Below are 56,181 nucleotides of genomic sequence, written 5' to 3' on the forward strand. Positions count from 1 at the left end.
GCCTCCAGAAATGCCAGATATACCGGTGCGGCTGTTCCGGGAACGCCGTCGATCCGGGTATCGCCCTGATAACGCAATTCGCCACCCGGTGTCTGGATGCGCGCCTCGATGATCTTGCCGGTGTTGACGTTGTGAACCTTGACCCGGGTTTCGCCGTTCTGGGCCGGAACAAGGCCCTGTTCGATGGCAAAGGCGCCGACGGCGGACAGCATGTTGCCGCAGTTCGGCCCGGTGTCCACCAGCCTCTCAAGCACGTTCACCTGTGCAAACAGGTAATCGACATCCGCCCCTTCGCGCGTGGCCGGGCCGATGATCGCGACTTTGGAGCTAAGGGTATTGCCGCCGCCGATCCCGTCGATCTGCAACGGATGGCCCGAGCCCATGATCTCGATCAGCAGCTGATCGCGCTGTTGCGGATCGCTGGGCAGGTCGCTGCGCAGAAAGAACGGCCCCTTAGACGTGCCGCCGCGCATCATGACGCAAGGAATGCGGATCTGATCGTCCACGCTGATTCTCCTCCGAGGTGCCACCGTCCACCTCACGAAGAAGCAATTGCTACAATCAGACTGTGTTGTGAATTGCAAAGAATTTCATTATTATTGCGTAATGCAAAACAATTTCGAGTTTCTGGATCTTCGCGCCTTTCTGGCCGTGCTGGAATTTTCCTCGTTCAGCGAGGCGGCGCGTTATCTGAACATGTCCACTCCCGCGCTGTCACGGCGGATCAAATCCTTTGAAGAGGCGGTTGGCGCTCAGTTGATCGAGCGTACGACCAGGCGCGTGGCTCCGACCCAGATAGGACGCGAGCTGATGCCTCTGGTTCGCCGGCTGGTCGATGAATTCGAGGAATCGATCCTGTCGATCAGCGATCTGCGTGGCCGCCACCGCGCACAGGTGACGCTGGCTTCGGTGCCGACCGCGGCCTTCTACTTTCTGCCGCGGGTGATCGAAGCGTTTAACCAGCGCTTTCCCGGTATCCGCTTTCGCATCATGGACCTGTCGGCGAACGAGGGGCTGGATGCCGTCGCGAATGGCGAGGTCGAGTTCGGCATCAACATTATCGGCGCTTCACGCGAAGAACTGATCTTTACCCCGCTGATGGAGGATCCCTTTGTTCTGGCTTGTCGCCGCGACCACCCCCTGGCCGCGACCTCGACCCTGCCATGGGAGGCGCTGCAGGGCCATCCGCTGATCGGCGTTTCCAAGAAATCGGGCAACCGTGCGGTGCTGGACCACGCTCTTGCCGCCGCAAATCAGCAGCTTGAGCTGAACTGGTTTTACGAGGTGAACCACCTTTCCACCTCTTTGGGGCTGGTCGAGGCGGGTCTGGGCATATCGGTCCTGCCAAAGCTCGCCACCCCGCAACGCGAGCATCCGCTGATCGCGACGATCAAGCTGGTCGATCCGATTGTCACCCGCTCGATCGGGCTGGTCGAGCGGCGCGGGGCGCGCCTGTCACCATCGGCCATGCGGTTCAGAGAGATGCTTGTGACCGAGTGGCGCGGCTAAGTCTGGCGCTTGGGTAGGGTGACGGTTTTTGGGGCCCGGATCGCCGCTGTTTTCGGCCAGCAAAATCAGTAGTTTTATTGACATGGTGGAAATGCAGGATAGTCAAAGGTTTGCAACAAGTCTGGTCCCACATACGCGGGGATGAACCGGCCACCCGCCTTGGGCGCTGGCAGAAATCGGACTTATCCCCGCGTATGCAGGGACGAATTGGGGGCGCGGTTGACAACCTGCCCCTGCCTTCCTAGATCTACACTCAACGTCAGGTTAATGTGGTGCGAAATTGTCGTCTCGTATGCAAATCGGAGAACTGTCCGAGCGGGCTGGGGTCAGCCATCGCACGATCCACTATTACGAACGTCTGGGCCTGCTGAAACCTGCCGAGCGTGAGGGTGCGGGTTATCGCTATTACGACCAGACCGCGCTCAAGCGGTTGGAAAAGATCGCCGCGCTCAAGCGTCTTGGGCTGAGTCTGGACGAAATTGCCGCTGTCATCGACCTGTATTTTGAAGATGCAAGCGGCATCAAGGGCAAGGAAAAGGTGCTGGAGATCCTGCAGACGCAGATCGCCAAGGCCGATACCCAGATCAGTGAATTGACCGCGTTCCGGCGCGATCTGGAAGCCAGCATTGCCCGTATGCACAAGCTGATCGCAGAGGCGCGGCAGCAATAGGACGGGCAGGGGACAGGATTACATGCATCTTAAATCTACACTTAACGTCGGGTCTCAGTTTAAGGCCGAGGCCCTGGCAGTGCGCCATATCTCGTTGCTCGCGCTGCTTATGGCCTGCGGGTTCATGGTGGTTGGCCAGCTTTATGTAACGATCCCGATGGTCGCCGAAATCTCGGCACGGTTTGGCATCGATCCGGCACAGGCAGCCTTGGCCGGCACCGCTTTCGGCGTGGCATATGCGGCAGGTTTTCTGCTGTTTGGGCCGATGTCGGACCGTCTGGGCCGCAAGCGGATGATCCTGATCGGCCTGATTGCGACGGCTATCGCGACTGGCCTTGTTGCCCTCGCCGACAGCTTTCAGGCACTTTTGGCAGCGCGGGCGGTACAAGGCCTTGCTGCCTCGATCTTTCCCCCTGTTGCCCTGTCGCTGGTGACTGAGGAACTGCCGCCAAAGCATCGCCCGCTAGGCGTATCGCTGATGAGTTTCGCATTTCTTGGTGCAGCCCCGCTGGCGCAACTTTTTGCTGCATGGGCGCCTGGAGGCATGACCCAGACGATGCTTCAGCTTGCCCCATTTTATCTGCTTGGTGCGGCGGGTCTGTTTTTTGCGGTGTCGGCAGGGCGCGCGACGCTTGCTTCTGCGCCTGTCTCGGGCGGGTCGCGTCTTGGTTCGCTTTTGCGCGATCCGGTCATCCTTGCGGCCTGGGCTGCTGCGGTTACCGTCCTGTTCGGGTTTGTCTCATTCTACGGTGGCGCGCAGGCTCTGGGTGCACAGCTTGGCATTGATCTGCAGACCCTGCGCCTGATCGGTTTGCCGCCGTTGCTGCTGGCATTCGCAGCGGCGCCCCTGACCCGTCGATACGGTGCCACGGTGACTGCGCGGGCGGGCCTGGTGCTTGCGGCGCTGGCGCTTGCCATCGCTACGGCTGGTTCGTCGCTTGCAATTGGCGCGGCCGCCGCCGCCCTTGCTGCGGGCGTTGCTCTTGCCGTTCCCGGCCTGATCGCAACCGTCGCGGGCCGGGCAAGCAATACCAACCGTGGCCTTGCCCTTGCCATCTACAGCTTTGCGCTGTTCCTTGGTGCCAGTTTCGCGCCCCCGGTCGCGCAAACGCTGGGCCGTATCGGCACTGTGCCGCTGTGGCTCTGCCCCGCTGCGCTGTTGTTGCTGGCGACTCTTGCGTTGTCTGTCGGCGTGCGCCGCGGCCAGTCCGCAGCCTGACCCTTCAAACAGTTCCGGGCATGAGGTCGCCCCCAACTTTCTGTCCCCCGTATGCTGCATAGGCGCGCGCTGCGTAGAATGGACAGAGCTTCCCGGCTGAGGATCAACCAGGAACTGGCCGCATAATCACTGGACGGGCGAAAAGAGGCGTGTCCTTTTCACGCTCCATCCTGCCTGCCAGCTCACAAGACATGCCTTCTGCGGGCTGGCTTTCCCCTTGTCGCGCTGACTTTTGACCGGCGCCTTTCCCAGCGGTCCGACGGACCGCACTGATATCGGAGTTTCAAAAACATGACCCTCAAGGCACAAATGCAGGCGGTGAATCCCGCTGATATCAACATCCCGAATATTTCGCAGGCCATATTGGTCGAAAGTGGCAAGCTGCTGTTTTTGTCGGGCCATGTGCCGCTGCGCCAGGATGGAACCCTGGCGGGACCAGAGCTGGAAGATCAGCTGGAGCAGGTGTTCCAGAACCTCAAAGACACGTTGCAGGCGGCGAATGCGGATTTCTCGAATGTCGCCAGAATGACGATCTATATCCGCGACCTGTCCTCTGCTGACCTTGGCACAATCCGTTCTGTAAGAGATCGCCACATCGACCAGAGCCGCCCTCCGGCAAGTGCGCTGATCGGTGTCGCCGCGCTTTATGATCCGGCTGTCAGGGTCGAGATTGATGCAGTCGCTGCTATCCCCTGATCATATCGCGCGACAGATAAGGCGGCCGCTTGCCCAGGCGGCTGCCCGTCTGGCATCCGATGATGCCGACGACGTGCTATCGGCTCCGTCAACAATGTCTGCGCTGGTTTGTGGGTTATGAGTATGTTGATCGGAGTGCCTGGCCCGTCATCCTATTGTTTGCCTGATGCCAAACAGGGCCGCGGGGCTGAGTGTTTCATCGTTCTGTTCGGCTTTCTTGCAAGCTGCGCGATGGGGCGCATCACATGACCCCAGCAAAGCTGGGACAGTTTCCTGTGCGGCCTGCGTGAAGGCAGGTGCGGAAACACTGGGAACTAACCTGAGCTCTGCTGCACGGATGTGATGAGGGTGCTTTCACTGTCCTCGCCTCACCAAAGAGGCGGTGATCTGCACAGTCCGGTGCTGTCGCCAGAGGCCATATCGGTCGCCTGCGATAGGGGGGCGGCAACGCGGATGATGGTTGTGATGCAGGCGAGATCAGGCGGTGGGGTAAAGAGTCCGGTCTGAGCAACCTTTCAGGCGGCTATTTTGACCTTGATGCGTGGATTTTCCTGTCCAAGGATTGCGGCGACCCGCTGAAGCAACAGGGACAAAAGCGCCCTGAGATGGGTAAGGGTTTTGCGGGTGTTGTGGCCGCAGGCGCAGAGGACAGCAAAGATCGGCGTCGCCGATAGGCCCTTCCCGCCCTTCAGCGTCATGCCGTGATCCGCTTTCCTGACCTTGCCAGTGCGTATGCCTGTTATCATGCGCCGGAGTATCAGCAAGCCCGCGCCCGCCGTCTTGGTGCCTGTGATGGGCATGTCGTCATTGTTGAGGGCGTCGTCCAGACAGGCTGCCGTCACCCTGCCGTCGGTTTATGGGCTGACAGCACCCGATCAACACCCCCCGTGCAAAAGTCGATCAGATGAAGGGTCAGGCTTTCGGTATCGGGGGAGGGTTGCTTGCTGCTGTCATGTGCGCCCAGACGCGCAAAGCGGCTGCCCGAAGCCAGCGTCATGACCAGTGCGCCGACCATGAACAGATAGGCGTCGGCGATGCTTTGACGCGGTGCGCCGGGATAGAGCTGCGACAGCGCCGCGATAAAGCGCTGCGCGGTGGGGTCATAATGCTCGGCCAGGATGCCGCGCCTGGCCTCGCGCGGGTCGATCGCCTCAAAGGCTGTCAGCAATGCGAAAGCTGCCCCCTGCTGATTGCCGGAATAGCGCATCGCGACCGAGGGGCGCACAAAGGCTTCGGCCAAATCCCGGATGCCGAATTCGGGGCGCCTGATCGCCTGAGCCAGCGCATCGCTGCGCGCCTCGGCCAGCTGGTTGGCCCGGCGAGCAAAGACTGCGCGATAAAGGCCGGCCTTGCCGCCAAAGTGATAGCTCAGCAGTGACAGCTTCACATCGGCCGCCGCCGCAAGTTCGCGCATCGAAACACCATCCTCGCCACCATGTTCGGCAAAGAGGCGCTCGGCGGCGTCAAGGATGCGGTCAGAGGTTGGTTTCTCGGTCATGGCGGCGGATCTCAAATTTGAACGGACGACCAATCAAATTCTTTACGGGTCATTGATTCTTTGCTATCAGCAGTGGACCCGGTCCAAAAGCTGCGAATTGCGCGGCAGGTCAGGTCGAGGGAGAATTGGGCCCCCGGGCTCATGTTTGTGGGCATATCTGTCTGCCGTCCTGACGGCACCACCTTGCGTATCCATTCGCGGGGGTTGGTCGGTCATGCCCTGCGTTTGAGGGAGGAGGTGCGCATGTCAAGCCGCCGCATCGTTGATCTGTCGGTCCCGATCGAGAATACGGACTATGCCGACCCGCCGGGCATGGGGCCCAGCATCGAATATTTTGCCCATGATGCCACCGGACCGGACATCATTGCCTTCTTTCCTGGCATGACGGTAGAGCAACTGCCGGGGTCCGAGGGCTGGGCGCTCGAGAAAGTTCGGCTTTCCACCCATAACGGCACCCATGTCGATGCGCCTTATCACTATCATTCCACCATGGATGGCGGTGTTCCGGCGGCAAGGATTGATGAATTGCCGCTGGACTGGTTCTATGGTCGCGGCGTCAAACTGGATTTTCGCCATCTGCCGGACGGGCATCTGGTCTCGGCTACCGAAATCGAGGCCGAGTTGGCCCGTATCGGCCACGAACTGATGCCGGGCGATATCGTGCTGGTCAATACCTCGGCCGGGCTTGCCTATGGTCAGCCGGATTACGTGTCCCGTGGCTGCGGTATGGGGCGCGAGGCGACGCTGTGGCTGACGCAGCGCGGTATCCGTGTCGTCGGGACCGACGGCTGGTCCTGGGATGCGCCTTTCGTCCATACCCGCAAGCGGTGGGAAGAAACTCGCGACCCCGCCATCATCTGGGAAGGGCATCGCGCCGGGATGGTGCGCGGCTATTGCCAGATTGAAAAGCTGCACAATCTGGAAGGCCTGCCGTCCTTTGGTTTCATGGTGTCGTGCTTTCCGGTCAAGATCCGCGCGGCCTCTGCCGGCTGGACCCGCGCCGTCGCCATCTTTGACGAATGAACTGCGCCGCCGCGCTTGCGGCGGGCATGTCCTCACGTCTTTTCAGGGATAAACCGATGATCCAGAATCAAGAAAGCTCTGGCGAGTTTCGTCGGAACGGCGTTCTGCTGCTGGCAGCAACGCTTGGCAGTGCGGCGGGGCTTAGCTCTCTGCCCTTCTACAGCCTTGGCAGTTTTGTCGCTCCGCTGGAGGCTGAATTCGGCTGGAGCAGGGGGCAAGTAACCTCGTCATTCCTTTATACGACGTTGGTTCTTGCGGTGATCGCGCCGTTTCTGGGCAATCTGATCGACCGTGTCGGGACTCGGCTGGTAGCGCTGGTTTCGATCCCGCTTTTGTCCGGGGTACTTTACGCAATGAGCCGCTTTGAGGGCTCGATCGGTCAATTCCATATGCTTTACGCACTGGCCGCTTTGGCCGGGGCAGGGACGACCCCGATCAATTACACCCGCGCGGTGAATGGAGCCTTTGACAAGGTGCGTGGGTTGGCGCTTGGCATCTCGCAAGCAGGGATTGCCGTTGCCGCCATCACCCTTCCCTTGCTGCTTGCCAGCCTGAACCAAAGTTATAGCTGGCGGACGGGTTACCTTGTCCTGGCCCTGCTGGCGCTGGTTCCCTGGCCTTTTGTCCTTTTGGGGTTTCGCAGCGCCCCCATGCCGCGCGTCGCAAAAGCCAGCCTTGCCGAGGGTCGCGGCGAACTGTTCCGCAGCCGGCTGTTCTGGAGTGTGGGCATCTCATTTGCAGCTGTCGCCGTGGCGGTGTCTGCGCTGGTCGTCCACATGGTGCCGCTGCTGCGGGATGCGGGCATGACGCCGATTGCCGCGGCCAGTACCGCCTCGGTCATTGGCTTTGGCGTGCTGGGTGGGCGGCTGCTCACCGGCTGGCTGATCGACCGCTTTTTCGCTCCTTATGTGGCTGCGACCCTGTTTCTCGCGACCGCCGGGGGCTGTCTCTTGCTGCTTTACGGAGGTCCGGGCATGGTGCCGCTTGCTGCGGCCCTGATCGGCCTGTCGCTTGGGGCCGAGGCTGATCTGATCGCCTATCTGACCGCGCGATATTTTGGCATGGCCCGCTATGCCTTCGTCTATGGCTTTATCTACTCGATGTTCCTGATCGGTACGGCCACGGGGCCGGCGCTGGCGGGCAGGCTTTATGACGCCTCGGGCAATTACAATTCGACCATCTGGACGGTGATCTGCCTGCTGGTCGCGGGATCGGTGGTGATCCTGTGCCTGCCGCGATTTGAGAAATCCGCATCCGTCGTTCCGGCGCAGTGACGCGCCCCCGTCAAGGAGAACCTCATGTCCCGCAAGAAACAGCCGGTTGTGATCACCTGCGCCATTACTGGTGCGATCCATACGCCGACAATGTCTGACGCGCTGCCTTATACGCCCGAAGATATCGCCACGCAGGCCATCGCGGCGTCCGAGGCGGGGGCGGCGATCCTGCATTTGCATGCGCGCCGTCCCCATGACGGCGGCGTCACCATCGACCCCGATGCCTTTGCCGCCTTCCTGCCGCGCATCAAGCAATCTACCGATGCCGTCATCAACATCTCGACCGGCGGCAGCCTGACCAACACCGTAGACGAGCGGATCCGGCCCGCGCTGCGCTTCTCGCCCGAGATGTGTTCGCTGAACATGGGCAGCATGAACTTTAGCTTCCACCCGCTGGCCAAGCGCTATGACAGCTGGAAATTCGACTGGGAGCGCGACTACGTCGCCAAGTCCGACGGTAATATCTTCCGCAACACCTTCGCTGATATCGAGAACGCTGCGAACCAGCTTGCCCCCCACGATATCAAGTTCGAGCATGAATGCTACGATGTCGGCCATCTTTATAACCTGCGCTTCTGCATGGATATCGGGCTGTTCAAGGCGCCGGTCTTCATCCAGTTCATCTTCGGCATCCTGGGCGGCATCGGCCCCGATATCGACAACCTGATCTTCATGAAGCGCACCGCCGACCGGCTGTTCGGCGATGATTACCGCTGGTCGGTTCTTGGCGCGGGCGGCGCGCAGATGCCCTTTGCCACCACGGCCAGCCAGATGGGCGGCAATGTCCGTGTCGGGCTTGAGGATTCGCTGCTGATCTCGCGCGGGAAACTGGCGGAATCCAATGCCCAGCAGGTCGCCAAGATCCGCCGCATCATCGAGGATCTGGGCAGCGAGGTCGCCACCCCCGAGGAGGCGCGCGAAATCCTGGGCCTGAAAGGCGGCGATAGGGTGAATTTCTGAACTGATCGCGAACAACAGATGTTGTGCAGGCAGCTGCGCGCGCTTGTGTATCCCTTTTGCCGGTATTGGGCGGGCAGGGCGGAGCTGTCAATTCGCAACTTGCGCGGCCGCGTGGATTGCGGTCTGGTGAAGGTGACGGGTCAGGCGATAGGCAGCGCGTTTGCTTTGGTGGCAAGCTTCGGTATCGTGAACTGACCCAGCCCGAGCCAGGATACCGTTCATATCACCACCGGAATGGGCATAATACCGTTCACAGAAAAAAGGACAGAGATCGCATATGTCGAAACGAATGATCTCGATGGCGTTGGTGCTTGCAGCCTGGCCAGCTCTGGCAGATGATATCTCTAATCTTAATCCCGGCGTCACGACTTCCGAGCTGCTGGCGACCGCACCGGTGCGCTGGGTTTCAGTCCCGCAAATTGCGGCCAGTCTGGAAGGGCAACCACCCATGGCCGTTGGCTTTGATGTGGATGATACGGTGCTGTTTTCCAGCCCCTGCTTTTATTATGGTCAGAACAAATATTCGCCCGGCTCTGACGATTACCTTAAGATGGATGAGTTCTGGACCGATATCCACACCAACAATTGCGACCGGTATTCGATGCCGAAAGAAGTTGCGCGAGAGCTGTTGGATATGCATGTAGCGCGCGGTGACGAGATTTACTTTATCACCGGACGCACGAAAGGTAGCGGTGGGGAAACCTTGACTGCCACTTTGAAAAGCGCCTTTGGCCTTGGAAAAATGAATGACGTCGTTTTCACCGCTTCGTCCGAAAACAAGGTCCAGTTTCTAAAGGATCATGAGCTGAAAATATACTATGGCGATGCTGACAGCGACATGCGCGCTGCGCTTGAGGCAGGGATCCGGCCAGTTCGTGTGATGCGGGCCCAGAATTCCAGCTATAAGCCCGAGCCTCGCAACGGAAACTTCGGCGAAGAAGTGATCATAAACTCGACCCAGTAGCACGTGGCTTTGGTCGCGCACGCGCCGACGGGCTAACTGTAAGTTGGTCAAGGCAAAGCCGGTCGGTGCGGATCCGGGCCGCGATATCCCCAGCAATGTCTAAGAAAGCTGCAAAACAGATCAACGATCTTGCTGATAAGGGGGCAGGAACCCGCGCATAGGCTGTTTTGTGGCAGCAGGGTGCATTTGCCCCGGGGTCGGTTGCTTTGCCGCGGCTGGTAATGCAACAATCCGTCGGCAGAGGGGGAAATGTACGCGCCAGATCATCGCAAAAGCGCAAAATTCAGGCTGGCCGCCATGTTATGGGCGGTTATCTTGCTTACGGTTCCTGCTTTTGCGGATGAACTGCGGATCATCACCTCATATCAGGCGGATGTGGTTGACCCGTTGGTCGAGGCGTTTGGTCGCGAACATCCCGATATCCGCATCCGGGTGCTGAATAAGAATACACATGCCGCGGTCGATGAGGTTCTGGCCGGGAATGATCGGGGATTTGATCTGTTCTGGGCTTCGGCCCCCGAAGCTTTTGTCGTGCTGGACAAGGCCGGGCGTCTGGCTGATCTGGGCGACGGTTCATATGCGGATTTTGCGTGGTCCGCTGTCGGATGGACCTGGCGCAATGCGGATGACAGACCTGTGCCGCAGGATTGGAATGACCTTCTTGAACCTGGGTTCAACCAGGATATCGCCATGTCGCACCCTATGCGATCAGGCACGATGCATTCTCTTTTAGAGACGATTTTGCAAGATCGCGGATGGCAGGCGGGCTGGGCCTGGATCCTGGAGCTGGCAGGGCAGCTGAACACCATTTCGGCGCGCAGTTTCGGTGTACTTGAGGGGGTTGAGGATGGCGATTACTCGATCGGACTGACCATCGACTTTCTGGCTTTGACGCGTGAGGGGCTGAACTTTCGCTATGGCCGCCCGGTTATCCTTATCCCGGCGCGGATTGCCGCATTACAAGGGGGCGTCCAGCCCGAGGCAGCCAGGGCGTTCGTGAATTTTATCCTGTCACCCGAGGGCCAGCGCATCCTGTTGCGCCCCGATATCCGGCGTATCCCGGTCGATCCCCGGATCCGCGCCGAGCAACCCGATGTGCTTGACCCTGAGGTTCTGGCGGCCCTGAATTTCAGCTGGTCCCGCTATGACCCGGAGCTGGCCGCAGGGCGCTACTGGCAAGTCAAGCAGCTGTTTGAGGCCTTTGTTGCCCGGGACCTGTTGCTGCGCCGGGATCTGTGGCGGCGCTTGCGTGCGCTCGACCATGCGCCAGCGGCCGAAAAGGCACGCATCCGCCGGCTGCTGACATGGATGCCGCTGACCGAACATCAGGCGCGTTCGGCCCCGACTGATCGCGAAACGCTGCTGGAGTGGTCCGAACGCTCATACACGATCCTGCGCGACGCCGAGGCACTGATCCGCGCGTTGGAGCGGTCATGATCCGCCGGGGCTCGATCCGGGGGCGGTTGATGGCGGCCCTGGTGCTGGTCGTGCTGATCGCGGCTGGGGTATTGGCGGTCGGCATGGTGGTGATGCTGCGCGCCGAACGGGATTTTCGTGCGTTGGCGCAGGATCGCATCCCCGCTGTTGCGCTTGCGGGTGAACTGGCTGAGGCGACGGGCGAGCTTGCGGCGCTGGCGATGCAACTGGTGGCGGACCCGGCAATGCCTGCCGAACGGATGAAGCGCGCTATCGACGGCGCCTCGCAGGGGGTCGAGGGCGTTCTTTCCTCGCCGCTGTGGCAGGCCGCGCCTGAACGTGCGGGGACCCGTGCAGAGATCGAAAGAGCCGAGCGTACCTTGCGTCATTCCCTGATCAGTTTTGGCAGGATCAGCACAGATCTGACCCGGCGGGCCCAGCTTGACGCGCGGGTCGGGGCCGACCTGCGTTGGATCCATGCCGATGTGCAGGATCAGGTGCAGGGGATACTTAGCGATCTGTCCTTTAATATGGACACGCAGCTCGCGGCCTTGACGACGGACACTGACCTTGCCGCGCGTGCGGGGGCCGAGCAGGCGCTGTCCCGGGACTGGCTTTTGCGTGATCGGGTGCAGCAGATCGGCTCTGAGGCTGCGACGCTGACGGCGCTGCTGTTACAGGCGCGCTCTGCTGATAGCCTGGATGCGCTGGAACAGGTCGGCATCCTTGGCCGCGATACGCTGGACCGGTTGGCGCTTGCCCAGCTGAACTTGCCTGAACGCGTCGATGTGAGGCTGCTGCTTGAGGCGCTGGAGCGGTTGAAAGCGTCCGCCTTGGGGGCTGAAAGCATCTTTATGCAGCAGCGGCAGAGGTTGGAACTGCACCACGCCGCAGTCTCTGAGTTGCAAACTGCGCAGGCGGCCCTGGCCCGGATGCAAGCCTCGTTAACCGATCTGGGCCGGACCGAGCGGATTGGGGCACAGCGCCGTGCTGATGCTGCTGCGACTGCCATCTTGCGCGGTTCGGTCGGACTGGGGCTTGTCACATTGCTGGGCGCGGTCGCGACGGCGGTCATTCTGGCGATCTTTGTGCACAAGCGCATTCTTTTGCGGATCGAGGCGCTTTCTGCCGATCTGACCCGGATCGCGCGGGGCGAGGATGGTCACCCTTTGCGCCCTGCCGTCTCTCAAGAGGATGAGATTGCCGAGATGGCCCGCGCCGTTGAGGTCTTTCGCGCCTCGGTCCACGCTCGCCAGCGGGCGTTGGAACGGCTTGAGATGACGCAGCGCGAACTGGTGCAGGCGGGTAAGATGGCCGCCCTTGGCCAAATGTCTGCAGCGATCAGTCATGAGATCAACCAGCCGCTGGCGGCTGTCGGACATCGTCTGCACAACCTGCGCGCCGCTTACCCCGAGGCGTATGCCGCGATTGCCCGGATCGAGGCGCTGCTGGAGCGGATCACCCGAACCATCGGCCACCTGCGTCGCATCGCCCGCCGCTCGGCCCATCGCAATATGCGGGTGATGCTGGCCGAGCCGGTGCGGGCCGCGCTTGAGCTGCTGGATCATCGCCTTCGGGCCGAGGGGGTTCGTGTTGATTGCGTGGATCTGGAGGGGGTTGCGGTTGCTGGGGATGAAATCCTGTTGGAGCAGGTTTTGCTGAACATCCTTGGCAATGCGCTGGACGCGATTGATACGCGCGAAGACGCTGCACAACCGGGCCTGATCCGCATCGAATTGCACGGCGACGATCCAGTCTGGCTGATTGTGCGCGACAACGGCATCGGGCTTGGGGGTCAGAGTGGTCAGTCCCTGACAGATCCCTTTGTGACCACCAAAGAGCCGGGCAAGGGGCTGGGCCTTGGCCTTTCGATAGCGTTCAACGTCATGCAGGACATGGGTGGGCATCTGGAAATCGAACAGCATACCGAAGGCGGAGCCGAGGTCCGGTTGCGCCTGAACCGCTGGAGTGAGGGGGGGATGGCGTGCCCGAGGTGATGCTGGTCGAGGATGATGCCGACCTGAGGCTGGCTGCTGCCGAAACGCTGGAGCTGGCCGGTTTCCGTGTGCATGCCTTTGATGCGGCAGCGCCAGCACTGGATGTGCTGGTGGCAGATTTCCCCGGTGTGATCCTTTCTGATCTGCGGATGCCGGGACTCTCGGGGCTGGATTTTCTGGACCGTGCGCGGGAAATCGCGCCTGACGTGCCTTTCATCCTGATCACCGCCCATGGCGATGTGCCGGCCGCCATCCGCGCCATGCGTGGCGGCGCTCATGACTTTCTGGAAAAACCCTGCCCGCCCGAGTTGATGCTGGATGTGTTAAAGCGGGCGCAGGCAATGCGCGACCTGCATCTGGAAAATACCCGCCTGCGCCAGATACGTATCGAGGACCGGCTGATTGGACGATCTGCCGCTATGCGCGATTTGCGTGACAAACTGCGGGCGCTGGCGAGGCTACAGCTTGATTTGCTGATCTCGGGCGAGACCGGGACCGGCAAAGAGCTTGTCGCGCGTATCCTGCACGATCTTTCCCCGCGCTGCGACGGACCTTTTGTCGCCGTTAATTGCGGCGCGCTGGCTGAGACCGACGTGGACCGAGAGCTTTTTGGCACCAGTGACTCGCCCGGTCTGATCGCACGGGCTGCGGGTGGGACGCTGTATCTGGATGAGCTTGAATCCATGCCCGACGGGCTGCAGGTGCGACTGTTGCGGGTCGTTGAGGCACGCGAGATCACCCCCTTGGGCGCCGGACCTCGTCCGGTTGACATACGCATCCTTGGCAGCGTCAAGCGCCCGCCCGAGAGCCTGACAGCTGAATCCCGGTTGCGGGCGGACCTGTTTCACCGTTTCCACGCAACATTGCCTTTGCCTCCCTTGCGCGAACGCGAAGAGGATGCGGCCATGCTGGTTACCCATTTTGCAGCCGAGGCGGCCGCCCGGCACAATCTGCCTAAACCTCATATCGACAGCAGTTTGCGCCGCCGCATCGCTTATCACGATTGGCCCGGTAACGTTCGGGAGGCCCGCAACCTGGCCGAACGTCTGGTGATCGGGCTGGACACCAGCTTTCCTCAGCCCGGATCGGCACCCGGCGCCACGGATCAGCTGGCAGGAATGAGCTATGACGCAGCCATGGAGGGGTTCGAGGCCCGCTTGTTGCGATTCGCCCTGATCCAGACCGGTGGGCGCAAGACCGAGGCAGCGGCCCTGCTTGGTATTCCGCGCAAAAGACTTTATCTGCGGCTGCGTCACCATGACATGCTGTAAGTCCTGTGGAATGGGTCAGAATTGACCCATGGGGCGTGTCAAAACTGACACAAAATAATTAATAAAAACAAATACTTGCAAGGTTAATTCCTGCAATGCACAGTTGGTGTGCCATTGCAGGACCGCCCAGTCCGGCCTGCCTGATGCCTGTGGGAGGAGAACCATGAACAGGATATCTGCATTCAGCGTCTTTGCGCTGATGATGACTTCGGCTGCCGCCTTTGCCGATACGGTGACAGTAGTGACCTCGTTTCCGCGTGACCTGACCGACCCGTTCAAGGCCGCCTTTGAGGCCGCGCATCCCGGTACGACGCTTGAAGTCGTCAGCCGCAACACCAACGCTGCCGTCTCGCATCTGCAAGAGACCCGCAGCGCGAATACCATTGACCTGATGTGGGCGTCTGCCCCCGACGCCTTCGAGGTACTGAAAGAGGAAGAGTTGCTCGCCAAGGTGGACGTAAAGTTCGAGGGTATTCCCGATGTGATCGGTGGCTATCCGGTCCATGATCCCGACGGCACCTATTTCGGCTTCGCTGCCTCGGGTTATGGGATCATGTATAACACCCGTTACGTTCAGGCGAACGACCTGCCCATCGCGCGTGAATGGGAGGATCTGAAGCGTGCTGAATATAACGGCCATGTTGCGATGTCCTCGCCTTCGCGTTCTGGCACTACCCACCTGACGGTCGAGACCGTGCTGCAAGGCGAAGGCTGGGATCAGGGCTGGGCCACCTGGAAGTGGATCTCGGGCAACATGAATACCGTTACCGAACGCAGTTTTGGCGTTCCGGATGCGGTCAATTCGGGCGCGACCGGCTTTGGCATCGTCATCGACTTTTTTGGACTCGCGTCCAAGGCATCGGGCTTTCCGGTCGAACTGGTCTATCCCAGCGTGACCGCCATCGTACCAGCCAATATCGGCATCATTGCAAATGCGCCGAACCCCGAGGGTGCAAAACAGTTCGTCGAGTTCCTGCTGTCGCCAGACGGGCAAAAAGTCCTTTTGGACCCTGCGATCATGCGTCTGCCGGTCGATCCCAAGATCTATGCCAGCGCCCCCGATGGCTTTCCGAACCCGTTTTCCGAAGAGTTTGCGCCGGGTGCGATCGAGTTTGATGTGGATAAATCCGGGGTCCGCTACAATCTGGTGAACTCGCTTTTCGACGTGCTGGTGACCTATCGGTTGGACGATTTGCGCGGGGCCGTTGCTGCCGTGCAAAAGGCCGAGGCAGCCCATGCCGACACCGGCAACAAGGAGGCCGCCGCGCTGATTGCCGAGGCCCGTGCGCTGATCGAGGCCATGCCGATCACCGAGGCCGAGGCGCAGGACCCGGCCTTTACCCAGGTTTTTACCATCTCGCGCGCTGAACCCGGGACTGAGGTTGTCGGCCGTCAGGCTGAAATCGAGCAGGCCTGGGACAGCTTTGCGGTCGAGAACTATCGCAAGGCCAAGGAACTGGCTGACCAGGCCACAGCGATGAAGTGACGGCAGGAAGTTCGATCCCGCGTTGCCTGTGGCGGCGCGGGTATCCGTGACGCCTTTTGACGCCCCGAGGACACCATGCCCAACACTTCCCAGACCGCTTCAAGCGGGTTCACCTTGTTTCCGCGCCTGTCAGGAGCTGCGGTCGCAGGTATCTTGATCGCGATCTTTTTGATGGCGTTTCTGATCCTGCCAGTGGCGCAGGTAATCTATGTAGCCTTTCTGGAGGCGCGGACCGGTAGCTTTACACTGCAGAACTTTCAGGACTTTTTCAGCACGACGCTGTTTCGTGAAAGCTTTGTTAACTCGTTTTACGTCTCGCTGATGTCGGTGGTCGTGGCGACGGTGATCGCGCTGCCTCTTGCCTATATCACCACACGCTTCAACTTTGGGGGTGCGGCGGTAATTCAGGCGCTGGGGGTGATCCCGCTGATCATGCCTCCCTTTGTCGGGGCGGTGGCGATGTCGCTGCTATTTGGGCGCAACGGCTCGATCAACTTGCTGCTGAACCAGTATTTGGGCTTTCGCATTCCGTTCATGGAGGGGCTGAACGGCGTCATTCTGGTCCAGTCGATCCATTACTTTCCGTTCATCCTGATCAACCTGTCGGCAAGCCTGCGCAATATCGACCGCTCAATGGAAGAGGCGGCGCAAAACCTTGGCTCGTATGGGATGCGGATGTTCCGGCGTATCGTCTTTCCCCTGGCGATGCCTGGCTATCTGGCCGGGGCGGCGCTGGTCTTTATCAAGGTGTTTGACGATCTGGGCACGCCACTGCTGCTGAACGTGAACAACATGCTGGCTCCGCAGGCCTATCTGCGCATCACCGGGGTCGGCATCAATGATCCGATGGGCTATGTGATCTCGTTCATTCTGGTGGCGTTCTCGGTCTTTTCGCTTTGGGTGTCCTTTCTGTTCATGCGGGGCAAGGACTATGCAACCGTGCAAAAGGGTGGTGGTGGCCTGTCCCGCAGGGATCTGAAACCGCGCGAGAAATGGCTGGCATGGGGCGTGATCCTGCTGATCCTGGCCATGGTCCTGTCGCCCCATATCGGGCTGCTTTTGCTGGCATTCGGGACGATCTGGTCATTCTCGCCGCTGCCAGACGGGTTCACCGTGCAGCATTTTGGCACGATCTTTACCCAGTCATCACAATATGTCTGGAACACGCTTGTCTATGCCGGATCGGCGGCCGTGGTCGACGTCGTTCTGGGAACTGCCATCGCCTATATCGTGATCCGCACCGGGCTGCCGGGACGCAAATGGCTGGATTACATGGCAACCGCTGCGCTGGCCGTGCCTGGGGTGGTGCTGGGGATCGGATATTTGCGCATGTTCCACGGCATCCAGCTGCCTTTCGGATTGGGCCAGATGTCCAGTTTCTGGGGGATCATCATTGTGGCGCTGGCCGTGCGGCGCCTGCCTTATGCGTTGAGGGCCTGTATGGCGGCACTGCAGCAGGTCGCGCTGTCGCTTGAAGAGGCTGCCGAAAGCCTTGGCGCCTCACGCTCCAGCACTATCCGCCGTATCGTGGTGCCGCTGATGACCGGGGGCATCCTTGCCGGGTTCGTCACCAGTTTTGCCACAGCCGCGGTAGAGCTTTCGGCGACGATCATGCTGGTCGGACGATCCTCGGACGCGCCGCTGGCCTATGGCATCTATCTTTACATGCAATCGCCCGCCGGACGCGGTCCGGGGGCCGCGCTTGGTATCCTTGCCGTCGTGATCGTGGCGGTCGGCACCTACCTTTCGCAGCGCATCATTGAGCGCGAGCGTGCGCGCCAGACCATGACTGGCGATCAGCACTAGTTTCGGAGAAGCACAGATGACACTGACCAAAGCTGGCATCCGTATCGAGGATCTGCACCTGTCCTTCGGTGACACCAAGGTGCTGGAAGGTATCGACATGGTCATCGAACCGGGTGAGTTCTTTGCCTTTCTTGGCCCTTCGGGGTCGGGGAAATCGACTCTTTTACGGGCGATTGCAGGTTTTGGGCCCACGCCACGCGGACGCATCCTGATCGGTGATCGTGATATCGCAAACCTGCCACCGTGGAGGCGTAACGTCGGCATGGTGTTTCAGTCCTATGCGCTGTGGCCCCACATGTCGGTGCGCCGCAACGTAGCCTTTGGCCTGGAAGAACGCCGCCTGCCTGCACGCGAGATCGGCCCCAAGGTTGAGCGCGCGCTTGAGATTGTCGGCCTTTTGCATCTGGCTGACCGGATGCCCGCCCAGCTTTCAGGCGGGCAGCAGCAGCGCGTCGCACTGGCACGCACCATCGCCATCGAACCACAGGTTCTGCTGCTGGATGAACCGCTCTCGAACCTTGACGCTGCGCTGCGGGTTCAGATGCGGCGCGAGTTGCTGGCCTTGCAGCGCAAACTGGGCCTGACGACGATTTTTGTCACTCACGATCAGGAAGAGGCGAACACCACTTCTGACCGGATGGCGGTCCTTGATAAGGGGGTGATCCAGCAGATCGGCACTCCGCAACATTTGTATGACCAGCCGGCCAATGCCTTTGTTGCAGGGTTCCTTGGTACCGCGAATATCCTGAAAGGCGCCCTGCAGGGGGCAGAATTCGTGACGGCGGGTGGCCAGCACCTGCCCGTAGCAGCCATGGTCAAGGGCGCGAACTGCATCGTCCTGCGTCCCCAGAATATCCACATCAGCATGTCGGATGGCACGATTGCGGGCAGGGTCGCGCATCGCGAGTTTCTGGGCAGCCAGATCCGCTATCTGGTAGATACGGCGGACGGCAAGATTATCGTCGATACGCTGCACTCTTCCGGTCGGCCACCTTATGACGAGGGCGCGCCCGTGTCGCTGGCGATCGACAGCCAGAACGCGCCCTTGCTGGTAGCCTGATCCATGGCCGAGCTTTGGTTCATCCGCCATTTCCGTACGCCATGGAATGCTCAGGGCCGTCTGCAAGGCCGACGGGATATCGCCTTGGAGGACCCGCTGAGCCCGCAGGGTATGGCGGTGCTGGCTGCAAACCGTCAGGCTTTGGCAGGACGGGATTTCGCTTTGGTCCTGACCTCTCCGCTGGAGCGGGCGCGCCGTACGGCCGAACTGCACGGCTTTGCCGCCGAGCCTGACCCCGACCTGGCCGAGATCGCATTTGGAGCGTGGGAAGGGCGCACCTGGGCCGAACTGGAGGCCGCCCATCCGGGTGCTTGGGAAAATGCGCCACACACCTTGCCGCTGGGCGAGCCGTTTTCCGATTTCATCGCCCGGATCACGCGGGTGCGCGAGCGGGCGTTGGCGGCCTCCGGGCCAGTCCTGGCTTTTGGCCATGGCGCATGGCTCGGTGGTTTGCAGCTGGCCGTTGACGGCGGAAAGGGAATGCCTCGTCAGGCGCTTGGCAACGGAGAGCTGGTCAGACTGGACCTGACAGCCGTGCGGCAGGTTCAGGAGGGGTAGCAGATTGATGGGCCTGGCCCAGGCAAAGGCGCCCAGTGGCTCAGGCCAAGCCCTTGACGCTGCGCCCTACAGCGGGTGATCCTGCATTTCCTGTGCGACCCCGGCATCGACCGGGGTTTCATAGGTCATCAGAATATAACCCAGAACCGAATAAAAGCCGACGGTGGCGATCAGGTCGATCACCGCCTTGCGCCCCAGAGTCTGGGCCAGCTCTGCCTCAAGCGGCGCTGGCAGGCGGCGCTGTTCGAACAGCGCATCTACCGCTGCGGCGATCAGCCCATCCTCACCATCGGGTCTGTTGTCGTTTTCGCCGCGCATGCCCAGAATGCGCTGATCCGGCATCCCAAGTGCGCGGGCGCGGCTGACGTGATGAGCCCATTCATAATCCGATCCCATGCGATGCGCGGCCCGCAGGATCACCAGCTCTGAGCGGATCGGCCCCAGAGCGGTATCCTTGACGATATGCTGGCGCAGCGGTGCCCAGGCCCGCAACAGTGCGGGGTGATGGGCCATGGTGCGATAGACGTTCAACGCTCCGGCAAAGCCTTCGCGCAGGTCAAGGATTTCGGCGGGCCAGTCGGCATCCGACAGCGGAGGGCAGGGCGAGGTCATGGAAAGCTCCGGGTCAGGGAAAGTATTTGGCATAGATATGGGGCGCACGGTCGGCCCATATGCCGGTAAAGCCCCGATAGCGGGCGATTTGGGCAAGGTCGACTTCGACCCTCAGCACATCCTCGCCATCGTGGTCCAATGCGCCCAGCACGGCACCATCGGGTGCGAGCGCGCAGGAGCGGCCGAAAAACCGCTGCTCGCCATGGCTGCCACAGCGGTTGCAACTTAGAAAAAAGACGCCGTTTTCGGTTGCCCGGGTATAGGCCCGGTGCAGAAATAGCGCCTCATCCGCGACTGGCGTATCTTCGGCACCAAAAGAGGCCCAAACCGAGGTGACTATCCCCGCGCCCTGCATGGCCATGATGCGGGTGATTTCAGGAAAGCGGATGTCGTAGCAGATCTGCATGCCAAGCCGGGTTTCACCAAAAGCGTGGGTATGGATCTGGTCGCCGCCAGTGAAATACAGCTTTTCGTTCTGCCACTGGTGGATCTTGGCATAGCAGCCCAGAACACCCGAAGGCCCGATCAGCAACGAGCAATTGCGCATGACGCCCGCGCGTATAGGGTCGCGCATCCCCATACCTACAACGATATGCGTGTCATGCTGCTGCGCTGCCTCGGCCAGTGCTGCGATCTCGGGCCCATCGGGTGCGGCGCAGGCGTGATAAAGCGCGCCGGCATAATCCGCGGCCGGGATGGTCATGGGTCCGCCCGGCACCATTGGCTCGACATAGCCGGTGTTGACAAGTTCGGGGAACAGGATCAGTTGCGCGCCGTGCCCCGCCTCGGCGGCGATATGGTCGTGGACCTTGCGCAGGTTCCGGGTGGGGTCCAGTGTTGTCACATCCATCTGGACAAGACTTGCGGTGATCATGTCAGCACCTCCAGCCGGCGTCCTGCGGCAAAATCCCAGTCCCGGCCAGGCGCTGCCGCGATCAGGCTGCGGGTGTAATCATGGCGCGGATGGGCCAGCACCTCGGCCGCGGGGCCATGTTCCACCACCGCACCGCGGCGCATTACCATCACCTCATCACAGATCTGTGCTGCGACACGCAGGTCATGGGTGATGAACAGGATGGCAAGATTACGTTTGGCCTGCAAATCTGCAAGCAGCTCCAGCACCTGCGCCTGTACCGAGACATCCAGCGCGGACACCGCTTCGTCAGCGACGATAACCTCGGGGTCCATCATCAGTGCCCGGGCAATGGCGATGCGCTGGCGCTGGCCGCCCGAAAACTGATGTGGAAAGCGTTGCAGGCTGGTACGAGGCAACCCTACGACCTCGATCAGCTCGCCCGCGCGGCCAAGAGCTGAGGCGCGGCTTTCGCCCAGGTTCAGCGGCCCCTCGATCATGCTTTCGGCGATGCGCAGCCGCGGGTTCAAAGAGCGGTTGGGATCTTGGAACACCATCTGCACCCGGCGCCGCGCCGAGGCCAACGCTTTGCCCGCGCGCAGGCGGGCGATATCCTGACCATCAATGCGGATTTCGCCGGCGCTGGGATCCTCTAGCCGCAGAACGCAGCGCGCAACGGTGGACTTGCCTGAACCGCTTTCGCCGACGATGCCCAGTGTTCGCCCCTGCGCCAGGCGAAAGCTGACACGGTTTACCGCATGGACGCGATGCGGGGCGCGACCCATAAGTTGACCGGCCAGCGAACCTATCTGGAACACCTTTTCCAGCGCGTTGACCTCGATCGCTGGGGTGCCGGTTACCTCGGGGCGCGGCTTGCGCGGTGTCAAAGAGGGCACAGCCCGCAAAAGCGCCTGCGTATAGGGCTGCGTCGGGCGGCTTAGCACCTCTTCGACCGTGCCGGATTCGACCATTTCGCCATGACGCATGACGCAGACGCGATCAGCAATATCGGCGACTACGCCCATGTCATGGGTGATGAACAGAACGGCAGTATTCTGCTGTTCCTGCAATTCGCGGATCAGCGTCAGGATCTGCTTTTGGGTCGTTACATCCAGCGCCGTGGTCGGTTCATCCGCGATCAGCAGCCTGGGTTTGAGAGCCAGTGCCATGGCGATCATCACCCGCTGGCGCTGACCGCCGGACAGCTGATGCGGATAGCTGTCATAGATGCGTGGGGGATCGGGCAGATGCACCGAGGCAAAAACCTCAAGCGCCGCTTGCCTGCGTTCGGCCGGGCTCATGCGGCGGTGCGCGCGATACACCTCGTCCATTTGCAGACCGATTTTCAGCACCGGGTTCAGTGCCGTCATCGGTTCCTGAAAGATCATCGCCATATCCGATCCGCGCAACGTCTTGGTTCGCGCGGGGGTGGCGGTCAGGATCTCTTCACCGTTCAGTTTGACCGACCCTGAGGTCGCGCACAGCTCGCCCTGTGGCAGCAGATCCATCGTCACCAGAGAGGTCACGGATTTGCCCGATCCGGATTCCCCCACAAGGCAGACCGTCTCGCCCGGTGCGATGTCAAAGCCGACGCCCTTGAGAATCTCGACGGGCTCGCGGCCGCAGGTCGATACGCGCAGGTCGCGGATCGACAAGACCGGCGGGGCAGCAGTGGTGTGATCAGCCATCACTCGGCCCTCCCTTTCATCTTTGGATCAAGGCGGTCGCGCAATGCATCGCCCAAGAGATTGATCGACAGGATGCACAGCGACAGCACGATGGCTGGCCAGAATACCAGCCAGGGTCGCATGGCAAAGTAAAGCCGCCCCTCGGCCATGATATTGCCCCAGGTCGGGGTTTCGGTGCCAATACCTACGCCAAGAAAAGACAGCGCCGCCTCGGTCAGGATAGCCGAGGCGTAGATATAGGTTGCCTGTACGATCAGTGGTGCAATGGTCGCAGGCAACAGGTGGCGAAGGATCAGGCGCGGAGCGGGTGTGCCAAGCAGCTGGGCAGCCTCGACATAAGGTTCGGCACGGGCGGCCAGCACGCGTGAGCGGACCAGCCGCACCACCTGCGGGATTTCGGGGATCATGATGGCGATGATGACTGTAACCAGCCCCGCCTTGGTCAGCGCGACAATGGCGATGGCCAGCAGGATACCGGGAATGGCCATCATCCCGTCCATCAGCCGCATCAGCACCGCGTCAATGCCGCGAAACCACCCGGCCAGCAGCCCCAGCGGCAGGCCGATCAGGATCGCACCTGCCGCGACGCCCGCACCGACCACCAGCGAGACGCGGGCGCCATATATGATCCGGGAATAAAGGTCGCGGCCAAAGCTGTCGGTGCCCAGCCAGTAGGTTTCGGACGCCGGTTGCAGACGCATGGCGGCATTGATCCGTGTCGGATCGAAATTGGCAAGCTGTGGGGCAAGCACCGCCATGGCAAGTGCTGCGGCAAGGACCACCAGCGACAGGATGACGGTCCAATGCGGCAGGTTGCGGGCAAATCGGCGGCGCGGCAAAGCGGGGTAGGCGGGCGTCGTCATTGGTAGCGGATCCTTGGGTCGGTCAGCGCATATGAGACGTCGATCAGCAGGTTGATGACGACATAGGTTCCGGCGGTCAGCAGAATGATTGCCTGAATCAGCGGATAGTCCCGCGCCAGCACAGCATCGACCACAAGCCGGCCAAGACCGGGGACGTTGAAGACCGTTTCGGTCACCACCACGCCCGAGATCATCATAGCAAACCCGGTTCCGACCACGGTCAGGATGGGGATTGCCGCGTTGCGCAGCGCGTGGCGAAACAGCACCACGCGTTCGGACAATCCCTTGGCGCGGGCGGTGCGGATATAATCTTCGCGCAGAACCTCAAGCATCGCCGCGCGGGTCATGCGTGACACAAGCGCGATATAGATCGAGGACAGCGCCAGCCCGGGCAGAAAGATGCGGTGCAGAAAGGGCCAGATCCCATCGGAAAGAGGCTTATAGCCCTGGACCGGAAACCACTTCAGATGCACTGCGAAAATCCCGATCAGCACATAGCCGATGACAAAGATCGGCACTGAAAATCCAAGGACTGACAGGGACATGACCAGCCGGTCCACCAGCCCGCCATGGCGGCGCGCGGCGGCGACGCCCAGAGGCAGCGAGATGATGACGGTCAGGATCATCGCCACCGTCGCAAGCGCCAGGGTCGGGCCGATACGCTGGCCGATCATTTCAAGCACCGGACGCTGTGAAATCAGCGAATTGCCAAAGTCGCCATGCAGCATATTGCCGATCCAGGTCGTGAACTGTGTGGTCAGCGGCGCATCAAGGCCAAGGCTGTCGCGGATAGCGGCTATCTGTTCGGGGCTGGCCTGATCGCCAGCGATGGCCTGGGCCGGGTCGCCCGGCGTCAGCCGCAGCAACAGAAACACGATCAGCGCGATCAGGAACATGACGGGCACCGCCATCAGCAGGCGGCGCAGCAGATAATAGAGCATGACGACCTCTCGTAAAGCGTCGGCGCGCGGGATGGACCCGCGCGGGGACTGGCTTATTCAGGCTTTTTCACGCCCCAGAAGAGGGTGATCGGCCCGGGTTGCAGCTCGGTGATGCTGTTCCGCCATGCCGCGACCGACTGGAACTCTCCGGCATTGTAGTAAAAGCCCTGATCATAGGCGATCTGCTGGATTTCCGAGGCGATGCGCTTTTGCTCATCCAGTTCGGTGGCGACCAGATACTGTTCGCGCAGGGTCTCGATTTCGGGGCTGACCGGCCAGCCCGCCCAGGCGTTGTCGCTGCCCGACCCGTCCAGCATGGCATGCACCAGAGGGTTCCAGATCCCGGTCACGCCCCAATAGGTAAACAGCATGTTCCAGCCGCCCTCGGCCGCGGGCTGCCAACCGTTCTTGCGTGATTGCAGCGTGGCCCAGTCCATCGAGGCGATCTCGACTGTGAAACCTGCCTCGCGCAGGCGTTCGGCGGCGACGATGGGCTGGGTGGACAGGATGGTCAGGTCCGTCGGCTGCATCATCAGCACCGGCGTTCCGTCATAGCCCGAGCTTTTGAGGATTTCCTGTGCCTTGGCCATCCGCTCTTCTGGGCTGCCGGTCAGGTATTGCGAGCCGGCATCCGAGGCCAGAGGCACCCCGCACCCGTAGTCCGAGGCGCAAAGCGTGTAATATTCCGGATTGCCGATGGCGGTCTGCATCAGCTGCTCCTGATCCAGTGCATACATGGCGGCGCGGCGGACCTCGGCATTGTCAAAGGGCGGCAGGCGGTGGTTGAAGCGGCCCGTCACCTGACTGCCCAGCGGGTTGATGACGCCGTATGCCACCTCGTCATTCATCTGCAGCAAAGGCAGCAGATCAATGGTCACCTGCTCGATCAGGTCGATATCGCCTGATTGCAGCGCGTTGATCGAGGTCTGCATGTCGGGCATCGCCTTCCACACCACCTTGTCGATATTCACGACCTTGCCGCCGGCAGTCCAGCTGGCCGGCTCAGAGCGCGGCTGATAGTCCTCGTTTCTGACATAGACGGCCTGATCGCCGGGCCGGTACTCGTCGGCGACGAATTTGAACGGGCCCGAACCGATCATTTCGGCCACTTGCTCGCCCGCCGGGGTCTCGGCCAGACGTTTTGGCATCATAAAGGGTGGCACGGGTGAGGGTTTGGCCAGCAGGTCCAGCACATGCCCAAAGGGCCGGTCCAGCTTCAGGACCAGCACCCTGTCCGAAGTCGCCTCTATCGAGGCGACATATTCCATCATCTTGCGTCCGGCCGGATCGTTTGCCGCCCAGCGTTTCAACGAGGCTGCGCAATCCTCGGCCGTGACCGGGGTGCCGTCATGCCAGCTAAGTCCGTCGCGCAGGGTAAAGGTATAGGTCAGCCCGTCCTCTGATATCTGGTAGTCAGCCATCTGGGGCTGCGGTTTGTAATCCGCATCCATCCCCAGCAACGTGTCAAAGACCATGAACCCGTGCGTGCGCACGATCTGGGCCGTACTCAGATGCGGGTCCAGCGTGCGCAATGGTGCCTGCATCACCACATTCAGGACCGTCTCGGCCAAAGCCGGACCAGCCTGAAGAAACCCTGTCGCCATAGCGGCCCAGCCGAGGGCGCGAAGTCCCGAAATCGTCATCATACCTCTCCTGTTTCTGGTTTTTTTGTGATTTCCGGCAGTTCGCACCACGGCCATGCCCGGGTGATGTCCAGCCGGCGATAGGGGATCAGCCGCACATCCGCAGGGCCAAGGTCGGGGGTGTCGACCACCAGGATGCGTTCGGCCAAAGGTTCGTAAAAGTCGCGAAAATGCGTCTTGGAACGCAGCAGGATCACATCGTAATCCTGTGGCTGCTCGCCAAAGATGGCGAAAGGATCTCCGTCTACGGCAAAGGCGAAATGCGATGTGACCGAAATCCGCACCTGCCCGATCTGCAGCAGTGCGGTCAGGCCCAGATCGACGAAGCTGCCCTGCTGATAGCGGCCTGACACAGTAAAGCTTTTCTGGCCGGACCATAGCACGTCTGCTTCGGCATTGATCGGTCCGCCGGTCTCGGGCGCGCTTTTGCCGCCAAGACTGACCGGAATGCGTGCGCCGGCGCCCGCTGCATGAGCCTGTGCCGCCGTCTGTGGATCCAGCAGGAACGGCACCATGACCTTGCCGACATTCCGGTTCATTAAGGCGCGCAAAAGATGCGTGGAATCGTTCATCCGGTCTGCGTGCTCCAGCAGCACCACCGGTCTGCCTGTTGCAGGATGCGCGGCAAGATCTGCCATGGCCTCATCGACCGAGATCACCGGGACGGCCCCGGACAATTCACGCCGCAGCCCGTGCAGGCGGCGGGCGAAATGCAGGGCCCGGGCCTCGGCCGAGGCTTGCCCCTGCCAGTCAAGGCAGATGACCGACATGCCGGTGTTGGCGGCGTCCGCGTAAGAGAATCCGGCCATGACCGAGATGTCGCAATCATGCCTGGCCTCAGTTTCGCGTGCCTCAGCCATGACGGTCGCAAGCGGTTGCAGCGAGGTGGCCGACATGATCGACGGGATGACGATACCCGGACGCGCCACCGCAAGCCCGGGTCTTTGTCCGGTGCGGATCATGCGCAGCAGGGCGCGGGTGGCGCGCTTGCCGGTTTCGCCCATGTCGATATGCGGGGAATGGCGGTAAGCTACGGCGATATCGGCGCCTTGCAGCATCCGCGCGTCGATATTGCCGTGATAGTCCAGGGCGACAGCAACGGGCAGATCAGGCTGGGCGGCACGCAGGCTGTCGATGATATGACGTTCGACATCTGTATAGCTGTTGGCCCAGCAAGCGCCGTGGAGAAACAGGACGATCCCGTCAAGCGGTTCTGCCTTGGCGACCCCTTCTAGCAACTCATCGGTATAATGCGCCACAGCTTCGTCGCTTGCCGGACCCAGCGCGCCCAAAAGCGTATGGAACAGCGGCACAAGCTCGGCGCTTTCGGCGTCACAGACCCCGATGCAGCCGCCCGGAACGGTATTGGTGCCGCGAAACCTTACCAGGATCTCGGCACCGCGGGTACAGACGCGCTGGAACTCGGCCAGCTCGACCTGTTGCGGAACGCTGCTGACCGATTCAAGGTTGAAACCGGCAAAGGCGATGCGCGCTTGCATGACAACGCTACCCCGCGGTGGCGGCGGCGATGGCGCCGGCAAGACGGTCGATGATCTGGTCGATTTCCTCGGGCTGAATGATATAGGGCGGTGCCAGCAGCACATGATCGCCATGCACCCCGTCGATGGTGCCGCCCATCGGATAGCACATCAGCCCTCGCGCCATCGCCTCTTTCTTGACCCGGGCGTGAATGCGGAGGGCCGGATCGAAAGACGCCTTGCCGTCCTTGTCCGCGACAAGCTCGATTCCGCGAAACAGGCCTCGCCCCCGGATATCGCCGACATGGGGGGATTGACCTAATGTTGCGTCCAGGCCCGCTTGCAGGCGTTCGCCCATGGCCTGCACATGTTCCATCATTCCGGGGCGTGACAGGATCTCGACGACCTTATCGGCGGCGGCGGCCGCGACCGGGTGGCCGATATAGGTATGGCCGTGCTGAAACAGCCCCGAGCCATCGGCAAAGGCGCGATAGATCTGTTCGGACAGCATGACTGCGCCAATGGGTTGGTAACCACCCCCAAGCCCCTTGGCGATGGTGACAAGATCGGGGCGCACTTCCTCGGCCGTGCAAGCGAAAAGCGAGCCTGTACGCCCCATGCCGCACATCACCTCGTCAAGGATCAGCAGGACGCCATACCGGTCGCAGACCTCGCGGATCAGGCGGAAATAGCCGGGGACCGCCGGAACCGCGCCCATGGTCGCACCGACAACGGGCTCGGCGACGAAAGCGATGACCTGATCGGCCCCCAGTTCGATGATCTTGGCCTCTAGTTCCGCTGCCAACCGCTGGGCATAGGCGTCGGTCGTCTCGTCCGGGCGCTGGTCGCGATAGGCATAGCAGGGGGAAACGTGGTGCGTTTCGGGCAGGATGGGCTGGAATTGGGCACGGCGCCAGGCATTGCCACCAGCGGCGAGCGCCCCGATGGTATTGCCGTGATAGCTTTGGCGGCGGGCGATGATGTGGCGCCGCTGTGGCTGGCCGATCTCGACGAAATACTGGCGCGCCATCTTTAACGCTGCCTCGACCGCCTCGGAACCGCCCGAGACGGGATAGACATAATCCAGCCCCTCGGGAGCCAGTCTCACCAGCCGCTCGGCCAGCCGCTCGGCGACGTCGGTGGTGAAAAATGAGGTATGGGCATAGGCGATGTGGTCCATCTGGACCCGCATGGCCTCAAGCACCTCGGGATTGCCATGGCCCAGACAGCTTACCGCTGCTCCCCCGGAGCCGTCGATATAGCGGCGCCCTTCGGCATCCTGAATATAGACGCCCTGTCCAGAGACGGCATGCGGCAGCGCCGCCGCAATCGAGCGGTGGAGTATTCTGGTCATTTATTTGCCCTGCTGATGAAGGGGAATCGCTCTCCCCCTCCTCCCTGATTCGTTTGTGCCAAAACTTATGGCATCAGGCAACAAATGTTTTATTTCTTCGTTGAAGAAACGTCTGTAGCACCGGAATCTGAGCTTTTACGTTGCACTTTGCACGTTTTTTACCAATTCTGACGGCACATGACCCAAAGGCTTGGAACGAATGTCTCATCAAGACGCCCTGCGGGCTCAACTCATTGCCGCGTTTGATGGAATGCCGTCGCAGTTGCAGCAGGCCGCGCGCTATATTCTTGAACATCCAGATGAGGTGGCGCTGGTCTCAATGCGGCAGCTGGCGCGCAGTGCGGGGGTGCAGCCCTCGACCATGACCCGGCTGGCCAAGTTTCTGGGTCTGGATGGTTATGACGACATCCGTGCCCATCATGCCCGCGCCATCCGGCAGCGCATTGATGGTTTCGCTGCCCAGCAGCAACGGGCGAGCGTAAGCCAAGACGGGCTGGCCGTGCAGATGCTGCAAAGCCTCTCGGTGCAGATTGCGCGGCTGACCGAGCCGGGGGCCGTAAGCCGCTTGGAGGCAGCCGCCGCACGTCTTGGCGAGGCCCGCCGCATCTATGTGCTGGGGCTGCGCTCTTGTCATCTGGTTGCATGGCATTTCCATTATGTGATGACGCTGCTGGGAGAGCACAGCGTGCATCTGGACGGGCCTGCGGGGACGGTCGGTGACGGGCTGATGGGGGCCGGACCGCAGGATGTGCTGCTGGCGGTGTCGATCAACCCTTATGCGCGCTATTCGCTTGAGCTGGCGCGCATGGCCCGCGACAAAGGGCTGGGCATGGTGGCGATTACCGACAGCGAGGTTTCCCCTTTGGCTGCCATGGCAGATGAAGTGATCCTTTGCCCTACGGAAAGCCCGACCTTTTTTCACACTCTTGCCCCTGCGCTGGCCGTGTCCGAGGTGCTTTGCGGGCTTTTGGCCAATCGCAACCGTGAGGGTGCATTGGCTGCATTGGAAAATGCCGACCGGCATCTGTCAGAGCTGAACACTTATTATACCGCCCCAAAGCGACGTCAGTCATCCAAGGGGGCAAAAAGTGATGGGCCGGAATAATCGGCGTCGTCATCCGAGAGCGAATAGAGTTTGCTGCTTTACCACAGGACAAGGTTGGCTGATGCGTCAGGCCTGACCTGTGCCGCCTCTATGCCCCCGGTAAAAACTTGGCGGATGGCCATATTCGATCTGAAATGCCCGGGTCAGCGCAGAGGGATCGGCATAGCCGCAGCGTGTGGCGATCTCGGCTATGCTGAAACCGGAACTTTGCGCCAGTCTTCGCGCCTCACGCAGCCGCAGGGATTTGTAGATGGATTGCGGGGTGGAGCCGGTGTGTTCCAGAAAAAGCTCTTCCAGTTTTTTTCGGCTGATCCGAAGTCGCCCGGCGATCTCGGGTATTCGTAGCGGATATTCAATCTCTCTGCGCATCAGAGAGATGGCATCGTTGACAAGCTGGCTGTCCAAAGGCCGGATATCCCTGAGGTCGTTTCTGATGCCATGCATGAACATGCTGGCAACCTCGATTGACAGCATCGGCCCATGATGTTCGCGGATAAGGGACAGGATCAGGTCGAAAGCTGTCGTCACGCCGCCGCAGGTAATGCAGTTCCCATCCGCGACAAACCGGTCGGTGAACACCTCGACATTCGGAAACTGCTCGGCAAGGGCATCAAGCTCATCCCAGTGAATGGTGGCGCGGCGTCCATCCAGCAGCCCGGCCGCGGCAAGTAACCAGGCACCTGTATCCATGCCGATCAGCTTTGCATATTTACCTGCCGCAGCCCGGAGCGCGCGCGCCACCTTGCCTGTCGCGTGCTGGCGGAAATCATAGCTGGGCATCACGATCAGATAGTCTGCGCCATCGTCCTGGGTCAGCCCCGCCTCGGGCATCACCGGCAATCCGCTGGAAGAGGTGACCTGCGCACCCGTCATGCTGAGAAAACGCCACGTATACAGCCTTTCCCCGGCCAGATCATTCGCCGCGCGCAAGGGTTCGATCGTATTGGCCAGGCAATGGTTCGAGAACCTGTCGAACAGCAGGACATCGACTCGCCGAATTATTTTCGCCTCCTGCCATTTCTGCATGAAAATAAACCTACTTTGCATGATCTTGCTTGCCGAGCCGTTACATAGTCAGGGGGCATCGGCAAGGGAGAAGGCCATGGATTTCGCATTGACTCAGGAACAGGACATGATCGTGAAAACGGTCCGGGACTTTGTTGAAAACGAAATCTACCCGCATGAACAGCTGGTCGAGCGCAGCGGAACGGTCCCGCGCGAAGTTGCCGAGTCTTTAAAGCAAAAGGTTCGCGACCTGGGCTTTTACGCCTGCAACTTTCCTGAAGAGGTCGGAGGCGCAGGGCTTTCCCATGTCGATATCACCTTGGTCGAGCGGGAACTGGGCCGAGGTTCGATGGCGCTGACGCATTTTTTCGGGCGCCCCCAGAATATCCTGATGGCTTGCGTCGGAGATCAGCGCGAACGCTACCTTTTCCCCGCCGTGCGCGGTGAGAAAATGGATGCGTTGGCCATGACCGAACCTGATGCGGGCTCTGATGTTCGTGGCATGAAATGTCAGGCGGTCCGCAGCGGTGATGACTGGATCGTCAACGGCTCAAAGCATTTCATCTCTGGCGCTGAACATGCCGATTTCTTCATCGTTTTTGTCGCCACGGGCGTCGACGATTCCCCGTACGGACCAAAAAAGCGGATCACCTGCTTTCTTGTGGACCGTGGCACTCCGGGGTTTGAGGTCCGTGACGGATATAACTCTGTCTCACATCGCGGCTACAAGAATTACACGCTTTATTTCGACAGCTGCCGCCTGCCGAAAGAGCAGGTGCTGGGTGAGGTGGATGGCGGCTTCAGGGTCATGAATGAATGGCTTTACGCCACAAGATTGACGGTCGCGGCCTTTTGTGTCGGCCGGGCGCGTCGTTGTTTTGACTATGCCCTGAACTACGCGGCCGAGCGCAGACAGTTTGGTCAGCCGATTGCGAAATTTCAGGGTGTCAGCTTTCAGATTGCCGATATGATCACCGAGATCGACGCGGCTGATTGGCTGACCCTTGCGGCGGCGTGGCGTCTGGATCAGGGGCTGCCTGCGAACCGCGAGATAGCGAGCGCCAAGCTTTATGCCTCTGAAATGCTGGCCAGGGTCACGGACAGGACGTTACAGATCTTTGGCGGCATGGGGCTGATGGACGATTTCCCCATCGAGCGTTTCTGGCGCGATGCGCGGGTCGAACGGATCTGGGACGGCACTTCCGAAATCCAGCGCCACATCATCAGCCGCGATCTTTTTCGTCCTATGGGCGCGTGATGGAACGGTTGCTCAGACCACAAAGCATCGCCGTGGTGGGCGGCGGGTCATGGTGTGCCAATATCGTCCGCGAATGCCGCAAGATCGGCTTTACGGGTCCGATCTGGCCGGTTCATCCGTCAAAAGACCAGATCGAGGGCGTCAAGGCCTACCCCAGCGTGCAAAGCTTGCCGTTCCCACCTGACGCTGCCTTTGTCGGCGTGAACCGCGAGGCAACGATCCCGGTTGTCGCCGCATTGGCACAGATGAAGGCGGGCGGGGCCGTCTGCTTTGCCGCCGGCTTTTCAGAGGCCGCCGCCGAGTTGCCGGACGGCGCTGATCTGCAACAGCGGCTGATCGCGGCGGCAGCAGAGATGCCGTTTCTGGGGCCGAACTGCTATGGTTTCATCAATGCGCTGGATGGCGCGGCGCTTTGGCCCGACCAGCACGGTGCGGTGCGGATTGATCGCGGCGTGGCGATCATCACGCAAAGCTCGAACATCGCCATCAACCTGACCATGCAGCGGCGCGGGGTTCCGGTGGGCTATGTCGTGACTGTGGGCAATCAGGCCCGGACCGGCCTGCCCGAGGTCGGCGAGGCGCTGTTGCGTGACCCGCGTGTCACTGCACTTGGCCTGCATATCGAGGGGATCGGCAACCTTACCGCTTTCGAGGCTATGGCCGCGACGGCAAGGCGGCTTGGCAAGCGGATCGTCGCCCTGAAGGTCGGTGCCTCGGAACAGGCGCGTGTGGCAACGGTGTCGCATACTGCCTCGCTGGCCGGGTCGGATGCGGCGGGGCGGGCGTTGCTTGGGCGGCTTGGTATTTCGCAGGTCAGCAGCCTGTCGGCGCTGCTTGAGACGCTGAAGATCTTTCACGTTGCTGGATCTTTGTCCGGTGCGCGGATCGCCTCGATGTCCTGTTCGGGCGGCGAGGCAAGTCTGATTGCGGATGCCGGACTGGCGGCCGGGGTCGAGTTTCCGCCCCTTGGTCCCGAACAGCGCCGGGCGCTGGGGCAGGCGCTTGGCCCCAGGGTCGCCTTGTCAAATCCGCTGGACTACAACACCTACATCTGGGGCGACAGCGACGCGTTGACCGATTGCTTTCGCGCCATGGCCGATCCAGAGCTGGCCATGTCCTGCGTGGTGTTGGATTTTCCGCGTCCGGATCGCTGTGCGACGCAGGAATGGGACCGGGTGCTGGGGGCTTTTGCGGCCAGCCGCCACGGCAGCCGGGCGCCTGATCTGCCGCTGGCCCTGATTTCAAGCATCCCCGACACCATGCCCGAAGAGGTGGCGTTGTGCTGTTTGGCGCATAATATCGTGCCACTTTGTGGCATCCCCGAGGCGATGGAGGCGATTGCGGCGGCTGCCTTGCCTTCATTGCGCAACGCCCCCGACCCTTTATGGGACCCCGGTCCCGATCCCGTCGCAGAAGAACTGCTGCCCGAGGCAGAGGCCAAGGCTCAGCTTGCCGCCCATGGTATCCGCACGCCCGTTTCCTGCCGGGTGAATGGGGCACATGAGGCGGTTTCGGTTGCTCGGGAACTGGGCTTTCCGGTCGTGCTGAAGGGTGAGGGGTTCGCGCATAAGACCGAGGCTGGCGCGGTCGCCATCAACCTGCGCTCAGCGGAGGACGTGCAAGAGGCAGCGACGCGTATCAACGCGGCCTCTTATCTGGTCGAGGAAATGGTCACCGGTGCGGTGGCCGAGCTGATTATTGGCATCACCCGCGACCGCCCGCATGGCTGGATGCTGACGCTGGGGGCAGGCGGTGTCCTGACAGAGCTGTTGCAGGACAGCGTCTCGCTGCTGCTGCCGGTCAGTGCCGAGGAGGTCGAGGGGGCACTGCATAGGCTGCGTATCTGGCCGCTGCTTGACGGTTGGCGCGGCGGGCAGGGCGCCAACATTGGTTCGATCATCGCGGCGGTGATGGCGCTGCAATCATATGTTCGCGCAACGTCCGGTCTGATCGAGGCCGAGATTAACCCACTGATCTGCCGCACGGGTGATGCCGTTGCGGTGGACGCATTGATCCGAAGGGGGAAGCAATGAGCGCAGTTCTGACCGAAATCCGTGGCCATATCCTTGAGGTCACGCTGGCAAGGCCCAAGGCGAATGCCATCGACCTTGCGACCAGCCGCGAGATGGGCCGTGTCTTTGCCGGGTTTCGCGACAACCCCGATCTGCGCGTCGCGATCCTGACAGCGGCCGGTGAGAAATTCTTTTCCGCCGGCTGGGACCTGAAAGCCGCCGCCGCCGGGGACCCGGTTGACGGAGATTACGGGGTCGGCGGTTTTGGCGGGTTGCAAGAGCTGCGTGGCCTGAACAAGCCGGTCATCATCGCCGTAAACGGGATCTGCTGCGGCGGTGGGCTTGAGCTTGCTTTGTCAGGGGACATCATCATTGCTGCCGGACACGCGACCTTTGCCTTGCCTGAAATCCGCTCGGGGACGGTCGCGGATGCGGCGTCGATCAAGCTGCCCAAGCGCATTCCCTATCATATCGCGATGGAGCTTTTGCTGACCGGACGATGGTTTGACGCGAAAGAGGCGCTTGGCTGGGGCCTGATCAACCGTATCACCCGCGCCGAAGATCTGATGGCCGAGGCGCGCAGGCTTGCCGATGAGCTGGCCTCTGGGCCTCCGCTGGTCTTTGCCGCGATCAAGGAGATTGTTCGCGAGGCCGAGAACATGAAGTTTCAGGACGCGATGAACCGGATCACCAGGAGCCAGTTTGAAACAGTCGAGCGGCTTTACAGTTCTGAAGATCAGTTCGAAGGGGCGCGCGCCTTTGCCGAGAAACGGGATCCGGTCTGGAAAGGGCGCTAAGGTGTACCGGGCACCGGCCAGTGTTCCCCAGTGGTCAGGCGCGCGTTCCTCCCGCTGACACATTGTGTGGGCTTGGCCCAACCCTGCCTACCGGGGTTTCTTGCAAACAGGCGCGGCGGCACAGCCCATATGGCGTTCCATGGCTTTGGGGTCAGTGACCAGACAGGGCGTCGGAACCGCCCCGCGATCGCATGTGCTGGTGCCGACGGTGCCGGGGACGGGTAGATATCCGGGCAGCAGGTGGCCCGCTGCGCTTGCGCAAGGCATCCATCGCTGGCTGACTTCTGACCGGCAGGCGCTGCTTTTCTCGGGCGGGGCGACGGCCAGGGCGGCCCTGGCCCATACAGGCATTTCCGCGTTGCAGCTTGCGGGGGAATGTCTGCCGGGGTTGCCTCTGGCCAATATGGAGGAAATCAGCATTATCGTTATATCTGGCGGTTTCGGCGAAGCGGATACCCGCGTCACGCTGCCAGAGATCTTTCAAGGGCGAAACCGAATGGCGGAACCGGGAAAAAGGGCAAGGAGATCGCTGAGCGAGATCGTGTTCGAACGTATGGAACGGGCGATCAAATCAGGCTCCTACCACCCTGACGAACGACTGCCGACCGAACATGACCTTGCAGCCGATTCGAGGTCTCTCGCCCAGTTGTCCGCGATGCGCTGCGAAAGCTGCGCGAGCGCGGGCTGATCTATTCGCGTCAGGGCACGGGTAGTTTCGTGCGCACCATCGGGCTGAAGCAGCCGTTGGGCTTTGGGCCGCTTGAGAATGTCTCGGATCTGCTCAGCTGCTATGAATTCCGCCTGACGCTGGAACCCGCGGCTGCCGCCTGTGCGGCCGAGCGTCGTGATCTGGCGGCGCTGGAGCGCATCGACGTGGCCCTTGGCCTGATGCGTGATGTGACCAACCGCCAACACCATCGCGAGGATGCTGATTTTCAGTTCCATCTTGCGATCGCGATTGCCTCCGAGAACACCTATTTCTCGATCGCGATGGAGGCGCTCAGGGATCATATCGCCGTCGGCATGCGCTTTCACGGCGCCACTGTCGTGCGTGAGGTCCGGGGGCTGGCGCAGGTGTTCAAGGAACATGCGGCGATCTCAGATGCGATACGCACGGGCGATTCAGTCCTCGCACATGACCTGATGCAAACTCATCTTGAGCATTCGCGCGACGGGTTGTTTACAAAGCGCAGGCCGGTCATTGTTGCAGGGAATGGCGATCTGCCCGTGAGCTTGCACGAACAAGGCCCTGATTTGCAGCAGGCTGCGGCTGGTCAGGCGCCAATCTGCGGGGTCAGCACGCGGCGGATCTCTTGCCCGTCGCGGCCGGGGGGCTGACCGAACAGGCGGCGATATTCCCGGCTGAACTGCGAGGGACTTTCATAGCCAATCGCATAACCGATCCGCGCCACATCTGCGTCGCCCGACAAAAGCAGACGTCGCGCCTCTTGCAGGCGCAGCTGCTTTTGATACTGCACTGGCGTCATCGTTGTCACCGCCTTGAAATGGCGGTGAAAGGTTGCGGGACTCATCCCCGCCACATCGGCCAGTTTGCGGATGCTTAACTGATCGGCAAAGCTGTCGCGTATACAGGCGATGGCCCGGGCGATCCGCGCCATTGGACTGCCGGCAAGCCCGACCTGGCGCAGCGCCCGCCCCATCGGCCCATTCAGCAGCAGCCAGGTAATCTCGCGCTGGATCAGCGGCGACAGGATCGGCAGGTTGCGCGGCCGGTCGCACAGAGCAAGCAACCGGCACAGCGGGTCGATCAGCGCGGGTTCCAGCGCATGTACCGCCAAAGCGATGGGGGCGGCAGCGGTGTCTTTGCCCGGCCCCAGTGCCAGCAGCAGATCAGAGATCGTCGCAGGGTCAAGCGCCAGGCTGAAAGCCAGATAGGGGCGGTCGGGGGATGCGCCGGTGATCTCGGCCCGGATCGGGACCTCCATTGATGCGATCAGGCACTTCCCGGCATCATAGCGATAGGCGTGCTCGCCCAGCATGCTGGTCTTCGAGCCCTGGACCACCACGCAAAGCGAGGGGCGATAGACGGCGTGGATCGGCCCGGTCGGTGTGGTGACCGAGGTCAGAACCAGCCCGTCAATGGGGGTTTCGCGACCATTGGCCCGAAACTGGCGGGCGATCAGATCCCTGAGCGGGGCGAGGGCGTCGTTTTCCATGATCTTTAATCTAGAGCCTGCGCGCGGGATCGGCAGCTGGAAATATGCTCCGCTGAGAGGATCGTGCAAGGATTTGCGAGGATCGGCGTGCAGTTCCGCGGCCTGCCGGGTCTATCTTGGCCCTGATCCGGTGCCTTCTGGCCCCGGAACACCATCCGATATGAAGGAACACCCCATGCGCTACCGTACCCTTGGCCCAAGCGGCCTGCTGGTTTCTGAACTATGCCTCGGCACCATGACCTTTGGTGGCTCCGAGGGGATGTGGGGTCAGATCGGCCAGTTGCGTCAGGACGAGGCCGACCTATTGGTCAGGGCGGCACTGGACGCCGGCATCAACTTTATCGACACCGCCAATGTTTATGCAGGCGGGGAAAGCGAACGCATCCTTGGCCAAGCCATTCGCAACCTTGGCATCCCCCGGGATGATGTGGTGATTGCGACCAAGGTGCTGGGCCCGATGGGCGAGGGGCCGAACGCCCGCGGGGCATCGCGCGCCCATATCATGGCGCAGGCCAGGGCAAGCCTGAAGCGGCTTGAGACGGATCATATCGACCTTTACCAGATCCACGGCTTTGACCCGCTGACCCCGATGACCGAGACGCTTGAGGCGCTTGATACGCTCGTCCGGCAGGGGCATGTGCGCTATATCGGGCTGTCGAACTGGGCGGCATGGCAGGTGGTCAGGGCAGTCGGGATCACCGAGGCACGCAAGCTTGCCCCGATCCTGTCGCTGCAGGCTTATTACACCCTCGTTGGCCGCGATCTGGAACGCGAGATCGTGCCGATGCTGAAAACAGAAGGCATCGGCCTGATGGTCTGGAGCCCGCTTGCAGGCGGTTTTCTGTCGGGCAAATACAGCGGCGGCAGTGCTGCGGATCAGGGGCGCCGGGCCACTTTTGACTTCCCGCCCGTCGACCTTGAGCGTGGCGATGCCGCTATCGCTGTCATGCGCGAGATCGCCTTGGCCAAGGGCTGCACGGTGGCGCAGGTGGCGCTGGCATGGCTGCTGCATCAGCCGGTTGTGACCAGCGTCATCGTGGGAGCCAAGCGGATCGAGCAATTGCAGGACAATATCCGCTCGACCGAGGTCAGTCTGTCGGCCGAGGATCTGGCGGCGCTGGATGCGGTGACCAAACTGCCCGCCGAATATCCGGGCTGGATGCTGGAGCGTCAGGCCGAATACCGCGCGCCGCATGCCGGGCAAAAGGGCTGAGCCTTGGTTTTCAGGCTGGATGAACACCGGGCCCCGCAGGATCGCGGGGCCCGGCTTTTCTTATGCGGTCAGCAGAGTTGGACCCGATTTGCCGGCGAGATACTGCCGCAGCACCACTGCGGCAAGGATCGCCGCCCCGATCAGGGTCGAGATCAGCTCGGGCGCAATCATCATAAGCGCGGCGATGGGCAGAAGGATCCGCTCGAACAACAGCAGCGGGCCCATGAGCCAGTTGGTGATCGCTGCCGACAGCGCCACGATGCCCAGTACCGCGCCAGCAAAGGCCAGCAGAAAGTCGGGCAAGGTAAAGGCCTGTGTAACAATCAGCAGCGAGGGCGAGAAGACAAAGACGAAGGGCACAAGTGCCTTGCCCATCGACAGCCGGAAAGCCGTGTTCCCGGCCTTGAAGCCGTTGGCCCCCGCGATCCCGGCGCCCGCATAGGCGGCAAGCGCGACAGGTGGCGTCACATCCGCAAGCACACCGAAGTAGAAGACAAAGAAATGTGCAACCAGCGGCTCGACATTCATCATTCCCAGCACCGGCGCGGCGACAGCAACCATGATGATGTAGTTCGCTGTTGTCGGCACGCCGCAGCCCATCAGCACACAGACGATTGCGGTCATCACCAGGGTGAAAAGCAGCGTCAGCGTCTGGATGCTGAACAGCTCGAACGGCAGGAAGGTCAGAAAATCGTGAGACGAGGCCGCCCAGTTCTGTGCCACGCTCGTCACCATGAAGGCGATCTTGAAGCCGACTCCGGTCAGGGTGACGATCCCGATCACCACGCCGACCAGTGCGGCGGCGGCGGTGACGGCCAGCGATTGACGTGCACCGGCGACAAAGCCTTCATAGATGCCGGCGGCGGTTTCCTTGATGCCTTCGACCGCGCCTGCGGCCATGATCCGCTGGATCAGATAGACGATCATACAGGCAGTGATCGCCCAGAAGGCCGACAGAAAGGGCGTGCGACCCGACATCAGCATCCACACCAGCAGGATCAGCGGGAATACCGACAGCCAGCCTTCGCGCAGGACTTTCCAGGCTTTGGGCAGTTCCTCCTGGCGCAGGCCACGAATGCCCAGACGTTTGGCCTCAAGGTGGACCTGAACCAGCACGCCAAAGAAATGCATAAAGGCCGGGACGATCGCCGCGATCAGGATGGTGCGCAGCGGAATGCCCAGATATTCGACCATCAGGAAGGCCACTGCGCCCATGACCGGCGGTGTGATTTGCCCCCCGGTCGAGGATGCCGCCTCGACGGCCGCAGCGAAGTGGCGCTTGAAGCCGATTTTGATCATCGCCGGGATGGTCAGCGCGCCGGTCGTCACGGTATTGGCGATCGACGAACCCGAGATCGTCCCGAGCATGGCCGAAGAAATAACCGAGACCTTGGCCGGCCCGCCTGCAAACCGTCCGGCCAGTGCGGTCGCAAGGTCGATGAACAACTGTCCCAGCCCGATCTTTTGCGCCATCACCCCGAACAGGACGAAGTGGAACACATAGGTCGCGATGACGCCAAGCGCGGTGCCATAGATCCCTTGCGAGGTCAGGTAAAGGTGGTTGACGATGGTCGACCAGTCCGCCCCAGGATGGACCAGAATCCCCGGCATCGACTTGCCGAAATAAGCATAGGCGATGAACAGCGCCGCGATCACCGGCAAGGGCCAGCCCATCGAACGGCGGACTGCCTCCATCAACACGACAAGCAGCAGCGTGCCCATGGCGATGTCGATGGGCAGCGGGTTGCCGACACGGAACTGCAGCTGCGAATAGATCCACGGCACGTAAAAGGCGCTGATCGCGCCGCCGATGGCCAGTGCCCAGTCATAGACCGGCACGCCAAGGATGGCGAAACCGTCGGTCTTGTGGCGGTTGCGCGCCAGTGCCGAAAAGCTGAGAAAGATGATGAACAGCGACACGCCCATATGCAGCCCGCGATGGGTGGTCGCGCGCGGGATGCCAAAGCCGGCTGTATAGAAGTGGTAAACCGAAAGCAGGAACAGGATGATCCCTGACAGGATGGCGACCGGACGCGTCACTGTGCGGAAGCGCGCCTCGGGATCGTACTCTTCCTCAAGCGCGCGTAGCTCGTCGTCGGAAAGTGTGCGTGTGGTTTCGGTCATGCGGTGTTTCTGCCGTTCGGTTCAGGTCCAAAGGACGCGGACCGGGAACCGGTCGCGTCCTTGACGAGTTTCTGGCGGGGCAAGCTTACTGCAGCTTGCCAGCTTCCTTGTAGAAACGCTCGGCACCCGGGTGGAAGGGGATACCGGCGCCCTGGGTGGCGCTGTCCAGGGTGATCAGCTTGCCCTTGGCGTGGCCAGCGGCAAACAGTTTCTGGGTGTTTTCGTTGTAAAGCGCCTTGGTGATGCCATAGATCAGCTCTTCGGGCTGGTCGGCGTTGGTGACCAGCTGCGCCCCGACCGAAAGCGTGGTGACATCGGCCGCCTGGCCTTCATAAGTGCCGGCCGGCACCGTGTCGGTGGCAAAGAAGGTATAGGTGCTGAGCAGCTTTTCGACCTCGGGGCCGGTGATCGGAACCAGCGTCACCTCATGCTGGCTGGCCAGCTCGGCGATCGCGCCCGCCGGGTAGCCGCCAACAAAGAAGAAGGCATCCATCGCGCCGTCGCGCATCCGGTCAGCGGCCTGATCAGGCTTGAGGTATTCCGGCTTAACATCGGCCTCGGACAGGCCAAAGGCCTCCAGGATGATCTTGGCATCGACCAGCGTGCCCGAGCCGGGCTCGTCCAGCGAAACGCGCTTGCCCTTCAGGTCGGCGACCGAAGCGATACCCGCATCGGCACGCGCGACAAGGTGGATGCTTTCGGGATAGAGGTTGGCGATCAGGCGCAGCTTTTCGACGGCCGGCTGGCCTTCCCAAAGGCCGGTGCCGGTCTGGGCCCAGTAGGCGACGTCGGATTGGCTGAAGCCCGCCTCCATCGCGCCGCCGTTGATGGCGTTCACATTGCCCACCGATCCGTTCGAGGCCACGGCGGTTGCAACCAGACCCGGCACACCGCAGGAGCCGCCGTCTTCGCAGGCGCGTGAGCCGGGCGGGCTGGAGATCGCGTTCGCGATCAGGCCGCCGATCGGGTAATAGGTGCCGGCGGTGCCGCCCGTGCCGATACGGAAGAACGACATTTCCTGTGCCATAGCGGCCTGACCAAAGGAGGCTGCGGCGATGGCTACGGCCGCGAACAATGTCTTGAGCTTCATGTCGAGATCCCTGTTTTCCAGACTGTTCTGAACAAGCTAGTCCACAGTCACGTGAAGTGACAACCATTCATGCCGGGCAGATCGGAAATGGCGTGACGTTCCAACGGGTGGTTTTAGCGGGCGCGCGTGCTGACAGACCGTCGCGGCAGCAGGATTTTCAGTTGCAACCACCGCTGGTTAGCAGGGACGCCCGAGGTGGCCCGGGCACGACAACAAGACCTCGAAACCGGGCGGCTTGTTTGGGGCGCTGTTCGACGGGAAAGTGGTGGAATCTCCCATTGGTTGTCTTGACCGTGGGGTTTTATTTCGCAGAAGTGCTGATTCGAGGTTGATCCGGTCAGATCTCTGTCGAATGGCGGGAGTGGGGGAGGCAGCTGTCCTGCCGTCCTTAGCCCGGCCGACGCCGTTCACGAGGCGAGCGGTGCATCGTCGGCCTGAAAGACGAAGGCCTCAAGTGCCTCTGGGGCGATGGGTTTGAACAGGATCTGTAGCCCTGCCCGGCCTGCTGCGCGCCGGGTCTCGGGGCTGCGGTCTGCGGTAATGATCCGGGTCGGACGGCTGCCGAAACGGCGGTGTAGTGCCTGCGCCGTCTCAACACCGCTTGGGCCTTCGCCCAGTTGTTGATCCAGCAGATAGATGTCGGGGATGACGCCCATCTCTTCGATAAGCGTTAACGCCTCCGAGCCGCTGCTGGCTTCGACCACCTCGACGCCGCGCCGTTCGAGCAATTGGGTGATGGCGCTGCGCAGGTCCTCGTCATTTTCAACCAGCAGCACGATGCGGCCCATGCCGGTCTCGGGCAAGGGCGAGGGGGCCGAGGTCTGGCTGTCGATCGAAGGCAGGTCATGGGCCACCGGCAGTTCGACTGAAAACAGGGTGCCGCGTCCGGGCACCGAATGCAGCTCAAGCCGGTGATCCAGCAGCGCGCAGGCGCGTTCGACGATGGCAAGGCCCAGCCCCATGCCCTGTGCCGCCGACGCCGTGCCCTCGACGCGGTGGAATTCGCGAAAGATCGCCTGCTGATGTTCCGGGGCGATGCCGGGGCCGGTGTCGTGGACCTCGATCCGCAGATGGTCGCCCCGACGGCGCGCACCGACCAGCACCCGGCCCGAAACCGTATAGCGGATGGCATTGCCGATCAGATTTTGCAGGATGCGCCGCAGATAGGTCGCGTCGCTTTGCACGGCCAGCCGGCATGGCATGATGCGCAGCCGCAGCCCCTTTGCCGCAGCAAGCGGGGCAAATTCGTCGGTCAGCTGCGCCAGCAGCAGCTTCATCGACAGGGGCGCGATCTCGATCTCGGTGCCGCCGGATTCCAGCCGCGACAGGTCCAGAAGCGCGCTAAGAATCCCCTCGACGCTAAGCAGCGCGTTATGCGCCTTTTCCAAAGTGCCTCGCAGGGCGCTGTCTCCGGCATCGTCGCGGGCCGAGGCAACGAACAGTTTGGCAGCCGACAGCGGCTGCAGCAGGTCATGGCTTGCCGCCGCGACAAAGCGTACCCGGGCAGAATTGGCACGTTCGGCATTGGCAAGTGCTGCGGCCAGTTCCTCGGTCCGGGCGGTCACGCGGGCCTCTAGCGTGGCCTTGGCGCGCAACATCGAATGGATCGCCAGCCGTTCGCGCGTGACATCGGTAAAGGACATGACAAAGCCGCGTTCGGGCATCTCGCGGCCATGGACGTCCAGAATGACGCCCGAGGCATGCCACAGCTCAAACGACAGCGGTGGGCGGGGCGCGCGCATCCGTACCCAGTCACGCAGCTGCGAGGCCGAGAACCCCTCGTTAAAGCGGGCCTGATAAAGCGTCCGCACCGTCAGCCGCTCAAAGCTGAGCCCGCGATGCATCAGCGCCGCCGGGATCTCCAGCAGGTCCGCCAACCGCTGGTTCCAGCCGATCAGTGCCCCATAGGCGTCAAAGATGCCGACACCCTGATTGATGTGTTCCAGGGTCGCGCGGATCATCCGCGCCTGACTGTCCAGCAGCTTGCCATGCTCGATCCGCTCGGTACGGATGATGCGGGTCACATCGGTATGCAGGACCACCGTGCCCCCGTCAGAGGTGCGCTGTTCGCTGACCTGAATCCAGCGGTCTCCGGTCAGGCCAATGTTGAAGTGCTGTGATTGGCCGTGCAGTTGCAGCCGTTGGGCGATCCAGGTGTCGGGGGTGGTCCCTTCGGGCAGCAGGACCTGACGGGAACGACCAAGATGGCGGACATAGGTCGCAAAACTGATGCCCGGCGCCAGCGCCTGATGAACCTCGGTAAGGTCGGCGCAGAAACGGCTGTTGCAAAGGACCAGCCGATCCTCGGGATCGAAAAGGGCAAAGCCTTCCTCGATGGCCTCGATTGCCTGTGACAGGTCGCGGCGGGCGCGTTCGGCAGTCGCATTGGCGGCGTTCAGCCGTTCAAGCGTTGCCTCAAGGTCGCGGGTGCGCTGGCGGACGCGCTCTTCCAGAAGGGCGGCGCGGCGGAATTCTTCGAAGGCCGCGCTGTTTTCGTCCCGGCGCTCTTCGGAATGGCGCATCAGCGCCTCGGCGATGATCAGCAGCTTTTCGAGGTTGTGCCCGGCCTCATCGTCGCGGTCGATCAGCCAGTCAGAGATGCGTCCTGCCATCAGTCCACCCCTGTAAGCCGGGTCCCGGGCGGATAGATCGCGCAGCCGGTCAGGGTGTGGTTGACGTGCAGCGGGCCAAATTGCTCACCATAGGTGGAAAAGCCCCAGACGCGATGACGGCGCAGCACATCCGATACGGCAGCGCCGCGCTGTTTGTGTTCAGCCTCGATCCGGCGCAGCACGCAGTCAAAGCCAAGGACCGCCACCGGCGGCACCGGCGCGGCAAGCTGTGACAATTTCCGGTCAAGATGCGTGGGCAGGTCATCGGGTTCGGTCAGCGCCAGCACCACGCCCGCCGCAATGGCTGAAAAGAACAGCAGATCGCCCGAGGGCAGCACCCGTTGCACCGCCCGCACATGGTAGCGGCCCCCGACCCGCACGGCGAGCGGATGCGAAGCAAAGGTCAGGTAGTCGATTAGCTCAGGATCCTTGCCAAGAATGCGGGCATATTCCTGCGCTGCCGGTTCGGCGTTGATGCGCTGCACGATGCGGGCGGCAGGATCTGCCTGTGTGACCACCATGCGCCTTTCGGTGGGGTTCAGGTGGTCCATGTTCAGCGCGCGGACCGGGCATAGTCCGCGCAGCACCGACAGGACCGCCGCATTACGCAGCGCCCGGCCGCGATGAATGACCAGCGTTTCCTGAAAGCGCAGCCCGTCGCCTGCCGATCCGCCGATCAGCGGCACACTGCCCGAGCCTGCCGCCAGCGCCGAGGCAAGATCGTCCTCGCGCAGCGACAGCCCATCGACAAGCAGCACCGCGAATTCATGGGGCAGATGCGCATGGCTGTTGGCAAGGTCATGGCGCAGCTGCAAGAAAGCCGCCGCAGCCGCGCTGCGCGACAGGTGGTCCAGATCAGTCAGCTCAAGCACTTCGGCCGTGAAAAGATCGGCAGGAAACCCCAGCGCCAGCACCGCGCCTTCGTCATAGCCAGCCTCAGAGATTTCGCCCGCGGTGGTGCAGCCGACGACATGGGTGGCAGGCAGTTGAGCGGCTGTCTCGGCGGCGATGCGCGCGATATCGGCCTGGGGTGAGACAAACAGCATGACCAGCGCAAATGGCCCTGGCCCAAGATCCCGCGCCAGTCGCCCGGTCACATCGGTATCCCGGGCCGGCGCACTGGCGCGCGCGATGCAATCCTGCGCTGCGCCCACCCCGGCCTCCCTTCCGTTCCTGCACCTGCGAGATTGAACTTAACGGTTCAGTTCTTCGCTGTCATTGCCGGTGATCTCTGATCCTGTGGTCATGGCGTTGAAGCTGATGTCTTGCGCAAACAGCACCGCCTGAGTGCGGGTCTGCACGCGCAGTTTGCGCATGATTGCGGTGACATGCGCCTTGACCGTGGTTTCGGCGATCGACAGTTCATGCGCGATCTGCTTGTTCAAAAGCCCCGCGCTGATCAGTTGCAGGATGCGGGCCTGCTGGCGGGTCAGTGAGGCAAGCCGGGCCAGCGCCTCTTCTTCCAGGCTGGGGGTGGCATTGTCGAGCGCAAGGCGGCTTGCATGCACTTCGCCCCTGGCAATGGCGTCAAAAGCCTCGCGGAATGCCTCGCGCGGGGCGTGTTTGGGCACATAGGCGCTGACGCCAGCCAGTAGCGCGCCGCGCACCACCCGCCGCTCGTCCATGGACGAAACCACGATGATGGGGCGGTCCGCCGCCGCCTGCCGCATGCGCACGACGCCTTCGAGCCCGTTCACATCGGGCAGGTGCAGGTCCAGGACGATCACATCGGGCACGGGCTCGCAGGTCATACGATCCAGCGCCTCGGCAAGGCTGCCCACAGCCTCGACCCGGGCAATGCCGACCGGGCCGGTCAGCGTCATCGACAGCGCGTCGCAAAACAGCGGGTGGTCGTCCACGATCAGCGCAGTGTTCAGCGGCCGGGGTGTCGGCGGGCAGGGCTGGGCTTGTTGCATGGTTCCGCTCATATAGCTGCCGTGACTGGCAGGTCGGTCGTGTCTGTTTCGGGCGGCGTGCCCGCGAGGTATGGCGACTGTCATCCCGGTTCCTCCAGTCGGATCAGCCAACCGCCCGAGGCGTTGACCTGGATGCCATAGCGCCCCGGCCGTTCGATCAGGAACGAGCCCGAACCGGTCCCGGCCTGATGCAGATTCTGGATCACCGCGCCCGATGCGTCCAGCAGATAGACCACCATGATTGCATCCATGCTTTCAAAGACCAGCCGCGTCGGCTTGCTGAGGTCGAACAGCGGCAAAATGCGATTGCCCGCGCCGCGATGTTCCACGACCGGTTTTCGCGCGGCCAGCCGGTCATAGCAGGCAAGTCGCTGGGCGTCGTCCCTTTCGCCCCGGCAGGCATCAAGCGCGGCTGCAAGGTCAAAGCCCAGGGCGGGTGCCGCGGCCAAAGCCGCTGACACCAGGATCACCAGTCCACGGGGCATCCCGTGCAGTTCTCCATATGCACCCCCTCCCAGATCGCATAGGGGGCGTGGTTCCCCTGCATCACCGCATTGGCAAAATCGGCATTGTAGAACTTGGTCTCCATCAGGTTCGCGCCGATGAGCTGTGCGCCGACGAATTTCGATTTTGGGGCCATGGCGGCCTCCAGCGTCGCGGCGGTCAGGTTCGCGCCTGAAAGGTCGGCGCCCGAAAGCCGGGTATAGTCCAGATTGGCCCCGGTCAGGTCGGCATCGCGCAGGATTACGCCCTGCAGCTGTCCCATCTGCAGGTTTGCCCCACGCAGGTCGGCGCCGGTCAGGTCCGCGCCTTTCAGCTCGGCCCCGAAAAGGTTTGCGCGCATCAGATTGGCGCCCCTCAGGTCGATGCCGTTAAGCTTGAGCCCGCGCAGATCGGCATGGCTCAGGTCAACGCGGGGGCAGGCTGCGCCGGGGCCGATTTCGCAGCCATTGATGACCAGCGATCCTTCGCGCGGGGCTGGCTCATCGACGATGACCGGCCATGTGCCGCCGGTCTGTCCGGAATTGGCCACATGCACGCCCGAGGCAAGGGCCAGTGCGGCAAGGATTGGCAGGCTTCTGAGCATCTTGGTTCCCTTGGATCTGGGGGTGAAGGTCCGGGCGGGACAAGGCCCGCCCGTCCGTCTGTTTCAGCCCGGCGCTACTTGGTTGCGGTCATCAGGTCGTCCGGGATCTCGAACACCCAGAACGAGCCGCCCTGGCTGACCTGAGTGGTCAGCGTAGCCATGTCGCCGCCCCACAGCGGCACCGCGCCGCCATAACCCGAGGCGATGCCCAGATATTGCTTGCCGTCCATTTCCCAGGTGATCGGGGACGAGACGATGCCCGAGCCGGTATTGAACTTCCACAGCTCTTCGCCGGTCTCAGAGTGGAAGGCTTTCACAAAACCGTCCGAGGTGCCGGTAAAGACCAGATCGCCTGCTGTGGCCAGCGTGCCGGCCCAAAGCGGGAATTCCTCTTTATGCTCCCACTTCTTTTCGCCGGTGGCCGGGTCAAAGGCGCGCAGCGTGCCGATATGGTCTTCGTAAAGCCGCTTGATGCGGAAGCCCTGACCCAGATAGGCGGCACCGGCCTGATAGGTGACGTTCTCGGTCCAGTAATCCTCGGTCCAGTGGTTGGCCGGGACGTAGAACAGGCCGGTCTTGGGGCTGTAAGACATCGGGTTCCAGTTCTTGCCGCCAAGGAAGGGAGGCGAGACCTCGATGCTTGCGCCCTTGGTTTCACCCTCGGCGGGCAGGGGCGGGCGCTGGCCCTCGACCTCGATCGGGCGGCCGGTCTCAAGGTCGATGCCCTTGGCCCAGGTGATGCCGTCGACAAAGGGGAAGGCGTTCAGCAGCGCCGTCGGCCGGTTGATCTCGCCGCCCCGTTTGGACAGGGCGTCGATGTCGGTGACATAGAAGAAGCCGTTGCGGTCGGCATGGGCCCCGGCGCGATGGACGTTGCCATCCTTGTCCTTGTAGTCGAACAGGATGATCTCGTTGTTGCCCGAGAAATCCCAGGCGTCATTCGGGGTGTGCTGGTAAAAGCCGATCAGCTCGCCGTTCGTCGGATCGACGTAAGCCTGTCCCGAGGTATAGAGACTGTCGCCCGGCGTGCGCGCCCAGGTGTTCCACGGCGCGGGGTTGCCGGCACCGACGATGATGGTGTTCGTTTCGGGATCATAGCTTGCCGATTGCCAGGGCGCACCGCCGCCGTGGCTCCATGCTTCGACCTTGCTTCCGTCGGGATTGTTGGGCCAGCTTGGCGCGGCAGGATCGCCGGTGACCGTGCCTTCGGCCCCGGCCAGCGTACCCTTGTGCCCTTCGACAAAGGGCCGCATCCAGATTTCCTCGCCCGTGTCGACATCGCGGGCATAAAGCTTGCCCACCACGCCGAATTCGTCGCCCGAGCTGCCATGGATCAGCATGACGCGCCCGGTCTCTTTATCCTTCACGATGGTCGGAGCGCCGGTCATCGTATAGCCGATCTTGTGGTCCTCGAACTTCTGACGCCAGACCACTTTCCCGGTGTCCTTGTTCAGCGCGTAGATGCTGGCGTCCAGCGTGCCAAAGAACACCTTGTCGCCATAGATCGCCGCGCCGCGGTTGATCACGTCGCAGCAGGGGCGGATATCTTCGGGCAGGCGGGCCTCGAATTTCCACAGCCGTTTGCCGGTCCTGGCGTCCAGCGCCCACATCCGGGAATATGAGCCGGTGACATAGATCACCCCGTCATGGACCAGCGCCTGAGTTTCCTGCCCGCGCTGCTTTTCATCCCCAAAGGAAAAAGACCATGCCGGGCGCAGGTGCTTGACCGTTTCGGTGCTGATCTGGTCAAGCGACGAAAAACGCTGCGCCTTGACCCCCATCCCGTACATCAGGACGTCATCGGTGGTTTCGGCATCGTTCAGGATGTCCTCCCACGTGACGGGGCTGGTTTCGGCCTGCGCCAGCGCCACTGCGCAGGTCAGGGCCAGGACGCTGGCCGAGGTCAGTTTCAAAAAGCGATTCATGCAGTCTCCTCCTACACATGAACGACGGGGTTGCCCGCGTCGGGTGCCTTGTCCGTCCAAGCTTCAGGCGCTGCCGATGACCGGCAGAGCCCCGGTTTCAAGGTCGCCAAAGCGACGCACGACCGAGCGCAGGTATTCTTCGGGATTGGCTCCCAGCCCGGCGAATTCGGGGGCAGGGCCGGCAGCCATCGTTTCAACCGGCGTCAGGCCCAGTTCGGCAGCCATCCGCAGTCGTTCGCGCGTGACCTGTAAATAGGCGCGGGTCTGCGTGATCCCTTCGCCTGTGCGGTGATAGCTGCCATGACCCGGCACCACCCCTGCGCTGCCCAGCCCCTCAAGCTGATCCAGCGACGCAAGCCAGGTCGCGAAATCCGCGTCAGGCAGGCTTGGTGCCCGGTCGAGAAACACCAGATCCCCGGCAATCAGCACACCGGTCGCCTCATCAAGGATGGCAAGGTCGGCCGAGGTGTGACCGGCAAGCGGGATCATCCGCAGCGCCCGCCCCCCGATCTGGCTTGTGCCAGGGTCGATATTGCCGGTCGCTGGCGTCGTGCGCGTGCCGGAAATCCAACTGCCAAGGATCGAATACAGCGTCTCGGCATAATCCTGGGCGTATTCGCGGCAGGTCGCGGCGGTCTCTGCCAGTGCCAGCAACGGGCGGTCGGCCAGGGCCGCGTTGCCGAACCAATGGTCAGGGTGGTGATGGGTGTTGATCGTCGCCGCCAGCCCGCCCAGCCGCTGTTCGGCAAAGGCGCGGATCTCGGTCCCCATGGCGACGGTCGAGCCGCTGTCGACGATGATCGCACCCTGATCCGTCGCGAGCAGCGCGATATTGACGATATCGCCGCCGTTTTCGCGGCTGAAGACCTCGCGCCGGCCCTCGATCATCCAGATGCCGTCCGCGACCTCAAAGGGTTGCAGGCCGTAGCTGCGCGGCTGGGCAAAGGCGCGTCGCTGCAGGACAAGCGCAGCGGATCCAGCCAGAAGGGCACGTCGGGACAACGCTGTCATGGCGTGGCCTCCACCTTGCCTTCGAAGGTGTATCCCAGATTGTCGCGGGCATGGATAATGACCGGTCCGCGCGCCAGATCGGGGGGCAACAGAAAGGTCAGCGCCGGATTTTCCTCTAACGGCTCATGCAGCTCAAGCGTGGCGATTTCCGCCCCCGAGGCATCAAGCAGCGCAAGCTCGGTCAGGTGATGGGCCGGAATGCCGTCGGCAAGGCCGGTGTCCTGCGGGTGGCGCAGCCGCATCCGCAGACGCCCGGTTTCAGGCCAGAGCCGGGCGCGCAATTCGCCAAACCCTTCTTGCCAGTCGGGGCGTTGATGCGCGGCGGCGGGGGCGCTGCAGCCGCCGCCAAGCGCGCTGACATAGGCCGCACCAACCAGCCATTCACCGGCCCCGGTCTCGGCCGAGGCGCGCAGGGCCCCACCGACCTCGTATTTCACGCCAAAGCCCAACAAGGGCAGGGCGCGTCCGGGGTGAAAGACGATGGCCTTGGGAAAGGGGCTGTAGTCGATGGTGACGACGATGCGCCGGATTGGCTGGGTGACGGCGGTTGCGTCGATCAGAAAGGGGACATGGCTGGAATCCTCGGCCGCGCCCGGCGCAAGGACGGTGACGGCCGGGTCATTGCGCCAGACCGCCGGATCGCCCAGAAATTCCTGCCTGTGTGACGGCCACATGCCGCTGTCGAACGCGTCGCCCCCCACGGCCGCCGGTCCGGTTTTGCCGGTCAGCAGGGGCGGAGAGGCCGCGCCGGGCAGGATGTCCGTCAACAGCGCCATGCCCTATTTCCTCAGAACGCTCTGGATCAGCTCGGCGGCGGCAGGTGCGTGCGAAGCCCCGCCGCGCAGGATATGTGCCGCCTGATCCAGCACGGTCACAGTGCGCGGCGCGCCCGAGAGTGCCTCAAAGCCGCTGCCGGCGGTCTCCAACTCCTGGGCAAGCGCGGCGATCTGATCCTCGCCCGTATCCGGGGGCAGCGCTTTGACCTTGTCGTACAGCGCAGCGATCTCGGTGCTTTTCCCGGCTATCGCATCGGCATCGGGGCGGGTCTCGATATAGGTACGGATCGCCCAGATCGCTTGCTGGTTCAGGATGCCTTCGAAAGGCGGCATCTTGACCGCGCCATTCTGTTCATAGCCGTGCAGGATGCGGTCCAAAAACCACTCATCACCATATTCACTGGCCTCAAGAAAGCGCAGGTCCGGCGCAAGCCCGCCCGAAATCGCCTCCAGCCCGTGGCAGCGGGCGCAGTTGCTGTTAAATCCTTTGGCACCGATTTCTACAGCCTTGAACAGGACCTCTCCTTCGGCTTCGCGCCAAGGGTTTTGGGTCGCCATCTCGGCCGGCAATTCGGGCAGACCAGTGGTGTCGACTGCCTGCGGGGCGGTGTCACCATGGCCTAGCGCCATCGGCGCCCAGAATGCGAGTGATAGGGCAAGAGGAAATATCTTGCTTATCCTGCTGGTCATGTTCCAAAGTCCTTCGCGCATATCCGGTGTGTGCTCTGTCCTGGTCAAATTTCCTTGAGATCGAGAGAGGGTAAATTGTGCCATGGTCGTATTGCACATGCCGCGCAGGGGCCGGACCCTGCCGTTTCGCCCCAGAATCGGGGCATTTCTCCTGCTTCTGGCGGGGCTTTTTCCTTTGGTCGCTTTGGCTGAGCCAAAGGCGCTGTTCGGTAGTGACGGCTACCGGATCGACAGTTATCGCGCCCCCGTGCCTGATACAGCGCCCGGTGCGCGGACGCTGGATATTGCCGAGGTTCAGGCGCTGGTCGCCAGGGGCTGGACGCCCGTCGATGTCATGGGTGCGCGCATCTTTGAGATCGGCGATGACGGAGAATGGATCATGCCCGAGCGGCATCTTTCGCTGCCCGGTGCGCACTGGCTTCCGGTGGTCGGATGGGGCCAGCTGGAGCCATGGCAGAGCGATTATCTGGACGCGAGCCTGCAGCGCATTACGGGCGGCAATCGCGAAGCGGGGCTGATCCTGTTCTGCAAGCTGGATTGCTGGCTCAGCTGGAATGCGACCAAACGGATTGCGGCGCTGGGCTATACCAATCTGGGCTGGTTTTCGGGCGGGGTGGATGCCTGGGCGGATGCCGGGCTGCCACTTGTCGAAACGCGGCCCGAACCATATCGGCGCGAATAACGTCAGGTTGGAGTTGCCCGGGCGCTGGATATGGGTTTGCCCCAGCCATCCTGATGCTGTGCAGCAGTCGGGTCAGGGTCAGTCAAGTCTCGGCAAACCAGATTGTCCGGCCAGCAGTTTTGACGCTGGAGCTTGTTTATCTCTGGTCGCCGGTAACGCGGGCCGGCCCCGTACTCGCCACTGTCTACAACGGTGCAATAACGTCTTGTCGGGCGCTGGGTTTCCGTCTTCACGGCGGGTTTACCGCTTGTGAAACAGAGGTGGGCTTTGGCTTATTTCCCAAGGGGTTTTCCCAAGGGGCGGATAAATGTGCAAATAAATGATATTAATTACATATTCTGGCATCAGATATCTGGAAGTAACGGGCTACAGGTGGGTCCGTGTGACAGCCAGTACTGTGATCAGCTGAGCAGTCAGAGCTGCAACAGGGGATCTCATGGCCAGAATCGAAAAAGGGGCTGTCCAAAGTCAGCGACGGCGCCGCTTCCTTACGTCACCTCGGCGCCGTCTGGAGGCATTATCGACACAGAGATCTTGCTTCGGCCGGAGGAATCTTTTCGGCATGGGCAAAGATATCGGGCTCGACCCGGCCGGGGCTGATCCAGATCACCCGCACGCGGCGGCGCCCGAAGTGCCTGTCAGCAATGCTGTCTTGTAGTCCGAAAATGCCATTGTCGTCTTTCTTTCATTGGGGTTCAGGGGCCCGGAATGTGGCGGGTCAGGGGCGCAATGGTCACACCGCCCGTGGAGATGCCTTCACGCAGGCGCCGGGCCAGTCCGACCGCGCCCGATGTGTCCGGGTGGATCAGAATCGACTGCTCTGGCATCGGGATGACGGTACCCCGGACCGTTTCGACCTGGCCGTCGCGAACGACGCGCATGACACGGGCCACTACCTGCGCGAGGTCGTGGATCGCCGCCTCCGGCTGGCTGCACGGGGCAAGCTGGCCATTTTCAAGATATCCCCGATCAGCCAGAAACAGCCGGATCACATTGCCGCTGCGTGCCAGCGCGGCCTTTTCCAGCGCACTGCCGGGCAGGACGGGGAATGAGATTTCGGGGTCAGATCCATTGTTGCCCGCGTCGAGGTCTCTGCGACGGCAGGGTTGCCAAGCCATGTGGGCGAGACACGGACATGTCGATGCAAAGTCTTGGCCGGCGCATTATTCCTCCCGCCTGGTCAAAGAAAGCCGGCGCCACGACGGCGCCGGCCCGGATCTGTCACGCGGTCGCCTAGAAGGTGCCGCGAATGCCGATACCGACCATGCGGGGCGAGGTCATGCTGGCCTGAGTAAAAACCGTATTGCCACGTGCCGCTTCGAGCAAGGTGGGTGTGCGTTCGTCAAAGAGGTTGTTGACATAGCCGTAAAGCTCGACCTTGTCGTTGATCCGCCAGCTCGCGTTCAGATCGACAAGGGTATAGCCATCAACCTCGAATGCCGGAGTATTGGCGGTGTTCGAGTAATAGCCGTCGACATAGCGTAGCTGTCCGCCAAGGTTCAGCCGGTCGGTCGCGTCCCAGCTTGCGCCGAGGGTCAGCATCCTGCCGGGCGCACGGGCGAATTCATTACCCTCATAGGCGGGAATCTGATCGAAACGCTCAAACTCGGTATGCAGCAAGCCAAGGCTGCCGCGCAGGGTCAGCGCATCGGTTGCGCGCCAGTCTGCACCCAGTTCCAGCCCATAGGCGCGGGCGTCCTGTGCGTTGACCGTTTGCAGATAGGTCACGCCATCGACCAGATGGGCGATGTTGTGCTGGGCGTTGCTGTAATCCATGTAGAAGAGGTTGCCGGTCAGCATCAGCCGCCCCTCCATCAACTCGGCGCGGGTAAAGAGCTCATAGTTCCAGACGGTCTCGGCGTCGAATTTGGTCCATTCTTTCGAATAGCCAAAGTCCAGCGATACGCCGCCGGGGTTGTAGCCCTTGCTGATCAGCGCGCCGACGTTCCAGTCTGGTGTGACCTCATAGGTCAGCGACAGCTTGGGCAGGAAAACGTCGAAAGTTTCATCGTAATCTACGTCGCTTTTGGCAAATAGCGGCGAGACGTCGCCCTGACGGCGGATATGGTCGCGCTGGTAGCGCAGCCCCGCCGACAGCGTCCAGCGTTCGTCCAGCCGCCAGTTCAGTTCACCATAAAGGCCAAGGTTGGATTTCTTGTCGCGGAAGGTCGAGATGCCCCCTTGGTTCAGCCACTCGTCCTGATCGGTGAAAGCGACATAGACACCTGCGACGCCGCTGACCTTATCTTCGGGCATACCGAAGGTCAGCTTGCTTTCGTTTGAGTAATTGTCCTGTGAGACATTGGCGTCCCCCATGGTCGGGGTGCCGACGCGGCGTTCGACATCCGAGGTCGAATATTGCGTCTTGCTGCTGACGCTGATCCCGTTGCCCAGGTCGTAATCGACATCAAGGATTGCCGTGTCAGTGGTCTGATCCCAGCCTGGCATCCAGGTGGTGATGGATTGCAGCTTGTCATAGGGCTCGGCCGCGCCCTCGGCGCTGGGGCGCTTCATCCGGCTGTGACTGTAGGTCAGCCTGGCCGACAGGCCCGGCAGGTCGGCCGGTTGCCACAGCAGCTTTAACCGCGCATTCGCGTTCAGGAAGTCCTGCCCGATGTCGTTTTGGATGAAGTTCGAGCCGACATAGTCGATGAAAGTGTCGCGTGCCGAATAATCCAGCGAGATACGGGCGGCCAACTCTTCGCTCAGCGGACCTGACCACATGAACGAGGCCGCACGTTGATTGTAGTCGCCGCCCTCCAGCCGATAGGCGCCCTCGGGGGTAAAGCTTGGGTTCTTGGTGTTGACGATGATCGCCCCGGCGATGGCGTTGGCGCCTTGCGAGGTGGTCTGCGGCCCCCGGAACACCTCGACACTATCCACATCCCAGGTCGAGGTCGCGCCAAAATACAGTTCATTATAGCTTAGGTAATGGCCGTCCAGGTTGATCGTCGCCCGCGGCACCGATCCGGCAAAGAATGCATTTGCCCCGGTATGCGGTCCCTGCGCGTCCTGTCCGCGAATGACCGGCGTGCTGACATTGTCGGTATAGATCACGTTGGGTGTGCCGGCGATCACACTGCGAATCTCGGTCTTGCCGGCCTTTTCCTTTTCGATCTCACCCGAGGTCACCACCGAGACTGAGCTTGCGGTCTCTTTCAGGTCGCGAGTGATGTTGTCGCCGGTGATGACGATGGTGTCGAGCGTGATGGTGTCGGAAGGCGCCTCCTGCGCGCAAAGGGGTGCTGCGGCAATAAGCGTGACCAGACTGACTGTTTGCGTCAGCTGGCGGTGGCGATATCTGTGGGACATTGGTTCCTCGGCTGGTCGCGTTGTGCTGGCTGGCGCGGGGAACTCGCTGGCATTTCCTGTTCCACATTGCGCAATGCGTTCTGCATGTCAATCGGCCATATGCCGGGCACTTTGCTAATGGCTGCTCGGCGCGCTAGTGTTGCGCGGCTGTCACGTGCCTGTCATGGGTACCAGCCGCGAGCACAGGAGAAACATCCGATGGTGGAGTTCGAGCCTTTCCTTGATAAGGATGCGAAGCTCTCGCGGCAGAAACGGTCGGGGACGATCCAGTCGATCTCGGTTGCGATGCGGTTTCTCAACATTCTTGCCGGGGCCGAACGGTCGCTTGCCCTGACCGAGATCGCCCAGCTGTCGCGCACCAGCCGTTCGACCGCGCATCGCTATATGCAAAGCCTCGTTAAAGAAGGGCTGGCGGTGCAGGATCCGGTCTCCAGCCGCTATGACCTTGGCCCGGCCTCGCTAAGTCTTGGCGTTGCCGCGTTGCGCCGTATCGACGCGGTCGAGATCGCGGGCTCGCAGATGAAACAACTGACCGAGAACCATGGGCTTA

Annotated in this window: 50 protein-coding genes and 1 pseudogene (2 of these 51 cut by a window edge); 25 read left to right on the forward strand and 26 right to left on the reverse strand. The window is 61.9% G+C overall.

Annotated elements, in window-relative coordinates; translation table 11 throughout:
• Positions 1-506, reverse strand: the beginning of a protein-coding gene (locus PARACOCCUSGL_RS0106255; RefSeq protein WP_010394339.1) for a 4-oxalomesaconate tautomerase. 568 nt of this gene lie to the left of the window's left edge; the window shows 506 of its 1,074 coding nt (coding positions 1-506); its start codon is at positions 504-506; its stop codon lies off the left edge, out of view.
• A gap of 100 nt (positions 507-606) precedes the next feature.
• Here PARACOCCUSGL_RS0106255 and PARACOCCUSGL_RS0106260 point away from each other — a divergent pair, with 100 nt between their 5' ends.
• The 4 genes from PARACOCCUSGL_RS0106260 (at position 607) to PARACOCCUSGL_RS0106275 (ending at position 4,094) form a co-directional block, all read left to right on the forward strand.
• Positions 607-1,509, forward strand: a complete 903-nt coding sequence (locus PARACOCCUSGL_RS0106260) for a LysR family transcriptional regulator (protein WP_010394341.1) — start codon at positions 607-609, stop codon at positions 1,507-1,509.
• Positions 1,510-1,801: 292 nt separating this feature from the next.
• Entirely contained in the window at positions 1,802-2,179 is a 378-nt protein-coding gene (locus PARACOCCUSGL_RS0106265; protein WP_010394344.1) for a MerR family transcriptional regulator, read from the forward strand.
• 22 nt (positions 2,180-2,201) lie between these two features.
• Complete coding sequence (locus PARACOCCUSGL_RS20320; RefSeq protein ID WP_010394347.1) at positions 2,202-3,398, forward strand: MFS transporter; 1,197 nt, start codon at positions 2,202-2,204, stop codon at positions 3,396-3,398.
• A 291-nt stretch (positions 3,399-3,689) separates the two neighbouring features.
• Complete coding sequence (locus PARACOCCUSGL_RS0106275) at positions 3,690-4,094, forward strand: RidA family protein (RefSeq protein WP_010394350.1); 405 nt, start codon at positions 3,690-3,692, stop codon at positions 4,092-4,094.
• 515 nt (positions 4,095-4,609) lie between these two features.
• On the opposite strand, the gene PARACOCCUSGL_RS21385 is transcribed toward PARACOCCUSGL_RS0106275, so the two are convergent.
• Complete coding sequence (locus PARACOCCUSGL_RS21385; RefSeq protein ID WP_083825819.1) at positions 4,610-4,792, reverse strand: hypothetical protein; 183 nt, start codon at positions 4,790-4,792, stop codon at positions 4,610-4,612.
• Positions 4,793-4,795: 3 nt separating this feature from the next.
• Between PARACOCCUSGL_RS21385 and PARACOCCUSGL_RS21390 the strand changes: the two genes are divergently transcribed.
• Positions 4,796-5,002: a DUF1330 domain-containing protein gene (locus PARACOCCUSGL_RS21390; RefSeq protein ID WP_083825820.1), complete on the forward strand. Its 207-nt coding sequence runs from the start codon at positions 4,796-4,798 to the stop codon at positions 5,000-5,002.
• Here PARACOCCUSGL_RS21390 and PARACOCCUSGL_RS0106285 read toward each other — a convergent pair.
• Entirely contained in the window at positions 4,933-5,592 is a 660-nt protein-coding gene (locus PARACOCCUSGL_RS0106285; RefSeq protein ID WP_010394354.1) for a TetR/AcrR family transcriptional regulator, read from the reverse strand. The two genes, PARACOCCUSGL_RS21390 and PARACOCCUSGL_RS0106285, sit on opposite strands and share 70 nt — an antisense overlap.
• A 243-nt stretch (positions 5,593-5,835) precedes the next feature.
• On the opposite strand from PARACOCCUSGL_RS0106285, the gene PARACOCCUSGL_RS0106290 reads away from it, so the two are divergent.
• From PARACOCCUSGL_RS0106290 to PARACOCCUSGL_RS0106345, 11 genes are all read left to right on the forward strand, one after another.
• The gene (locus PARACOCCUSGL_RS0106290; RefSeq protein WP_040601774.1) at positions 5,836-6,615 is read left to right on the forward strand and encodes a cyclase family protein; all 780 of its coding nucleotides are present in this window, start codon (positions 5,836-5,838) and stop codon (positions 6,613-6,615) included.
• Between the two features lie 56 nt (positions 6,616-6,671).
• Positions 6,672-7,889 carry an MFS transporter gene (locus PARACOCCUSGL_RS0106295; RefSeq protein WP_010394357.1) on the forward strand — a complete coding sequence of 406 codons (1,218 nt, stop codon included), beginning with the start codon at positions 6,672-6,674 and terminating at the stop codon, positions 7,887-7,889.
• Positions 7,890-7,913: 24 nt separating this feature from the next.
• Positions 7,914-8,849, forward strand: coding sequence for a 3-keto-5-aminohexanoate cleavage protein (locus tag PARACOCCUSGL_RS0106300; RefSeq protein WP_010394359.1), 936 nt, complete (start codon positions 7,914-7,916; stop codon positions 8,847-8,849).
• 277 nt (positions 8,850-9,126) lie between these two features.
• Positions 9,127-9,813 carry an acid phosphatase AphA gene (gene aphA / locus PARACOCCUSGL_RS0106310; protein WP_010394362.1) on the forward strand — a complete coding sequence of 229 codons (687 nt, stop codon included), beginning with the start codon at positions 9,127-9,129 and terminating at the stop codon, positions 9,811-9,813.
• Between the two features lie 315 nt (positions 9,814-10,128).
• A complete protein-coding gene (locus PARACOCCUSGL_RS0106315) occupies positions 10,129-11,250 on the forward strand; it encodes an ABC transporter substrate-binding protein (protein ID WP_237701487.1) in 1,122 nt (373 codons plus the stop codon).
• On the forward strand, positions 11,247-13,226 hold the full coding sequence (locus PARACOCCUSGL_RS0106320) for an ATP-binding protein (protein ID WP_010394367.1): 1,980 nt from the start codon (positions 11,247-11,249) through the stop codon (positions 13,224-13,226). The genes PARACOCCUSGL_RS0106315 and PARACOCCUSGL_RS0106320 overlap by 4 nt, the downstream gene beginning before the upstream one ends.
• Entirely contained in the window at positions 13,214-14,497 is a 1,284-nt protein-coding gene (locus PARACOCCUSGL_RS0106325) for a sigma-54 dependent transcriptional regulator (protein ID WP_010394369.1), read from the forward strand. Before PARACOCCUSGL_RS0106320 ends, PARACOCCUSGL_RS0106325 begins: the two co-directional genes overlap by 13 nt.
• Before the next feature lie 163 nt (positions 14,498-14,660).
• Positions 14,661-15,983 carry an ABC transporter substrate-binding protein gene (locus PARACOCCUSGL_RS0106330; protein ID WP_010394371.1) on the forward strand — a complete coding sequence of 441 codons (1,323 nt, stop codon included), beginning with the start codon at positions 14,661-14,663 and terminating at the stop codon, positions 15,981-15,983.
• A 171-nt stretch (positions 15,984-16,154) separates the two neighbouring features.
• Positions 16,155-17,789 carry an iron ABC transporter permease gene (locus PARACOCCUSGL_RS0106335; RefSeq protein WP_237701488.1) on the forward strand — a complete coding sequence of 545 codons (1,635 nt, stop codon included), beginning with the start codon at positions 16,155-16,157 and terminating at the stop codon, positions 17,787-17,789.
• A 16-nt stretch (positions 17,790-17,805) separates the two neighbouring features.
• Entirely contained in the window at positions 17,806-18,849 is a 1,044-nt protein-coding gene (locus PARACOCCUSGL_RS0106340; protein WP_010394375.1) for an ABC transporter ATP-binding protein, read from the forward strand.
• 3 nt (positions 18,850-18,852) lie between these two features.
• Positions 18,853-19,407, forward strand: coding sequence for a histidine phosphatase family protein (locus tag PARACOCCUSGL_RS0106345; RefSeq protein ID WP_010394378.1), 555 nt, complete (start codon positions 18,853-18,855; stop codon positions 19,405-19,407).
• Positions 19,408-19,473: 66 nt separating this feature from the next.
• Here PARACOCCUSGL_RS0106345 and PARACOCCUSGL_RS0106350 read toward each other — a convergent pair whose 3' ends face one another.
• Genes PARACOCCUSGL_RS0106350 through PARACOCCUSGL_RS0106385 form a run of 8 tightly spaced genes read right to left on the reverse strand, consistent with a single transcriptional unit; the run spans position 19,474 to position 28,839 of the window.
• Positions 19,474-20,019, reverse strand: a complete 546-nt coding sequence (locus PARACOCCUSGL_RS0106350; RefSeq protein WP_010394381.1) for a carboxymuconolactone decarboxylase family protein — start codon at positions 20,017-20,019, stop codon at positions 19,474-19,476.
• 13 nt (positions 20,020-20,032) lie between these two features.
• Positions 20,033-20,893, reverse strand: a complete 861-nt coding sequence (locus PARACOCCUSGL_RS0106355) for a carbon-nitrogen hydrolase family protein (protein WP_010394382.1) — start codon at positions 20,891-20,893, stop codon at positions 20,033-20,035.
• Complete coding sequence (locus PARACOCCUSGL_RS0106360; RefSeq protein WP_010394383.1) at positions 20,890-22,560, reverse strand: ABC transporter ATP-binding protein; 1,671 nt, start codon at positions 22,558-22,560, stop codon at positions 20,890-20,892. The genes PARACOCCUSGL_RS0106355 and PARACOCCUSGL_RS0106360 overlap by 4 nt, the downstream gene beginning before the upstream one ends.
• Positions 22,560-23,423 (reverse strand): ABC transporter permease, encoded by an 864-nt coding sequence (locus PARACOCCUSGL_RS0106365; RefSeq protein WP_010394384.1) that lies wholly within the window; start codon positions 23,421-23,423, stop codon positions 22,560-22,562. Before PARACOCCUSGL_RS0106365 ends, PARACOCCUSGL_RS0106360 begins: the two co-directional genes overlap by 1 nt.
• Positions 23,420-24,364, reverse strand: coding sequence for an ABC transporter permease (locus tag PARACOCCUSGL_RS0106370; protein WP_010394385.1), 945 nt, complete (start codon positions 24,362-24,364; stop codon positions 23,420-23,422). The genes PARACOCCUSGL_RS0106365 and PARACOCCUSGL_RS0106370 overlap by 4 nt, the downstream gene beginning before the upstream one ends.
• 53 nt (positions 24,365-24,417) lie before the next feature.
• Positions 24,418-26,007: an ABC transporter substrate-binding protein gene (locus PARACOCCUSGL_RS0106375; protein WP_010394390.1), complete on the reverse strand. Its 1,590-nt coding sequence runs from the start codon at positions 26,005-26,007 to the stop codon at positions 24,418-24,420.
• Complete coding sequence (locus tag PARACOCCUSGL_RS0106380) at positions 26,007-27,506, reverse strand: M81 family metallopeptidase (protein ID WP_040601777.1); 1,500 nt, start codon at positions 27,504-27,506, stop codon at positions 26,007-26,009. Before PARACOCCUSGL_RS0106380 ends, PARACOCCUSGL_RS0106375 begins: the two co-directional genes overlap by 1 nt.
• 7 nt (positions 27,507-27,513) lie before the next feature.
• Complete coding sequence (locus tag PARACOCCUSGL_RS0106385; RefSeq protein WP_010394394.1) at positions 27,514-28,839, reverse strand: aspartate aminotransferase family protein; 1,326 nt, start codon at positions 28,837-28,839, stop codon at positions 27,514-27,516.
• Between the two features lie 199 nt (positions 28,840-29,038).
• On the opposite strand from PARACOCCUSGL_RS0106385, the gene PARACOCCUSGL_RS20330 reads away from it, so the two are divergent.
• Positions 29,039-29,944 carry a MurR/RpiR family transcriptional regulator gene (locus PARACOCCUSGL_RS20330; RefSeq protein ID WP_010394396.1) on the forward strand — a complete coding sequence of 302 codons (906 nt, stop codon included), beginning with the start codon at positions 29,039-29,041 and terminating at the stop codon, positions 29,942-29,944.
• A gap of 66 nt (positions 29,945-30,010) precedes the next feature.
• Here the strand turns inward: PARACOCCUSGL_RS20330 and PARACOCCUSGL_RS0106395 are convergent, their stop codons facing one another.
• Positions 30,011-30,970 carry a GlxA family transcriptional regulator gene (locus PARACOCCUSGL_RS0106395; protein WP_010394399.1) on the reverse strand — a complete coding sequence of 320 codons (960 nt, stop codon included), beginning with the start codon at positions 30,968-30,970 and terminating at the stop codon, positions 30,011-30,013.
• A 76-nt stretch (positions 30,971-31,046) separates the two neighbouring features.
• On the opposite strand from PARACOCCUSGL_RS0106395, the gene PARACOCCUSGL_RS0106400 reads away from it, so the two are divergent.
• From PARACOCCUSGL_RS0106400 to PARACOCCUSGL_RS20335, 5 genes and pseudogenes are all read left to right on the forward strand, one after another.
• On the forward strand, positions 31,047-32,207 hold the full coding sequence (locus PARACOCCUSGL_RS0106400) for an acyl-CoA dehydrogenase family protein (protein WP_010394402.1): 1,161 nt from the start codon (positions 31,047-31,049) through the stop codon (positions 32,205-32,207).
• Positions 32,207-34,240 carry an acetate--CoA ligase family protein gene (locus tag PARACOCCUSGL_RS0106405; protein WP_010394404.1) on the forward strand — a complete coding sequence of 678 codons (2,034 nt, stop codon included), beginning with the start codon at positions 32,207-32,209 and terminating at the stop codon, positions 34,238-34,240. Before PARACOCCUSGL_RS0106400 ends, PARACOCCUSGL_RS0106405 begins: the two co-directional genes overlap by 1 nt.
• On the forward strand, positions 34,237-35,016 hold the full coding sequence (locus tag PARACOCCUSGL_RS0106410; RefSeq protein WP_010394405.1) for a carnitinyl-CoA dehydratase: 780 nt from the start codon (positions 34,237-34,239) through the stop codon (positions 35,014-35,016). Before PARACOCCUSGL_RS0106405 ends, PARACOCCUSGL_RS0106410 begins: the two co-directional genes overlap by 4 nt.
• 139 nt (positions 35,017-35,155) lie before the next feature.
• Positions 35,156-35,461: pseudogene (locus PARACOCCUSGL_RS21395) on the forward strand (nucleotide-binding domain containing protein); the annotation flags it as partial.
• Positions 35,462-35,733: 272 nt separating this feature from the next.
• The gene (locus PARACOCCUSGL_RS20335; RefSeq protein WP_237701489.1) at positions 35,734-36,354 is read left to right on the forward strand and encodes a FadR/GntR family transcriptional regulator; all 621 of its coding nucleotides are present in this window, start codon (positions 35,734-35,736) and stop codon (positions 36,352-36,354) included.
• On the opposite strand, the gene PARACOCCUSGL_RS0106420 is transcribed toward PARACOCCUSGL_RS20335, so the two are convergent.
• Entirely contained in the window at positions 36,291-37,193 is a 903-nt protein-coding gene (locus tag PARACOCCUSGL_RS0106420) for an AraC family transcriptional regulator (protein WP_010394406.1), read from the reverse strand. The two genes, PARACOCCUSGL_RS20335 and PARACOCCUSGL_RS0106420, sit on opposite strands and share 64 nt — an antisense overlap.
• 175 nt (positions 37,194-37,368) lie before the next feature.
• Here PARACOCCUSGL_RS0106420 and PARACOCCUSGL_RS0106425 point away from each other — a divergent pair, with 175 nt between their 5' ends.
• Positions 37,369-38,406 carry an aldo/keto reductase gene (locus tag PARACOCCUSGL_RS0106425; RefSeq protein WP_010394407.1) on the forward strand — a complete coding sequence of 346 codons (1,038 nt, stop codon included), beginning with the start codon at positions 37,369-37,371 and terminating at the stop codon, positions 38,404-38,406.
• Between the two features lie 60 nt (positions 38,407-38,466).
• Here the strand turns inward: PARACOCCUSGL_RS0106425 and PARACOCCUSGL_RS0106430 are convergent, their stop codons facing one another.
• The 11 genes from PARACOCCUSGL_RS0106430 to pedF all read right to left on the reverse strand — a co-directional run bounded on the left by PARACOCCUSGL_RS0106430 (position 38,467) and on the right by pedF (position 51,637).
• Positions 38,467-40,530 carry a TRAP transporter permease gene (locus tag PARACOCCUSGL_RS0106430; RefSeq protein ID WP_010394409.1) on the reverse strand — a complete coding sequence of 688 codons (2,064 nt, stop codon included), beginning with the start codon at positions 40,528-40,530 and terminating at the stop codon, positions 38,467-38,469.
• Between the two features lie 85 nt (positions 40,531-40,615).
• Positions 40,616-41,620, reverse strand: a complete 1,005-nt coding sequence (locus tag PARACOCCUSGL_RS0106435) for a TAXI family TRAP transporter solute-binding subunit (RefSeq protein WP_010394413.1) — start codon at positions 41,618-41,620, stop codon at positions 40,616-40,618.
• Between the two features lie 407 nt (positions 41,621-42,027).
• Complete coding sequence (locus tag PARACOCCUSGL_RS0106440) at positions 42,028-44,232, reverse strand: PAS-domain containing protein (RefSeq protein ID WP_010394416.1); 2,205 nt, start codon at positions 44,230-44,232, stop codon at positions 42,028-42,030.
• A complete protein-coding gene (locus tag PARACOCCUSGL_RS0106445) occupies positions 44,232-45,386 on the reverse strand; it encodes an FIST signal transduction protein (RefSeq protein WP_010394417.1) in 1,155 nt (384 codons plus the stop codon). Before PARACOCCUSGL_RS0106445 ends, PARACOCCUSGL_RS0106440 begins: the two co-directional genes overlap by 1 nt.
• A gap of 39 nt (positions 45,387-45,425) precedes the next feature.
• Positions 45,426-46,148, reverse strand: a complete 723-nt coding sequence (locus PARACOCCUSGL_RS0106450; RefSeq protein WP_010394418.1) for a response regulator transcription factor — start codon at positions 46,146-46,148, stop codon at positions 45,426-45,428.
• A gap of 80 nt (positions 46,149-46,228) precedes the next feature.
• Entirely contained in the window at positions 46,229-46,633 is a 405-nt protein-coding gene (locus tag PARACOCCUSGL_RS0106455) for a hypothetical protein (protein ID WP_010394420.1), read from the reverse strand.
• Positions 46,615-47,235, reverse strand: coding sequence for a pentapeptide repeat-containing protein (locus PARACOCCUSGL_RS22655; protein ID WP_010394422.1), 621 nt, complete (start codon positions 47,233-47,235; stop codon positions 46,615-46,617). The genes PARACOCCUSGL_RS0106455 and PARACOCCUSGL_RS22655 overlap by 19 nt, the downstream gene beginning before the upstream one ends.
• Before the next feature lie 74 nt (positions 47,236-47,309).
• The gene (locus PARACOCCUSGL_RS0106465) at positions 47,310-49,160 is read right to left on the reverse strand and encodes a PQQ-dependent methanol/ethanol family dehydrogenase (protein WP_010394424.1); all 1,851 of its coding nucleotides are present in this window, start codon (positions 49,158-49,160) and stop codon (positions 47,310-47,312) included.
• Positions 49,161-49,223: 63 nt separating this feature from the next.
• Complete coding sequence (locus PARACOCCUSGL_RS0106470; RefSeq protein ID WP_010394426.1) at positions 49,224-50,171, reverse strand: quinoprotein relay system zinc metallohydrolase 1; 948 nt, start codon at positions 50,169-50,171, stop codon at positions 49,224-49,226.
• On the reverse strand, positions 50,168-50,947 hold the full coding sequence (locus tag PARACOCCUSGL_RS0106475; RefSeq protein ID WP_010394429.1) for a quinoprotein dehydrogenase-associated SoxYZ-like carrier: 780 nt from the start codon (positions 50,945-50,947) through the stop codon (positions 50,168-50,170). Before PARACOCCUSGL_RS0106475 ends, PARACOCCUSGL_RS0106470 begins: the two co-directional genes overlap by 4 nt.
• Positions 50,948-50,950: 3 nt before the next feature.
• Positions 50,951-51,637 carry a cytochrome c-550 PedF gene (gene pedF, locus PARACOCCUSGL_RS0106480; protein WP_029371668.1) on the reverse strand — a complete coding sequence of 229 codons (687 nt, stop codon included), beginning with the start codon at positions 51,635-51,637 and terminating at the stop codon, positions 50,951-50,953.
• 82 nt (positions 51,638-51,719) lie between these two features.
• Between pedF and PARACOCCUSGL_RS0106485 the strand changes: the two genes are divergently transcribed.
• Positions 51,720-52,319, forward strand: coding sequence for a hypothetical protein (locus PARACOCCUSGL_RS0106485; RefSeq protein WP_010394434.1), 600 nt, complete (start codon positions 51,720-51,722; stop codon positions 52,317-52,319).
• 695 nt (positions 52,320-53,014) lie between these two features.
• Here the strand turns inward: PARACOCCUSGL_RS0106485 and PARACOCCUSGL_RS20340 are convergent.
• Both PARACOCCUSGL_RS20340 and PARACOCCUSGL_RS0106500 read right to left on the reverse strand, forming a co-directional pair.
• The gene (locus tag PARACOCCUSGL_RS20340) at positions 53,015-53,437 is read right to left on the reverse strand and encodes a LamB/YcsF family protein (RefSeq protein WP_010394439.1); all 423 of its coding nucleotides are present in this window, start codon (positions 53,435-53,437) and stop codon (positions 53,015-53,017) included.
• 115 nt (positions 53,438-53,552) lie between these two features.
• Positions 53,553-55,631 (reverse strand): TonB-dependent receptor, encoded by a 2,079-nt coding sequence (locus tag PARACOCCUSGL_RS0106500; protein ID WP_010394440.1) that lies wholly within the window; start codon positions 55,629-55,631, stop codon positions 53,553-53,555.
• A 198-nt stretch (positions 55,632-55,829) separates the two neighbouring features.
• On the opposite strand from PARACOCCUSGL_RS0106500, the gene PARACOCCUSGL_RS0106505 reads away from it, so the two are divergent.
• Positions 55,830-56,181, forward strand: partial view of an IclR family transcriptional regulator gene (locus tag PARACOCCUSGL_RS0106505; protein WP_010394441.1) — the beginning only. It continues 446 nt past the right edge of the window; the window shows 352 of its 798 coding nt (coding positions 1-352); the start codon lies at positions 55,830-55,832; its stop codon lies beyond the right edge, outside the window.

This window comes from Paracoccus sp. TRP (assembly GCF_000185925.1).
Classification (GTDB): domain Bacteria; phylum Pseudomonadota; class Alphaproteobacteria; order Rhodobacterales; family Rhodobacteraceae; genus Paracoccus; species Paracoccus kondratievae.

Excerpts from the sequence above, each read along its gene's own strand:
- PARACOCCUSGL_RS0106260 (WP_010394341.1), top strand. The coding sequence starts at position 607 with ATGCAAAACAATTTCGAGTTTCTGGATCTTCGCGCCTTTCTGGCCGTG.
- PARACOCCUSGL_RS0106265 (WP_010394344.1), top strand. The coding sequence starts at position 1,802 with ATGCAAATCGGAGAACTGTCCGAGCGGGCTGGGGTCAGCCATCGCACG.
- PARACOCCUSGL_RS20320 (WP_010394347.1), top strand. The coding sequence starts at position 2,202 with ATGCATCTTAAATCTACACTTAACGTCGGGTCTCAGTTTAAGGCCGAG.
- PARACOCCUSGL_RS0106275 (WP_010394350.1), top strand. The coding sequence starts at position 3,690 with ATGACCCTCAAGGCACAAATGCAGGCGGTGAATCCCGCTGATATCAAC.
- PARACOCCUSGL_RS21385 (WP_083825819.1), bottom strand. The coding sequence starts at position 4,792 with ATGACGCTGAAGGGCGGGAAGGGCCTATCGGCGACGCCGATCTTTGCT.
- PARACOCCUSGL_RS0106285 (WP_010394354.1), bottom strand. The coding sequence starts at position 5,592 with ATGACCGAGAAACCAACCTCTGACCGCATCCTTGACGCCGCCGAGCGC.
- PARACOCCUSGL_RS0106290 (WP_040601774.1), top strand. The coding sequence starts at position 5,836 with ATGTCAAGCCGCCGCATCGTTGATCTGTCGGTCCCGATCGAGAATACG.
- PARACOCCUSGL_RS0106295 (WP_010394357.1), top strand. The coding sequence starts at position 6,672 with ATGATCCAGAATCAAGAAAGCTCTGGCGAGTTTCGTCGGAACGGCGTT.
- PARACOCCUSGL_RS0106300 (WP_010394359.1), top strand. The coding sequence starts at position 7,914 with ATGTCCCGCAAGAAACAGCCGGTTGTGATCACCTGCGCCATTACTGGT.
- aphA (WP_010394362.1), top strand. The coding sequence starts at position 9,127 with ATGTCGAAACGAATGATCTCGATGGCGTTGGTGCTTGCAGCCTGGCCA.
- PARACOCCUSGL_RS0106320 (WP_010394367.1), top strand. The coding sequence starts at position 11,247 with ATGATCCGCCGGGGCTCGATCCGGGGGCGGTTGATGGCGGCCCTGGTG.
- PARACOCCUSGL_RS0106330 (WP_010394371.1), top strand. The coding sequence starts at position 14,661 with ATGAACAGGATATCTGCATTCAGCGTCTTTGCGCTGATGATGACTTCG.
- PARACOCCUSGL_RS0106335 (WP_237701488.1), top strand. The coding sequence starts at position 16,155 with ATGGCGTTTCTGATCCTGCCAGTGGCGCAGGTAATCTATGTAGCCTTT.
- PARACOCCUSGL_RS0106340 (WP_010394375.1), top strand. The coding sequence starts at position 17,806 with ATGACACTGACCAAAGCTGGCATCCGTATCGAGGATCTGCACCTGTCC.
- PARACOCCUSGL_RS0106345 (WP_010394378.1), top strand. The coding sequence starts at position 18,853 with ATGGCCGAGCTTTGGTTCATCCGCCATTTCCGTACGCCATGGAATGCT.
- PARACOCCUSGL_RS0106350 (WP_010394381.1), bottom strand. The coding sequence starts at position 20,019 with ATGACCTCGCCCTGCCCTCCGCTGTCGGATGCCGACTGGCCCGCCGAA.
- PARACOCCUSGL_RS0106355 (WP_010394382.1), bottom strand. The coding sequence starts at position 20,893 with ATGATCACCGCAAGTCTTGTCCAGATGGATGTGACAACACTGGACCCC.
- PARACOCCUSGL_RS0106360 (WP_010394383.1), bottom strand. The coding sequence starts at position 22,560 with ATGGCTGATCACACCACTGCTGCCCCGCCGGTCTTGTCGATCCGCGAC.
- PARACOCCUSGL_RS0106365 (WP_010394384.1), bottom strand. The coding sequence starts at position 23,423 with ATGACGACGCCCGCCTACCCCGCTTTGCCGCGCCGCCGATTTGCCCGC.
- PARACOCCUSGL_RS0106370 (WP_010394385.1), bottom strand. The coding sequence starts at position 24,364 with ATGCTCTATTATCTGCTGCGCCGCCTGCTGATGGCGGTGCCCGTCATG.
- PARACOCCUSGL_RS0106375 (WP_010394390.1), bottom strand. The coding sequence starts at position 26,007 with ATGACGATTTCGGGACTTCGCGCCCTCGGCTGGGCCGCTATGGCGACA.
- PARACOCCUSGL_RS0106380 (WP_040601777.1), bottom strand. The coding sequence starts at position 27,506 with ATGCAAGCGCGCATCGCCTTTGCCGGTTTCAACCTTGAATCGGTCAGC.
- PARACOCCUSGL_RS0106385 (WP_010394394.1), bottom strand. The coding sequence starts at position 28,839 with ATGACCAGAATACTCCACCGCTCGATTGCGGCGGCGCTGCCGCATGCC.
- PARACOCCUSGL_RS20330 (WP_010394396.1), top strand. The coding sequence starts at position 29,039 with ATGTCTCATCAAGACGCCCTGCGGGCTCAACTCATTGCCGCGTTTGAT.
- PARACOCCUSGL_RS0106395 (WP_010394399.1), bottom strand. The coding sequence starts at position 30,970 with ATGCAGAAATGGCAGGAGGCGAAAATAATTCGGCGAGTCGATGTCCTG.
- PARACOCCUSGL_RS0106400 (WP_010394402.1), top strand. The coding sequence starts at position 31,047 with ATGGATTTCGCATTGACTCAGGAACAGGACATGATCGTGAAAACGGTC.
- PARACOCCUSGL_RS0106405 (WP_010394404.1), top strand. The coding sequence starts at position 32,207 with ATGGAACGGTTGCTCAGACCACAAAGCATCGCCGTGGTGGGCGGCGGG.
- PARACOCCUSGL_RS0106410 (WP_010394405.1), top strand. The coding sequence starts at position 34,237 with ATGAGCGCAGTTCTGACCGAAATCCGTGGCCATATCCTTGAGGTCACG.
- PARACOCCUSGL_RS0106420 (WP_010394406.1), bottom strand. The coding sequence starts at position 37,193 with ATGGAAAACGACGCCCTCGCCCCGCTCAGGGATCTGATCGCCCGCCAG.
- PARACOCCUSGL_RS0106425 (WP_010394407.1), top strand. The coding sequence starts at position 37,369 with ATGCGCTACCGTACCCTTGGCCCAAGCGGCCTGCTGGTTTCTGAACTA.
- PARACOCCUSGL_RS0106430 (WP_010394409.1), bottom strand. The coding sequence starts at position 40,530 with ATGACCGAAACCACACGCACACTTTCCGACGACGAGCTACGCGCGCTT.
- PARACOCCUSGL_RS0106435 (WP_010394413.1), bottom strand. The coding sequence starts at position 41,620 with ATGAAGCTCAAGACATTGTTCGCGGCCGTAGCCATCGCCGCAGCCTCC.
- PARACOCCUSGL_RS0106440 (WP_010394416.1), bottom strand. The coding sequence starts at position 44,232 with ATGGCAGGACGCATCTCTGACTGGCTGATCGACCGCGACGATGAGGCC.
- PARACOCCUSGL_RS0106450 (WP_010394418.1), bottom strand. The coding sequence starts at position 46,148 with ATGCAACAAGCCCAGCCCTGCCCGCCGACACCCCGGCCGCTGAACACT.
- PARACOCCUSGL_RS0106455 (WP_010394420.1), bottom strand. The coding sequence starts at position 46,633 with ATGCCCCGTGGACTGGTGATCCTGGTGTCAGCGGCTTTGGCCGCGGCA.
- PARACOCCUSGL_RS22655 (WP_010394422.1), bottom strand. The coding sequence starts at position 47,235 with ATGCTCAGAAGCCTGCCAATCCTTGCCGCACTGGCCCTTGCCTCGGGC.
- PARACOCCUSGL_RS0106465 (WP_010394424.1), bottom strand. The coding sequence starts at position 49,160 with ATGAATCGCTTTTTGAAACTGACCTCGGCCAGCGTCCTGGCCCTGACC.
- PARACOCCUSGL_RS0106470 (WP_010394426.1), bottom strand. The coding sequence starts at position 50,171 with ATGACAGCGTTGTCCCGACGTGCCCTTCTGGCTGGATCCGCTGCGCTT.
- PARACOCCUSGL_RS0106475 (WP_010394429.1), bottom strand. The coding sequence starts at position 50,947 with ATGGCGCTGTTGACGGACATCCTGCCCGGCGCGGCCTCTCCGCCCCTG.
- pedF (WP_029371668.1), bottom strand. The coding sequence starts at position 51,637 with ATGACCAGCAGGATAAGCAAGATATTTCCTCTTGCCCTATCACTCGCA.
- PARACOCCUSGL_RS0106485 (WP_010394434.1), top strand. The coding sequence starts at position 51,720 with ATGGTCGTATTGCACATGCCGCGCAGGGGCCGGACCCTGCCGTTTCGC.
- PARACOCCUSGL_RS20340 (WP_010394439.1), bottom strand. The coding sequence starts at position 53,437 with ATGGCTTGGCAACCCTGCCGTCGCAGAGACCTCGACGCGGGCAACAAT.
- PARACOCCUSGL_RS0106500 (WP_010394440.1), bottom strand. The coding sequence starts at position 55,631 with ATGTCCCACAGATATCGCCACCGCCAGCTGACGCAAACAGTCAGTCTG.